Here is a 54304-nt window from a genome sequence, read left to right on the forward strand (position 1 = left end):
GGAGCGGGGGTACCGGCTGTCCGGCGGGGAGCGCCAGCGGATGACGATCGCGCGGGTGCTGCTGGCCCGGCCGCGGATCGTGGTCCTGGACGAGGCCACGGCCAGCCTGGACACCACCTCGGAGGCCGCGGTGCAGGCGGCGCTGGCCGAGGCGCTGGACGGGCGGACCGCACTCGTCATCGCACACCGGCTGTCCACCGTCCGCCACGCCGACGAGATCCTCGTGCTCGAACAGGGCCGGATCGTCGAGCGCGGGGACCACGCCGGGCTGCTGGCCCGGGGCGGGCGCTACGCCGAGCTGTGGGCCGGGGCGCCGGCCGCGGCCTAGCGGAAGTCCTCCGGCGACACCTCGTCGATGAACTCGCGGAACTCCTGCATCTGCTGCTCCGGCGGGACGTCCGCCGGGCCGGCGGTGGCCGCGCGGGCCTGCGCGGCGGCGCCGGTGGTGTCGTCGCCGTCGGGGGGGCAGGACGTCGTCGACGGCCTGGCCGACCTCGTCGAGCACGTGCTCGGCCATCCCGATCGGCAACCCCTCCCGGACGGCCAGCGACAACGCGTCCGACGGGCGCACGGCCAGCCGGGTGCCGCCGTCGAAGACCAGCTCGGCGGTGTAGACACCGTCGACGAGGTCGGAGATCTCGACCTGCTCCAGGGTGCGGCCCAGCGCCTCCACGACCGGGAGCAGCACGTCCTGGGTGAGCGGGGTGCCCTCGTCGTCGCGCGGGCCCACGGCGATGACCTCGGCCTGCGGCGGCCGTAGGAACACCGGTACGCAGCGGTCGCCGTCGGCCTCGCCGAGCAGCAGCACCGGCTGGCGTGACCGGGCATGCACGATCAGGCGAAGGACGTGCATCCTCCGAGTCATTCGCACAGTGTCCCCCGCGACGGCAGGTGACGGAAGTCTCAGAAAGAGACGCCCCTCAGCCCCGGGCGAGCCAGGGCATCGTCGTCGCCGCGACGGTCAGGAACTGCACGTTCGCCTCCGGCGGCAGCCCGGCCATGTAGACGACGGCGTCGGCGACGTGCCGGACGTCGAAGGTGGCCTCCGGGCGCACCGACCCGTCGGCCTGCCTCGCGCCGGTCGCGATGCCCGCGGTCATCTCGGTGGCGGCGTTGCCGATGTCGATCTGACCGCAGGCGATGCCGAACCCGCGGCCGTCGAGCGAGAGCGACTTGGTCAGACCGGTGATCGCGTGCTTGGTGGCGGTGTAGGGCGCGCTGCCCGGCCGCGGGACGTGCGCGGAGATCGAGCCGTTGTTGATGATCCGCCCACCCTGCGGGTCCTGGTGGCGCATCGTCGCGAACGCGGCGCGGGCGCAGAGGAACGAGCCGGTGAGGTTGACCGCGACGGCCGCGTCCCAGTCCTCGACGGAGATCTCGTCGACGGTGCCGCCCGCGCCGAACGTGCCGGCGTTGTTGACCAGCAGGTCGACCCGGCCCCAGCGCTCGTGCACCGCGGCGAACAGGGCGTCGACCGACCTGGGATCGGTGACGTCGGTGGGGACGGTGAGCGTCCCGTCGCGTCCCGCCGCGGCCCTGGTCAGGGGCTCGCGCCGGCGCCCGGCCAGTGCGACCCGCCAGCCGGCGTCGAGCAGGCCGCGGGTCACCGCCTCGCCGATGCCCGACCCGGCCCCGGTCACCACCGCCACACCGCTCATGGGTCCACCCTGCCACGCGCCGTCCGTGACCCCGGACACAGATCGTCACGCGGTGGCCCTCGCGCGGTGTCGGTATCCCGACAGCGCACACACGGGAGGACGGCGACATGGACGCGACGGTGCTGGTGGTCGGAGCGGGATACGCGGGGGTCGCGGCGGCGAACCGGATCGCGGCGGGCGGGGCGGCGGTCACGGTCGTCGACCCGCGGGAGGAGTTCGTCGAGCGGGTGCGGCTGCACCGGCTGGCCGCGGGCACCGGGGCGGCGACGGTGCCGCTGCGCGAGGTCCTGCACCGGCGGGTCCGCACCCGCGCGGCGCGGGTCACCCGGATCGGGGGCGGCACGGCGACCCTCGACGACGGCGACGTGCTGCGGTTCGATCGGCTCGTGTACGCGGTCGGCAGCGGGGCGGGGACGGCCCCGGACGGCGCGCTGCGGGTGGACACCCTGGAGAGCGCCCGCCGGGTGCACGACGCCACCGCGGCCCTGCCCGACGGGGCGGTCGTCGCCGTCGTCGGGGCGGGGCTGACCGGGCTGGAGACGGCCACCGAGCTCGCCGCCGCCCGGCCCGGCCTGCACGTGCGGCTGCTGTCGGCGGGCCCGGTCGCCGCGGAGCTGCCCGCCCGCAGCCGGGACCGGGTCCGTGCCCGGCTGGCGTCGCTGGGGGTGGAGGTCGGCGAGGGCGTCACGGTGACCGACCCGGCCGCGCTCGGCGCCGGCCTGGTCGTGTGGACCACGACGCCCGCGGTCCCGGGACTGGCCCGGGACTCCGGCCTGCCCGTCGACGACGACGGCCGCCTGCGCACCGACGCCACGCTCACCTGCACCGGCGACGCCAGGATCGTCGGCGCGGGCGACGCCGTCGCCGCCCCGCCGGAGGTCGGGCTGGTCCGCGCGAGCTGCCAGGCCGCCCTCCCGCTCGGGGTCGCCGCGGCGCGCACCGTGCTCGCGGGCCTGCGCGGACGCCCCGCACCGGCGGCCTCGGTGTCCTACGCCGCGCAGTGCCTGGCGCTCGGGCCGGACGCCGCGCTGATCCAGCTCGTGGACCGCCACGACGTGCCCCGGCCGGTCGCGGTCGGCGGCGGCGCGGCGGCCGTGGTGAAGGAGCAGGTGTGCCGCTACGCGCTGCGCCGGGCCCGGGGGCGGGTGGCCTGAGGTGGACCCGCTCGCCGAGTTCGACCGCCACCGCGGCCTGCTGTTCGCCGTCGCCTACGAGATCCTCGGCAGCGTCGCCGATGCCGAGGACGTGCTGCAGGACAGCTGGCTGCGCTGGTCGGCCACCGCGCACGACGAGGTGGGGAACCCGCGGGCGTACCTGGCGCGGGTGGTGTCGCGGCAGGCGCTGAACCGGCTGCGCACCGTCGCCCGGGCCCGGGAGACCTACCCCGGACCGTGGCTGCCCGACCCGCTGCCGACCGGCGACGACGGCGCCGCCGACCGCGCCCTGCGCACCGACGACGTCACCGTCGCGATGCTGCTCGTACTGGAGACCCTCGCCCCGGAGGAGCGTGCGGTGTTCGTGCTGCGGGAGGCCTTCGGCACCGGCTACGACGAGATCGCCGCCGCGACCGGGCGCCCGGTCGCCACGGTCCGGCAGATCGCGCACCGGGCGCGCGAGCACGTGCGGGCCCGCCGGCCGCGCTTCACCGTGCCCCCGGACCGGGCCCGGCGGGTGGCGGAGGCGTTCGTCGGGGCGGCGCTGGGCGGCGACGTCGCGGCGCTGACCGCGCTGCTGGCCCCCGAGGTCGTCTCGCTCGCCGACGGCGGCGGCGCGGTGTCGGCGGCCCGGCGCCCGATCCGCGGGGCGGGGAAGGTCGCCCGGTTCCTCGTCGGGCTGGCGGCTCGGCCGCTGCCGGGCGCGCTGACCGGCGCCGCGGAGTTCAACGGGCTCCCCGCGGTGGTGGTGCGCGGGCCGGACGGCGTCGACAGCGTCGTGCTCATCGAGGTGTCCGAGGTGGACGGGGCCGACCTGGTCACCGCGGTCTACGCGGTGCGCAACCCGGAGAAGCTCGCCCACCTGTGAACACCCGGGCCCGGGGCGCCGGCCGGCGGCGCCTCGGGCTCTCTCCGGCCGTCTCGCGCGCACGCTAGAGAAGCGCAGACCACCCGAGCGAGCAGGCGCGCGTAGCACCCTCTAGCCCTGTCTCGGATCGTCCCGAGAGAAGCGCAGACGAGTACATCGATCGTCGATCCGATTCTGTAACGCTTTCTCGCACGAGCACTAGACACCGTCATACGACGGCATCGACACACGAGCATGCCGCCGCATACCGCCGTCTAGAACGGTCGCGAGAGATCCGGATACGGGACGATCGACCTGATGCGCTACTCCTCTCCCGGTGGCGTCGTCGCAGCGTAGCAGCCCTGTGTCGAACGTGTGTGCGAGGGCCCGGATCAGCTCCGGAAGGCGGCGAGGGCATCGGCCGTGCCCGCGAGCCCGTGCCGGCGCACCCGCCCGGCGGGCTCCCCGACGACCCGCGAGAAGGCCCGTGCGAACGCCGCCTCGGACCGGTAACCGAACCGGTGGGCCGCCTGCGCCACCGTCCCACTCCCCCCTGACAGGAACTCGGCGGCGGCGTGCATCCGCCACCGGGTCACGTAGCCCATCGCGGACTCGCCGACGAGCTCGGTGAACCGGGCGGAGAACGCCGACCGCGACATGGCCGCCGTCGCGGCGAGCGCGGCGACGGTCCAGTCCCGCTCCGGCTCGCGGTGCACCGCGGCGAGCGCGCGGCCGATCCGGTCGTCGGCGAGCGCCCCGAGCCAGCCGGTACGGGTGGCCGCGTCGGCCTGCAGCCGGCCGCGCACCGCCTGCAGGACCAGCACGTCGGCCAGCCGGGTGATCACCGCGTCGCTGCCGGGGCCGCCGTGCTCGACCTCCGCGGCCAGCAGCCGCAGCGTGTCCTGCACCCGGTCCCCGATCGGTGACGGCTCGACCCGGACGAGGTCGGGCAGGCTCGCGACGAGGTCGCCCGCGGCGGGGTGGGAGAACCGGACCGCGCCGCACACCATCCGGGTCACCGGACCGTCGCCGCCGTGCCGGAGCAGGGCGTAGCGCCCGTCGAGCATCGGGTGCGGGATCGACCGGATGTCCGGGGCGGACACACCGGGCGCACTCCGCAGCACGTGCCCGGTCCCCCGCGGCACGACGACGAGCTCGCCGGGGCGCAGTTCGCGGTCGGCCCCGTCCCGGCCGCCGGCGCCGTCGACGGTGAGCCGGCACCCGCCGGAGGTGACGACGTGGAACCAGAGGCAGCCCGGCGTCGGCGGCAACGTCATCCCCCACGGCCCGCCGAGCTCAGAGCGGCAGTAGAAGAGGCCGTCCATCCGCAGCACGTGCAGCGCCTCCCCGAGCGGGTCGGCGGCCGGGAACGGCGGCGCGGTGGACACGGTGCACAGCATGACAGTCCGTCCACAGCTCATCCTCACCTGTGGACGGATGAGCATCAGTTATGGATGCACAGCCATTCTGCGTCCGGCCGATGGCGGTGATCGTGGACGGACACCGACGAGAGGGGTTCGACATGATCACCGTGCTGGGTGCGACCGGGAACGTGGGATCGCAGGTCGTCCGGGAGCTGACCGCGGCCGGGGTGGACGTCCGCGCCGTCGCGCGCCGCCCGGCCGTCGCCGCGCCGGGGGTGCGGCCGTGGCCCGGCGACCTGGGCGACCGGGCGTTCCTGCGCCGGGCGTTCGACGGCGCGGCCGCCGCGTTCGTCCTGCTGCCGTTCGACGTCACCGCACCCGACCACGCCGCCCACCAGGCCCGGCTCGGAGAGTCGGTCGTCGCCGCGCTGCGGGACGCGGCCGTGACCCGGATCGTCGCGCTGAGCTCGCTCGGGGCGGAGGTCCCGGGCGGCCCCGGCCTTGCCGCGACCGGGTACCTGGGCAGCCTGCACGACCAGGAGGCCCGGCTGGCGACGCTCGACGCGTACGTCACCCGGGTCCGGCCGGGCCTGTTCCTGGAATCGTTCCTGTGGTCGGCCGACGCCATGCGGGCGCACGGGGTGCACGCCGACTCGGTCGACCCGGACGTCGCGCTGCCGATGGTCGCCACCCGCGACGTCGGCCGGGCCGCCGCCGCGGCCCTGCTCGACCCGGACGCACCGGACGTCGTGGAGGTGCAGGGTGCGGCGGACCGGACGGTGCCCGACGTCGTCGCCGCGCTCGGGCCCGCGTTGGGCCTGCCGGACCTGGCCTACGTGCGCGTCCCCGACGGGGAGATGGAGCGGCTGCTGCGCGGGGCCGGACTGTCCGCCGACGGGGCGCGGCTGCACGTCGCGATGAACCGGGCGTTCAACGAGGGCCGGGCCCGGGCGCACGGCCCGCGGGGCGCCGCCGACGGCGTGCTGACCGTCGAGGAGTGGGCGGCGGGGGTGGCGGGATGACCGGCGTCCTCGACGGAGCCGCTCTCACCGGGGCGGGCCTGCTCGGCGGGGTCTACCTGGCGTTCTCGGTCGCAGTGCTCCCCGCCCTGCGTCGTCGCCCCGCCGCGGAGGCGGTCACGGTGATGCGCGGGGTGAACCGGGTGATCGTGAACCCGGTGTTCGGGACACTGTTCGCCGGCACCGCACTGCTCGCCGGCGCGGTGACGGTGGCCGGGGCGCTCGGCGGGCAGCCCCTGCGGATCGCGGGCGGGGTCGCGGTGCTGGCCGGCTTCGCCGTGACCGCCGCGGTGAACATCCCGCTCAACAACGCCCTGGAACGCGACGGCGACTGGGCCGCGTTCGCCCCGCGGTGGAGCGTCGCGAACCACCTCCGGGGGGCGTTCTCGGCACTCGGTGTGGTCCTGCTGCTGCTCTGAGTCGAACGTGTGTGCGACATCTCGGGGACCCGCCTGGCGCCTGCCGGGGCGGGCGGGGCACGCTGGTCGCCGCGCCCGCTCCCCCGGGTGCGGACCGGCCGTCGCCCGCGACGGCTCCGCAGCGACGACCGGGGGAGCATGAACACCCACGAACGACGGCGGCTGGCCGCCCTGCGCACCGACCGCGAGACGGTGCTCGCCGCCGCGGCCGCGCTGCGGCACGAGGCCGTGCAGGCGCGCTACGCCGGGCTCAGCCGCCCCGAGATCGCGTTCGGGCTGGCCTCGGTACTGGAGATGCTGGCGATGCGGATCGCCGACCAGCCCCCGGACGTCCGCGCGCACGTGGTGCGGATCGCCCGAGAGATGGCCGGCGACACGATGGACTCACCGACGATCCGGCGCACCCGTCGTCGGTGATCCACCGGAGTTGTCCACAGGTGTGTGCACAGCTGGGGACGGATCGAACTTCCGTTCGGTCGTCATGCCGAGCACTCCTCAGCCGGCGCACGCCCTGCTCGACGATTGGCAGATCAGCACGCCCTGACGGTCGCTCAAACTTGCCACCGAGCGGCGCCCAGGAGCGAGCCGATCACCGAATGTCGGTATCAAAAAGAAGAAACGCAAACCCGACAGGGCACATCGCCGTTGACGTCCCCCCGGAAGTAGGAGCCCACTCTCCTAGACCGTAGATTTTGGATTTCTTCTCCGAATTGCATGTCACGGTAGCCCTGAACTCCTTCTGCGGAATCGCCAAGTTCGAGCAGGTGATCCTGGAACCCGAGCTGAGTCCCGCAACCGCCTCGACCGTACAGTTACTCCTCAGTTTGTCACTGGGGATAGGAAGGTACGGGTCCGGGCCCGTTGAGGCCGCTCCCGTGATGGCCATCGATCCGCATAAGGCAGCTACCGCGATCATTGTCTTCACGGCGGTTGATCTACCAGCGAGCAAGACTCAGCCCCCCACTCTACGTCGCCAATTCGAACTCGATGCGCGCCTGAAATACGAAGCGTCCTCCGCAGTTGTCAAGAACCACCGAGCGAAGTAACTCGACCGCGTGAATTTTACGTGAGGTCAGTGCAGCCCCTCCATAAGCACCTTGATCTTCGGCACAAACGCAAGAACGACCACGCCCACGATGACCGCTACGACGCCCGTGAGCCCGAAGTAGGCCACCTCGTGCTGCGGACTGTAGTAACCCGCAAGCACACCGGAAAGCACAGTTCCCATGGAGACCGACAGAAAGAAAAGCGCTACCATCTGGGTCTGGAACGCTCGCGGAGCGAGCTTTGTCGACAGCGACTGCCCCACTGGCGAGATGAACAGCTCTGCCAGGCAGAACACCAGCAAGATGCCGACCAGAGCAAGCAGCGGCGTGCCGTTTGGGCCGGTACCGGCAAGCGGCACGAACAGCATGAACGCCAGACCGACGACCACGGTGCCGATCGCCATTTTCGTCGGGGACGACGGCTGACGCGGTCCGAGCTTCGTCCAAATCGCCGCGAAGACGCCCGCCAGCAGGATCACGAACACTGGCTCGATTGACTGGGTCCAGGCAGGTGGAATCTCGAAGCCGAGCACCGTCCGATCCAGCCGCTGGTCCGAGTAGATCGCCACCACAGTGAAGATCTGCTGAAAGATCGCCCAAAACATGACACTGGCCACCCACATCGGCGCAAATGCCAGGACCCTACGACGCTCCACTCGCTCCACACGCGAGCTAGTCAACAACAACCCGAAGTAGCCAACCGTCGCAACGAGGACGATGCCGAACACGATCCACTTCAACCGGTCGACTGCGAACACGTCGTTTGCAACCAGAACCGCAACGACGGCCACCGCCAGAACAGCTCCGAGCAGTACCCGGTTTCGCGCAGCTGCGGGCAGCGGGTTCGGCACGACCGAACCGGTCGCCGGGAGCGCGCGGCGGTAGAACATGTACTGGATCAATCCGAGCGCCATGCCAAAGGCGGCCACCCCGAACCCGACATGAAATCCCCACTCCAGCCGTAACCAGTCGGTCAGCAACGGACCAGTGAACGCACCGAGATTCACGCCGAGGTAGAAGATCGAGAACCCGGCGTCCCGACGGTCGTCGCCGACACCGTAGAGCGACGCGACGATCGTCGAAGCGTTTGCCTTCACTCCCCCACTGCCGAACGCGACCAGGACCAGGCCGATCACCAGCCCGGCTGCGCCTGGCACGGCGGCCAGGGCGATGTGCCCGAGCATCACCGAGATGGCGCTGCCGAACAGGACGCGCTCGGGCCCGAGCAGCCGGTCGGCGCCCCAGGCCGCAACGACTGTGGAGAGGTAGACAGTCCCGCCGTAGGCGCCGACGATTCCCGCCGCCGTGCCCTTGTCGATCCCAAGTCCGCCGTCGGTTACGGCGAAGTACATGTAGTACAGCAGGATCCCCTGCATCCCGTAGAAGGAGAACCGCTCGAACATCTCGACGCCGAAGAGCGTCGCGAGCTGGACGGGGTGGCCGAGAAAGGTCCTCTCCCGGCGCTGGGATGTGGTCGTGGTGTCGGACACGCCGTTCGGTCTACTCCGCGACGCAACGGTCGTAAAGCGCTTGACGAGTGACCGTCACCGCATCGCGACCCGTCAGAGGGACGCCGGTCCCTCCTCCGGGACCATCCCGACCCGGTCGGCGACCGCGGCCATGACGTCCTGGACGGCGACGGTGTCCGCGAGCGGCATGACCGGGCTCTCGGTCTCCCCGGCCGCGACCCGGCGGGTCACCTCCTCGATCTCGTGCGCGTAGCCGCGCCCGGTGGCCGGCAGCACGATCTCCTCGGGGTCGGCGCCGTGCCGGTGCACCACGATCCGGTCCGGGTGGTGGAAGCGCGGCGGCACCTCGATCCAGCCCTCGGTGCCGATCACCCGGGCCGAGCCGGGCATCGCGCACTGCAGGCTGACCTGCAGTGCGGCGCTGCGGCCGTCGGGCCAGCCGAGCAGGATCGACTCCTCCAGGTCCACACCGGACGGCGTCAGCGCACCGCTCGCCGCGACCGTGCCCGGACTGCCGAGCAGCATCTGGGCGAAGGAGACCACGTAGACGCCGAGGTCGAACAGGGCGCCGCCGCCGAGCTCCGGGGAGAAGAACCGGTCGTCGGCCCCGGAGCGGTTGCGCACGCCGAGATCGGCCTGCACGGAGCGGACCTCCCCGATCGCGCCCTCGGCGACGAGCTCGCGCAGCCGGACGACGGCCGGGAAGAACCGCGTCCACATCGCCTCCATCACGAACACGCCGCGGTTGCGGGCGGCCGCGGCGATCTCGCGGGTCGCGACGGAGCTGACCGTGAACGCCTTCTCGATCATCAGGGCCTTGCCCGCCTCGATCGCGGCCAGCGCGATCGCGCGGTGCTGCGGGTGCGGGGTGGCGACGTAGAGGACGTCGACGTCCGGGTCGTCGAGGATCGCGCGGTAGCCGGTGTGCACCCGGTCGACGCCGTGCCGGCGGGCGAAGTCGGCACCGCGTTCCGCGGAACGCGACGCGACGGCGACGAGCTCGGCGCCGGGCACGTGCGCGAAGTCCGGTGCGACGGCGTCGGCGATGCGGCCGGGCCCGATGATTCCCCACTTCACGGTCATGCCCCGATCCTGCCCGGAGCCCGGCCGAAGTTCCCGGCGCACGACCGATGAGTCCGGTCACCGGCCACGGTCCACCCCTCCGAACGGCACCGGGACCCCGGCGCCACCGTCCACAGGAGCCCCCGATGCCGAACATGATCTTCGTGAACCTGCCGGTCAGCGACCTGGACGCCGCGAAGGCGTTCTACTCCGCGCTCGGCTTCACCCTGAACGAGCAGTTCTCCGACGAGCGCACCGCCTCGTTCGTCGTCAGCGACGCCATCGTGGTCATGGTGATGGCGCAGGACCGGTTCCGGGAGTTCACCGAGCAGCCCGGTGTCGCCGACCCGCGGACCGCCCGCGAGGTCATCAACGCCTTCGGCGTCGAGAGCCGCGACGACGTCGACCGGCTGATCGACGCCGGTCTGGCCGCGGGCGGGGCGCTGTCCGGCAAGACCGAGGACCACGGCTTCATGTACGGCCGCGGCATCGACGACCCGGACGGCCACCACCTCGAGTTCGTGTGGATGGACCCGTCGGCCGTCGCCGGGGAGTGATCCCCGCCCGGTCCGTCACCGCCGTCCGAGGGGTACGGCGACGGACCGGGCCGACCGGCGCCGGCCCGGTCGGACGGCGCACGATCCGGCGGCGCACCGGCCGGGCAGCGCAGCGGCGGCGGGCGGCGCGGGTTCAGACGGCGCGCAGCGGGCGCACCTTGCGGACCAGCCCGTCGATGGCGAGCGCGTAGCCGTCGACGCCGAACCCGACGACGATCCCGGCCGCCACCGGCGAGACGAACGAGTGGTGCCGGAAGGTCTCGCGGCCGTGCACGTTGGAGATGTGCACCTCGACCGTGGGGAGCTCGGCGCCCTCGATCGCGTCGTGCAGCGCGACCGAGGTGTGGGTGTAGGCGGCGGCGTTGAGGACCAGGCCGACCGCGTCGCCGCGCTTCACCGCGGTGCCGGCCTCGTGGATCCAGTCGACGAGGACGCCCTCGTGGTTGGTCTGGCGGAAGTCCAGCTCGAGGTGGTGCGCGGCGGCCGACTCCCGGCACAGCGCCTCGACGTCGGTGAGCACGGTGGTCCCGTACACCTCCGGCTTGCGGGTCCCGAGCAGGTTGAGGTTCGGGCCGTTGAACACGAAGACGGTGGTCACGCCCGCGATCCTCTCAGCCGCTCCAGCCGGGGCGGACCAGGCCCGACTCGTAGGCCAGCACGACCAGCTGCGCGCGGTCCCGGGCGCCGAGCTTGGTCATCGTGCGGCTGACGTGGGTCTTCGCCGTCGTCGGGCTCATGTGCAGGCGGGCGGCGATCTCGTCGTTGGACAGCCCGGCCGCGACCTCCGCGAGGACCTCCCGCTCGCGGTCGGTGAGCTCGCCGAGCCGGACCGCGCCGTCGGGGCCGCCCCGGGAGCGCGCCGCGAACTCGGCGATCAGGGTGCGGGTGACCGCCGGGGCGAGCAGGGCCTCCCCGCCGTGGACGACCCGGATGGCGTGGATGAGGTCGGCCGGTTCGGAGTCCTTGACCAGGAATCCGCTGGCGCCGCCACGGATCGCGTCGAAGACGTAGGAGTCGTCGGTGAAGGTGGTCAGGACGACCACCCGGGTGCCGGCGAGCTCCGGGTCGTCGGTGATCTCCCGGGTCGCGGTGATGCCGTCGGTGCCGGGCATGCGGATGTCCATGAGGACGACGTCCGGGTGGTGCTCGCGGGCCGCGGTGACGGCCTGTGCGCCGTCGGCGGCCTCGGCGACCACGTCCAGGTCGGGCTGGGAGCCGAGCAGGGCGCGGAACCCGGAGCGGACGAGCGCCTGGTCGTCGGCGAGCAGGACGCGGATCACCTGTCGGCTCCCGGGGTCGCGGGGCGGTCGGGGACGTGGGCCCGCCCGGGGCGGTCGGTCGCCCCGGCGGCCCCGGCCCGTCCGGTCGGGTCGGCCGGAGCGGGTTCCGCGGGGGAACGCCCGGCCGGGGCGGAGCCCGGGGCGGCGGAGCCCTGGGCAGCGGGGTCCGGGGCAGCGGGGTCCGCGGCGGCGGGGTCGGCCGGCGGCGCGGGCAGGTGGGCGCGCACCCGGAAGCCCCGCTCCGGGCCCGGCCCCGCCTCCAGGGTCCCGCCGACCGAGCGCGCACGCTCGCGCATGCCGGTCAGCCCCGTGCCGTCCACCGCGCCGGGCGCCGGGCCGGCACCGTCGTCGTCGACGGTCAGGTCCAGCGCGTCGTCGCCGAACCGCAGGGTGACCATCGCGCCACCGGCCCCGGCGTGCCGACGCGTGTTGGTCAGCGACTCCTGCACGATCCGATACGCCGCCAGGTCGACCCCGGTCGGCAGCGGTCGCGGGGTCCCCTCGGCGCCGCGGCGCACCGGCAGCCCCGCGGCGCGCACCTCGTCGAGCAGCGCGTCGAGCCGGTCCAGGCCGGGGGTGGGCGCACGCGGGGCCTGCTCGTCGACCCCACGCAGCACGCCGAGGGTGGAGCGCATCTCGCGCAGCAGGTCGCGGCTGGCCCGCTTGATCTCGGTGAGCGCGGTGCGGGCCTGCTCCGGGTCGTCGTCCATCAGGTAGAGCGCGACCCCGGCCTGCACGTTGATCAGGGAGACGTGGTGGCCCAGCACGTCGTGCAGCTCCTGGGCGATGCGCAGCCGCTCGGCGTCGGCGCTGCGCCGACGCTCGGCCTCGGCGGCCCGCCGGGCCTGCGCCGTGCGCTCGCGCCGGACCCGCCAGAGGGCGCCGCCCGCGACGAGCGCCGCCAGCCAGGCCAGGACCGGCGCGGTCGCCGGCCACGGGATCGGCCGCCCGGTCACGAGCAGCCACCCGGTCAGCACGGCCGGCGCGACGGCCACCACCGCGAGCGCGCGGTGGTGGCGCCCGGCGGCGACCGCCGACACCAGCGCCACGGCGAACGCGAACCCGAGCGGCCCGATCGGCGGGTACCCCAGGCCCAGGTAGACGACGACCGCGGCTGCGCACACCGCGAGCGCCACGACCCGGTTCAGGTGCCGGAACAGCAGCGCGACCGGCCCCACCGCGAGCAGTGCGACGGCGAGCCCGTCGAGCGGGAGTGCCGTCGCGTCCGGGTCCGGGTACTGCGCGCTGCGGACGGCGTAGAACGCCGTCCCGCCCATGGTGAACAGGCCGACGACCAGCGCAGGGACGAGGATCCGCGCGATCCCGCCCCACCTCGGACGTCGGTCGGCGGGCACGCGGGACACCGTAGACCGGGGCACCGACAGCGGTCGTCGTCCGGACGGTGACCGGTGCCGTACACCCGCGGGAGTACACGGGCGGCCGCTCCTTCCCCGGGGGCGGCAGCGGGATCGGCGACCGCGGACGGACGCGCGCGACCCCCCGGCACCGCGACGCTGGCCGTCATGACAGCGACTCCGGACACCCGTCCCGCACCCGGACCGGCCACCGCCCCGGCACCGGCCGCACCGTCCCCCGTCACCCCGCCCCCGGCCGACGCGGTACCGGCCGCGACCGCGCCCACGGCGACGACCGCGGGCGGTCTCCCGCCCCGGTCCGACGCCGTGCTCGCCTCGGACGCCGAGCGCGAGCACGTCACCGCCCGGCTGCGGACGGCCGCCGCCGAGGGGCGCCTGACCCTCGCCGAGTCCGACGAGCGGCAGGCCGCCGCCTACGCCGCCCGCACCCGCGACGAGCTCGTCCCGCTGCTCGCCGGGCTGCCCCGCCCGCCGCAGCCGCGTCGCCCCCGGCGCGGTCCGCTCACCCCCCGCGCCCAGCGCAACCTGAGGATCCACGCCGGGGCGACCGTCGCCGTGCTGCTCCTGCTGGTCCTGGGCGCGGTGCTCGGCCCGGCGCCGCTGTTCGTCCCGATCGGGCCGGCGTTCTGGCTGGGCCTGATCCTGTTCGTGCACTCCCGGCGGGCCGAGCGCGAGGCGTCGCCGGACGAGGAGCTGCCCGAGGAGCTGCGGTGACCGCCGTGGCCGAGCGGGCCGGACGGACCGCACCGCGGCGGCTCGCCCGGCGACCGCGGGCCGCGCTGCGGACGGTGCACGTGCTGCTCGCGGTGGCCTGGACCGGCGCGTCGCTGGTGCTGCTGGTGCTGCCCGTGGCGGTGCTGCTGCAGGGCACCGACGCCGGGTTCGCCGTCGCGGTGATGGGCACCGTGGGGAACGGGACGATCCCGTTCCTCGCCGTCGGCACCGTCCTCAGCGGGGCGGCCCTCGGCCTCGGAACGGCGTGGGGGCTGTTCCGGTACCGCTGGGTCGTCGCGAAGACCGTACTGGCGCTGGTGGTGATCGTCTCGTCGGTCGCGCTCACCACCGGGTGGGTCGACGCCGCCGCGGCCGGGGACCGGTCGGTCCTGCCGCTGCTGGTCGCGGCGTCGGTGCTGCACCAGGTGATGCTGCTGGGCGCGACGGTGCTGTCGGTGGAGAAGCCCGGCGGACGGCTGTCCCGGCGGTTGACAGGCAACCGAATGGTTGCATAATTGGCGGCGTGACCGACCTGGACGCCGTCTTCCGCGCACTCGCGGACCCGACGCGGCGGCGCATCCTCGACCGGTTGCACGAGCAGGGCGAGTCGACGCTCGGCGCGCTGTGCGAGGGGCTGGACATGAGCCGGCAGGCCGTCTCCAAGCACCTCGCTCAGCTGGAGTCCGCCGGGCTGGTGACCACGCTGCGTCGCGGCCGGGAGAAGCTCCACCACCTCGACCCGGTCCCCATCCAGGAGATCCACGACCGGTGGATCGGGAAGTTCGAGCGCAGCCGGGTGCAGGCGGTCACCGCCCTGCGCGCGGCACTGGAGGAGCACGATGAGCAGTGAGCGCAGGTTCGTCTACACGACCTACATCCGCAGCACCGCCGAGCAGGTGTTCCGGGCGCTGATCACGCCGGAGTTCACCATGCAGTACTGGGGCGGCGCGGAGCTGACCTCGGACTGGCGGGTGGGCAGCCCGCTGGAGGCGGTCCACCCCGACCGCGACGACTTCATCGGCGAGATCCTCGCCGTCGAGCCGCCGCACCGGTTGTCCTACACCTTCACCGGCCACGCCGAACGGGCCGCGGGACGGCCGCCGACCGTCGTCGAGTTCACGCTCTCCCCGTTCGGCGAGGAGGCGGTGAAGCTGCAGGTCGTCCACACCGGTTTCACCGACGACGAGCAGGGCGCGCAGGACGCCCGCGACGTGGGCGAGGGCTGGCCCGCGATCCTGTCCGCGCTCAAGACACTGCTGGAGACCGACCGGCCGCTGGCCTCCCCCGGTCACTTCGCGCCACGGACACCGGCGACGCCCGCCCGGTGAGTCCGCGCGCGGACCTGTCGCGCCGTGATCTCCGGGGCGAGGGGCCCGACGGCTCTCAGCGGCCGAACAGGCGTGCCCACCAGCCACGGCGGGACCCCGGCGCGGTCTCCGCGCCGGCGGGCGGCGGCGCGGCGGGCCGGGCGGCGGCCCGCCGCCGCTCCCGGGCCGTGTGCCAGCGCGCGACGACCTCGTCGGCGTCGAGCCTGCGGATCGGCACGCGCGGGCCCATCGGGTGGCGCATGTGGTCGACGACCCGGGAGTTGACCTCCTCGACGTGCTCACGCACGCGGCGCTCGTCGACGAAGCGGGTGACGGTCTCGTCGATCCGGTCCAGCTCCTTGCGCAGCTGGATCGACGGCGGCAGCATCGCGTCGCCCGGGACGCCCTCCCGCTCCAGGTAGCCGCGGATCCACCAGTTCTCGTCGACCGGGCCGATCCGTCCCGCCCCGGGCAACGGCTTGCCCTTGCCGGGCAGGTCGTCGAAGTCGCCCCGCTCGACGGCCTCCCGGATCGTCCGGTCGACCGGTGACTCGAACCGCGGGTCCACACCGTTCATGGCTGCACCACCCCGTCGCGAGGTTACCGGCGAGCGCCGTTTCCTGTCGGTGGTCGGGTGCACACTCCGCGCCATGACGACGACACCCGCGACCCCCACCACCGACCGTTCCCGGGCACTGGACCTGGCGCGCCACTACCCCGGCCGGCGGGTGGGGCACGTCGCCGCGCAGCAGCGGAGGGCGGGGTTCCCCGACCGCAACTGGCGCCTCGGCGCCGACGGCGAGCAGCGCACCGCGCACCTGCTGACCGCGCTCACCGGGCGGACCCGCCGGGACCGGCTGCTCGGCAGGCCCCCGGCATGGCAGGTCCTGCACTCGGTCCCGCTCGACGGCGGCGCCGCCGACCTCGACCACGTCCTGATCGGGCCGCCCGGCATCTGCGTCGTCGACACCCGCCACCACCGCGGCCGCTCCCTGCTCCTCGACGGCGATCGGCTGGTCGTCGCGGGGACGGCCACGGACGCGGTGCCGCGGGCCCGGGCCGAGGCGCAGCGGGTCCGCGAGCTGCTGCTCCCCCGGCTCGGGGCCGCCGCGTCGACGCCGGTCCGCCCGGTGATCGCGCTGGTCGGGGCCCCGCTCCGGGTGCGCCGCTGGCCCGACGACGTCGTGGTCGCCACCGAGGGCGCGCTGGTGTACGCCCTGCGCGGGCTGACCCCGGTGCTCGGCCCTCGGGAGGTGGAGCGGATCCACGCCGTCGCCCGGCGCCCGGAGAGCTGGGGGTGAGGCGTGCGCCGGGTCACGGTGCCTTCCCCGCGCAGGGCCGGATCAGCATGCTCTCCCGGTGACCTCGACCGCCCCGGCCCGGACCGGGCTGCACCGTGTCCCGGTCCCGGACGGTGTCGCACCGTCCGGGGTGGCGGCGGCGGTGCGCCGGCTCGCCCACCGGCCGTGGCTGGTCGCCTTCGGCGGGAGCTGGTCGTGGGGGGCACTGGTCGCCACCGAGCCGGTGCTCACCGCACCGGACGGGGCCGACCCGTTCGCCGTGCTGGACGCGCCGCCACGGTCCGCGGGCCCGGCGGCGAGCCCGGGCGCCGGGACCGCCGGGGCCGTCGGAGGCGGCTGGTTCGGGCTCCTGGACCATGCCCCGCCCGGTGTGCGGCCGACGGCGGTGCTGTCCTGGTACCGCGACGTGCTGCGGCACGACGGCGAGCGCTGGTGGTTCGAGGCGCTGGTCGCCGGCGGAGCCCCGCTGCCGGGCCTGCCGGACCACCCCGGTGCGGTGCACCCCGACACCGGCTCGGCCGAGCGCCGGTACACGCAGCTGTGCGCCGACCTCGCCCGCCCGGCGCCGGACCGGACGGCCCGGATCGCGGTCACCCGGTGGCCCGACCGCGACGCGCACCTGGCCGCGGTCGAGCGGTGCGTCACCGAGATCCGCCGCGGCGAGATCTTCCAGGCCAACATCGCGACCCGGCTGGAGGTGCGGCTCGACGGCGACCCGCACGAGGCGTGGGCCCGGCTGGTCGAGCCGGTCGCACCGGCCCGCGCCGCGCTCGTCGTGACGCCGGAGCGGGCCGCGGTGGGCGCGAGCCCGGAGCTGTTCCTGCACCGTGCCGGGGACCGGGTCACCACCGCGCCGATCAAGGGCACCCGGCCGCGCACCGGTGGCGACGCCGACGACGCCGAACGCGCGCGGCTCGGCGCCTCGGTGAAGGACGCGGCCGAGAACGTGATGATCGTCGACCTGATGCGCAACGACCTGGCCCGGGTGGCACGGCCCGGCGGGGTGCGGCCGGGGCGGCTGCTCGCCGTCGAACCGCATCCGGGGGTGTGGCACCTGGTGTCGCGGGTGCACGCGACGCTGCGCGACGACGTCACCGACGCCGACCTGCTCATCGCCACGTTCCCGCCGGGCTCGGTCACCGGCGCGCCGAAGATCCGGGCCTGCGAGGTGATCGCCGACTGCGAGGACGGCGACCGCGGGCTGTTCACCGGCGCCGTCGGCGGGGTGAGCCCGCTGGCCGGACTGGAGCTGAACGTCGCGATCCGCACCCTCGACCTCGGCCCCGCCGGGCCCGACGGCAGCCGCAGCGGCCGGCTCGGCGTCGGCGGGGGCATCACCGTCGACTCCGACCCGGCGGAGGAGTTCGGCGAGGTCCTGACCAAGGCCGCCCCGGTCCTGGCCGCGCTGGACGGCCCGCCCCGGCCGGTCCGGCCGCCCGTCGCCCGGCCCGCCGACCGGGCCGCGGGCCTGTTCGAGACGCTGGCCTGCGTCGACGGCCGGGCCCGCCGGGTCGGCGAGCACGCCGCCCGGCTGCGCCGCTCCTACCTCGCGGTCACCGGCCGCCCCCTCGACGCGCGGGTCGAGGCCGAGGTCGCCACGGCCGTCGCGGGGGCGGCCGGGCACCACCGGGTCCGGGTCGAGGCGACACCGGACGACCCGTCGCGGGTCACCGTGCGCGCGGTCCTCTGGCCCGGACCGGTCCCGCTCGACGCACAGGGCGGGGTGGTCGCCGTCGTCCGCCGCGGCACCGACGGCGAGTCCCACAAGTTCGTCGACCGCCGCTGGCTCGACGCCCACGAGGCCGGGGTCGGGGACGGTTCGCCGCTGCTGTGCGACCCGGCGGGCCTGGTGCTGGAGACGACGCGTTCCGCCGTCGCCGCCGTGCACCGGGGGCGGCTGTGGGTCCCCCCGCTCGACGGCCGCATCCTGCCCGGCACCGGCCGCCGCGCGCTGCTCGACCTGCTGGGCCCCGGCGCCGTGCGGATCGCCCCGCTGCCCCTGGCCGCGCTCACCGGGGCCGACGGGTTCCTGCTGGTCAACGCGCTGCGCGGGGTGCAGTGGGTGCACCGGGTCGAGGACGACGACCAGACCGTCGCCACGTGGGCCGCCCCGGACCCGCTGACCCGACGCCTCGCCGCGGCGCTGTCGCGCTGACCGGGCGTCGCGCCACCACACCGCCCCTGACGACCGCCGGTGCCGCCCCGCGGTCCCCACCCGGCACCGGGCCAGCGGCACCGCGACCGGCGGCGCGACCGGCACCGCCCCGTCCGGTACGGACCGCACGGACCTCGCACCTCGCAGCCCCTGCAGACGGTGCGAGGTCCTCGAGGTGTGCGAGGCCGGCCCGCACCGGCAGGATCGGGTCGTGAGCACCGACCGGATCGCCGCCGAGCTGCGTCGCCCCCTGCGGTGGGTCCCACCGATCCCGCTGCACCGCCCCCGGCTGCTGCGCCTGCTGCAGCGGCTGTCCCGGCGCGGCAGGCCCGCCACCGTCGACGGGGTCCGGTCCACCACCCACCCGGGCCCGCCGCTGCTGCGCGTGCACGTCCCCGACCACCGCACGACCCCCGCGGCGCTGCTGTGGTTCCACGGCGGCGGCCTCGTCCTGGGCTCCCCCATGATCGACGACGTGCGGTGCGGCGAGCTCGCCGCGGACCTGGGGATCGTCGTCGTCTCGGTGGACTACCGGCTCGCGCCCGGTGACCCGTTCCCCGCCGCGCTCGACGACTGCCACGCCGGCTGGACCTGGCTGCGGGACGCCGCCGGCCGGCTGGAGGTCGACCCGGCGCGGATCGCCGTCGGCGGGGCGAGCGCCGGGGGCTGCCTGGCCGCCGCGCTGGTCCAGCGCCTGCACGACGAGGGCGGACCGCAGCCGGTCGCGCAGTGGCTGGTCTACCCGATGCTCGACGACCGCACCGCCGCCCGTCGCGAGCTCGACCGGCCCCCGCACCGGGTGTGGAACAACCGCAACAACGAGGTCGGCTGGCGCGCCTACCTGGGGCGCCCGCCCGGGACCGGCGAGCCCGCCCCGTACGCGGTGCCCGCCCGTCGCGCCGACCTGTCCGGGCTGCCGCCCGCGTGGATCGGCGTCGGCGACGTCGACCTGTTCCACGACGAGGACATCACCTACGCGCAGCGGCTGCGCGAGGCCGGGGTGCCCGTCGAGCTCGACGTCGTCCCCGGCGCCCCGCACGGCTTCGACGGCTGGGGCAAGGGCGTCGCGATCGCCGACGACTTCACCGGGCGCTCGGTCGCCTGGCTGCGCGGCGCGCTCGGCAGCTGATCACCCGGCCAGGTCCAGCAGCAGCGCGGCCAGCTCGCGGGGCCGGTTCTGCGGCACCAGGTGGTGGGTGTCGATCTCGGCGTAGCGCCAGGCGTCGGAGGTCCGGGCGCGGTCGGCGGCCGCGGTGAACGCCCCGCCCGCGACGTCCTCCCGGGTGGCCCGCACGAACGTCCGGCCGCACGGCCACTGCTCCAGCGGCCGGGACAGCCGCACCGGCTCGGTGAGCGTGCGGACCGGCTGCGGGGAGCGCCGCGGCGCCGACCACGCGGCCTCGGCCGGGTCGTCGTAGTGCCGCTCCGGGCCCGGGACCAGCCACGACGACCCCAGCCCCGCCGAGCCCGGCGCGGGCACCGCACCGGCGAGGGCGGGTGCCAGGTCGAGGGCGGACTCGCCGTCGTCGGGGACGAACGCGTCGAGGTAGACCAGCTCACGGACCCGGTCGCCGATCTCGTCGAGCGCCCCGGTGACGACCATGCCGCCGTAGGAGAACCCGAGCAGCACGATGTCGCGCAGGTCCTCGTAGAGCACGGCGGCGACCACGTCGCGCACGTGGACGGACAGGTCGATCCACGGCCCGGCCAGGTGCGAGCGCTCCCCGATGCCGGTGAGCGCGGGCGTCACCACGTCGTGGCCGGCCGCGCGCAGCAGCGGGCGCACCAGGTGGAAGGAGTGGGCGCCGCCCCAGGCGCCGTGGACCAGCACGAACGTCGTCATGACGGCAGACTCCCACGACGATGAACGATTTCCCCGACGGCTTCTTCGACCGCGCCGACCCGGCCGACGACCGCGAGTTCTACCTGCCCCCGCGCTTCGTCCAGCACATCGACGAGGGCGCCATCGCCGCCGCGTCGGCGTTCTACGACGAGATCGGCACCACCGGCCGGGTGCTGGACCTGATGTCGTCGTGGGTGTCGCACCTGCCGCACCGCCCGGAGCACCTGACCGTGCTGGGCATGAACCGGGCCGAGCTCGCCGCCAACGAGATGGCCCACGAGGCCGTCCGCCACGACCTCAACGCCGACCCGGTGCTCCCCTTCGCCGACGCCGCGTTCGACGCCTGCGTCTGCACCGTCTCGGTCGACTACCTGACCGACCCGGTCGCGGTGTTCGCCGAGGTGGGACGGGTGCTGGTGCCGGGCGGGGTGTTCGCCACCACGTTCTCGAACCGCTGCTTCCCGACCAAGGCGGTCCGCGGGTGGCTCGCCTCCGACGACAGGACGCGGGTCGCGATCGTCGGGGAGTACTTCCGGCGCAGCGGCGCGTTCGACACCCCGGTGGCCCGTGACTGCGGCGGACCCGGGGATCCGCTGTACGCGGTGTGGGCCCGCACCCCTACCGGCTGACGAAGTCCAGCACCGCCCGCTCGAACTCCCGCGGACGCTCCATGTTCGGGTAGTGCGCGGTCCCACCGATCTCGCCGGAGCGGCCGTCCGGGACGGCGGCGACCGCGTCGGCGACGATCCGCCGGTGGTCGTCGGAATCGAGGGCGCCGACGAGACCGAGCAGCGGCACCGGGAACGCGCCGGCGCGCTCGACGGCGTCGTCGAGGAAGCCGATCGGGCCCGGGGGCGCGGCCGGGTCCGCGGGCAGGTGGTGGGACAGCAGGTCGACCGCCATCAGCCGGATCTCGGCGAGGACGGCCGGGTCCACGTCGGCCTCCGTGCGGAACGGGCCGGGCACGAACTCCAGGAACACCCGGACCCAGCGCTCGGCGTCGAGGTCCAGGCGCGCCTGCTCCCAGCGCGCCATGGTGTCGACCGTCCACGGGTCGGTCCACACCGGCTCGCCCGCGCCGGCGCCGCACAGCACGACCCGGTCGACGAGGTCCGGGCGTTCCAGCGCGGTGTCGAACGCGACCCGCGCCCCCATCGACAGCCCGACGAGCGCGACCGGCCCGGCGTCGAGGTGCTCCAGCAGCGCGGCGAGGTCGGCGTGCGGCCGGTAGCCCTGCGGGCCGGGCGTCGACGACGCGCCGTGCCCGCGGGCGTCCGGCACCACGACCCGGTGCCGGGCGGACAGCGGCCCGATCTGACGCGACCACATCCGTCCGTCGACGGCGCCCCCGTGCAGCAACACCAGCGGCGGGCGCCCGTCCGGGTGCGGGCCGGTGTCGCGGTAGGCGATCCGGCCGTCCTCCACGGGCAGGAACGTCGGGACGGTGACCTGGGCGAGGGCAAGCGTCATGACAACCAAGGTGTCATTATTTGGGCATCGTGACAACCCAGGTGTCATACTCGGAGGGTGCCCGGCATCGACGACACCGCCGAGAAGCTGGCCGAGGTCTACGTACTCGTGGGCCCCCTCTACCGGCGGGTGCTGCGCGAGGTCGAGGAGTCCGCGCCGGACAACCGGGTCTCGGCGGGCGTGCGCGCGGTGCTCGACCAGCTCCGGCGGCACGGCCCGATGACCGTGCCCGGGATCGGGCGGTCGCAGTCGCTCAGCCGGCAGTTCGTGCAGCGGATGGTCGACGACGCGCTGGCCGCCGGGCTCGTCGAGCGGGCGGACAACCCGCGGCACCGGCGGTCCCCCCTGATCGTGCCGACGCCGGCCGGGCGCGCGGTGATCGACGAGGTCGTCGGACGGGAGCACGCGCGGCTGCGCGCGGTCGCCGGACACCTCGACCCCGCCGACGTCGACGCGACGCTGCGGGTACTCGCCGCGATGGTCGCCGACCTGACCGAGATCGAACCGGAGATCGAACCCGGGCATTGACCCCCTCGGCCCGGTGGCGCACGATCCGACCGAGATCGACCCCCCACCACTGGCGGTGCCCACGCATGTCCGACACGTTCACCTTCTCCGGCCGCGACGGCGCCGCCGTCACCGCCTACCGCTGGCTCCCCGCCGCCGCGGGCGACCCGGTGCGCGGGATCGTCCAGATCACCCACGGCATGGGCGAGCACGCCCTGCGCTACGTCGCCCTCGCCGACGCGCTGACCGCCCGCGGCTTCGCCGTCTACGCCCAGGACCACCGCGGTCACGGCGCCACCGCGGGCGGGCCCGAGAAGTTCGGCGTCCTCGGCGACGACGGCTGGGAGCAGCTGGTCGGCGACATCGGGCTGCTGTCCGCGCACGCCCGCGCCGAGCATCCGGGCGCCCCGCTGGTGCTGCTCGGTCACAGCATGGGCTCGTTCGCCGTGCAGCAGTTCCTCGTCGCCGACGCGCCGCCGCCGGACGCGGTCGTGCTGTCCGGCACCGCGTTGCTCGACCTGATGGAGCAGGGCCTGGACCTGTCCGCGCCGCTGGACCTGTCGTCGTTCAATGCGCCGTTCGAGCAGCGCACCGGTTTCGAGTGGCTCAGCCGCGACCCCGCTCAGGTCGACGCCTACGTCGCCGACGCCCGCTGCGGCTTCGGCCTCGACCTGCCCGGCACGCAGGCGATGTTCGCCGCCGCCCGGCCGCTCGGCGAGGCCGCCACGCTGAAGCGGATCGCGGGCGGACTGCCGGTGTACGTCGTCGTCGGGGACGAGGACCCGGTCAACGCCGGGCTGGCCCTGGTGCGGCCGCTGACCGAGCGCTACGCCGAGGCCGGGCTGCACGACGTCACGCTGAAGATCTGGCCGGGTGCCCGGCACGAGGTGTTCAACGAGACCAACCGCGAGGAGATCGTCGCGGACCTGCTGTCCTGGCTCGACCGTGTCGTCCCCGAGCAGCGGGGGGCCTGAGGTGCGCGTCGACACCACCGGCGGCTTCTCCGCCTCCCCGCTCGAGACCGAGGCGGCGGCCGTCGCCGCGGAGGCCGAGGGCTACGACGCCCTGTCGGTCCCCGAGACCTCGCACGACGCGTTCGTGTCGCTGGCGCTGGCCGCCCGGGCGACCAGCCGGATCCGGCTGCAGTCGGCGATCGCGGTCGCCTTCGCCCGCAACCCGATGACGCTGGCCTACCAGGCCAACGACGTGCAGCTGCTCTCCGGCGGCCGCTTCGACCTGGGGCTCGGCTCGCAGGTCCGCCCGCACATCGAGCGCCGGTTCGGGATGCCGTGGAGCCGCCCCGCGGCCCGGATGGAGGACTTCGTCTCCGCCCTGCGGGCGATCTTCGACGCCTGGGCCACCGGGGACCGGCTGCATCACCGCGGCGAGTTCTACTCCCACACCCTGATGACCGAGTTCTTCTCACCGGGGCCGAACCCGCACGGGATCCCGCCGGTGATGCTGGCCGCGGTCGGCGAGCGGATGACCGAGGTCGCGGGCCGGGTCACCGACGGCCTGCTGGCGCACTCGCTGACCTCACCGTCGTACCTGGCGGAGGTGACGCTGCCCGCGCTGCGCCGCGGACGCGGCCGCGACGACCTCGCCGGCTTCGACGTGTGCCTGCCGGTCTTCGCGGTCCTGGGCGCCGACGCCGAGGCCCGGGCCGTCGCCGAGGCCGGGGTGCGACGCCAGATCGCCTTCTACGCCTCCACCCCGCCGTACCGGCCGGTGCTGGAGCACCACGGCCGCGGCGCGCTCGCCGACGAGCTCAACGGACTGTCGCGCCGGCAGGCCTGGGACGAGATGACCGGCCTGGTCGACGACGACCTGCTGGCGCTGTTCGCCGTCGCGGGCGACCCGGCCGAGGTGGCGTCCGGGATCGCGGACCGCTACCGCGGCCTCGTCGACCGGGTCTCGCTCAACACCCCCTACGACCCCGACCCCACCCTGGTGCTCGACGTCGTCACCCGGCTGCGCGCGGCGTGAGCACGCATCCGGAGATCCGGGAGGGGGTCCGCGCGGTCTGCTCCCGCTTCGGGTCGGAGTACTGGCGCACCTGCGACCGCGAGCACCGGTTCCCGCAGGAGTTCCACGACGCGATGGCCGCCGGCGGCTGGATCGGCGTAGCCATCCCCGAGGCCTACGGCGGCGGGGGTGCCGGGATCTCCGAGGCCGCCGCGGTGATGGAGGAGGTCGCCGCGTCCGGGGCGGCGATGAACGGGGCGTCGGCGATCCACCTGTCGGTCTTCGGGATGAACCCGGTCGTCCGGCACGGCTCGGAGGAGATGCGGCGGCGCTACCTGCCCCGGGTCGCCGACGGGTCGCTGCAGGTCGCGTTCGGTGTCACCGAGCCCGACGCGGGACTCGACACCACCGCGATCACCACGACCGCCCGCCGCGACGGCGACCGGTACCTGGTCCGCGGGCGCAAGGTGTGGACGTCGAAAGCGCCGTTCTGCGACAAGGTCCTGCTGCTGGTGCGCACCACCCCGCGCGCGGAGGTGGCGACGCGGACCGGCGGGCTGTCGCTGCTGCTCGCCGACCTGCAGCGCCCCGAGGTCACGATCACCCCGATCGACAAGCTGGGCCGCAACGCGGTGGTGTCCTGCGAGGTCGTCTACGACGACCTGCCCGTCGACGCCGCCGACCTGGTCGGCGAGGAGGGCCGCGGCTTCCGGCTGATCCTCGACGGGCTCAACCCGGAACGGATCCTGATCGCCGCCGAGGCGCTGGGCACCGGGCGGGCCGCGCTGGCCGCCGCCGTCGCCTACGCGAAGGAGCGCACCGTGTTCGGGCGGCCGATCGGGCAGAACCAGGGCATCGCGTTCCCGCTGGCCGAGGCGCACATGCGGCTCCGGGCGGCGTCGCTGGTGATCGCCGATGCCGCGGCCCGCTACGATGCGGGCGAACCGTGCGGCGAGCAGGCCAACACCGCGAAGTTCCTGGCCGCCGAGGCCGCGTTCTTCGCCGCGGACCGGGCGGTGCAGACCCTCGGCGGATTCGGCTACGCCACCGAGTACGACGTGAGCCGCTACTTCACCGAGGCCCGCCTGATGCGCCTGACACCGCTGCCGCAGGAGATGGTGCTCAACCACGTCGCCGAGCACGTGCTCGGGCTGCCCCGCAGCTACTGACACACGACGGCGGCCGGTGACCCGCCCGGGTCACCGGCCGCCGTACGTGCCGCGTACTACCGCAGGCCCAGCTTCTTGGAGCAGGCCGGCCACGCCTTCCAGCCCTGGGCGTCCAGGACGTTCTCGGCGACGCGGATCTGCTCGGACTTGCTGGCGTTGTGCGCCTTGCCCGACCCGCCGAAGGCCTTCCAGGTGGACGGCGTGAACTGCAGGCCGCCGGAGAAGCCGTTACCGGTGTTGGTGTTCCAGTTCCCGCTGGACTCGCACTGGGCGAGCTTGTCCCACGTCGAGGTCGCGACGGACTGCGTGGGGACCGCGACGGCGGCGGGGGCGACCGCGGCGGAGGTCTCGGGGGCGGCCGTCGCGGGCCCGGCGAGGGCGAGCGGAGCGCCGAACGCCAGGACACCGGCGACGAGAGTTCCGACGAAACGCCCACGGATGGACATACGCGTGCTGCTCATTGTGTGATCACCTGAGGTCCGGACCCACGGCTTTCCGGGCGGGCCGGTCGCGCGGGGAGCGCTGTGCCGGTGTCGTCGCGAGGGGACTCGCGGCCCGCGGCCCCGTCTCGGTCCGTGCAGGTCGACTGGCCGGGGACCGCGGGACGGGGCCGTGGTGGCGTGGCGGTTCCGGCGCTTCGGTGCGTGCCCCGGCCGTGTGGACCGGAGCGACCACGAAGGTCGCCGACCGGCCGAGATCAGGTCAAGCGGGCGACCGGTGACGTATCACACGGAGATAACGGTCGGGTACGTCGTCCCAGCTCAGGAGCGCATTTTCACGATCACGGAACAGACAGGAATCAGGCCGATGCTTTCGATCCGGAGATGTTCCACCGGCATCAGCGGCGCGGCGCGCCCTCGGCCCGGCGCAGGGTGAACACCGCGATCCGCACGACCATCGCGTCGAGCAGCAGAGCGCCGAACGCCCACGCGTCGAGCCAGGCGGTCCAGTTCACCCCCTGCGCGACGGCGAGGAGCCCGGGCACGAGGAACAGCGCGACACCGAGCCCGCCGGCGACGGCACAGGCGAGCAGCGCCGGGCCGTCGGCCCGGCGCAGCAGCAGGAGCAGCGACACGACGGCGGCCGCGGCGACGAGCCCGTCCAGCCCGGCCAGGACCGGTCCCACGGCGCCGAACGCGAGCCGGACGTGCACCGCGGCGGCGAGCACCAGCAGCACGGTCAGGATCCGGCGCCCGGTCACCGGGCCGCGGTCGTCGCTCATGGGCCCATCCTCACCTACCGCACCCGCAGCACCAGGAGGCGGCAGTCGACCTGCTGCCCGGACCGGTAGGGCGCGACCTCGATCGAGACGGCCTCGAACACGTCGGCGGCGGCGAGCCGGTCGACCTCGGCACGGTAGCCCCCGGACTCCCAGACGTCGTCGAGGACGGTCGCGACCAGGTAGCCGCCCGGCCGCACGACCCGCGTGAACTCCGCCAGCGCCGAGGGCCCGACATGGGCGTGGGTGAGCGTCCCGACGCAGACGACGACGTCGTAGGAGTCGTCGGGCAGCTCCAGCGCGGCGGTGAGGTCGGCCTCGCGCAGGTCCCGGTAGGCGCCGGTGGCGCCGGCCCGCTCCAGCATCCCGGCCGACAGGTCGATCCCGTCGACGGTGGTCGCGCCGCGCTCGCGGAGCGCGACGCCGACCAGCCCCGTGCCGCAACCGGCGTCGAGGATCTCCCCGCCGGGGCCCGCGGCCGCGACGACGGCGTCTGCGGTGACCGCGGGCGCGACGTAGCCCTGGGCCTCGCCGGTGAGGTCGGCGTCGTAGGTGGGGGCCCACTCGTCGTAGAGGGCCCGGGCGTCGGCCGGGCCGCTCAGCGAGTAGGCGCGTTCCAGGTGGGGGTCGCCCCCGGTGCTCGTGGCCATCGCCCGATCATGGTGGACGGCCCGCGGGCTGTCATGCGCGCCCGAGCAACCCCCGGCGCGGCGGGTCGGCGGCGAGCAGCGAGAGCGCGCACAGCGCGCCCCAGCCGGCGGCGACCATGGTCGCCTTCTCCCGGGCGTCGCGGTCGGGGAGCTGCGAGCCCAGCACCACGAGGTCGACGATGTCGGCGCCGACCCGCACCGCGACGGCGGCCTTGAGCGGGGTGCCGGCCGGAGCCAGCGCCATGGCCAGGCCGGACGCGAGGTCCCGCCCGCCGACCGCCCGCGCGAGCAGCGTGGTCCCCGCGGACGGGGTCCGGCCGCCGCCGGACAGCTTCGTCGGCGACAGCAGCACGTCCGGCTTCGCGGCGACGGCCGCACCGTAGGCGGCGGTGGCGGCGCCCAGCAGGCGGGGGATCCAGGTCAGGTCACGACGGGGCATGTACCCGGTGTACCCGTTCCGCGCCGGTTCTCGCCCGCCCGCACGGACCGGCGACCGAGCGACCGGTGAGCGTGCCGAGCGCGAGCACCGCACCCCACGGCCCGATGACCCAGATCGGCCAGAAGTAGCCCCCGCCCCCGCCGAGCGCGACGGCGGCCCAGACCGTCAGGACGACCACCGCAGTCAGCGCCCACGGCCCCCAGGTCGCAGCCAGGACGGTCCGGCGGACCCGACGCTCACGCTCCGGGTCGGCGGGTCGCGGCAGCCGGGGCAGGTCCGCCTCGACCGCGGCGAGCTCCGACGCCGTGCGCGCCGCGGTCACCTGCTCGCTGCGGGTCGAGAACTCGGCGAGGTCGAGCCGCCCGTCCCCCACGTGCCTGCCGAGCCGCTCCAGTGCGCGCTCCCGCTCGGCGTCACCGATGCGTACGTCCAACATGACCACCCTCCTGATCGGATACCGATACTATCCGCTATCCGTGCCGGGGGCACAAGTCAGAGCTCGTCGAGGAAGGCCAGCGCCGCCTCCGCCGAGGTGCGCCGCCAGGCGGCCAGCATCCGGTCGAACTCGTCGGCGCCGTCCCCCGCCCGTCCGGCCCGGTCCTGCTCGGCCCGCAGCGCCGCGACGATCGGGGCCAGCTCGCGACGCTGGGCGTCGACCAGCGCGGTCGCATCCCGGCCGTGCCGGTGCAGCACCGCCAGCTTCAGCAGGAACTCCGAGCGCAGGTCCCGCACGTGCGGGACGGGGGTGTTCAGCCAGGCGTCGACGTGGCCGCGGCCGGTGGTGGTCGCGGCGTAGAGGGTGCGGGGCGGGCCGCCCTTCGTCTCGACGGCCTCGGCGGTGATCAGGCCGGCGTCGACCAGCCTGCCGATGGCCCGGTAGACGACCGGGCGCGGGATCTGCCACACCCGGCCCAGCTCGCCGTCGGCGGCGGTGAGCGCGGCGACGGCGAAGCCGTGCACCGGGCGCTCACCGGCCACGGCCAGGACGACCCACTCGGCGAGCCCGAGCCGTGGAAGCATCGGGCCAGCGTAGGGCCTCACCGGTTGACGGCCGCCCCGTTGCCCTCCGCCCAGGAGAAGCCGCGGTCGTAGAGGAAGCGCCGCTCCGGATCGCTCTCCAGCACGAGCCGCTGCCCGTCCCCGGCCAGTTCCACCCGGCCGTCGGGCCGGACCACCCAGGTGAGTTCGACCGTCCGGACGGCGGGCTCGAACATCGGGGCGGCCCCGGACTGCGGCGGGTTCCACTCGACCCGGATCGTCCGGTCCCCCACGGGCCGCCACGTCCCGCGGACGAACGTGCTGTCGGCGAGCCGGATCGCGATCCCGGCGGACCCGGACTGCGGGTAGCCGGGGAGCGGGATCGACGGCCCGACGTAGGTCCACTGCCCGACGGCCACGTGCTGCCAGCGCCGGTCGTCGGCGAGCCGCGCGGCCGGGGCCGTCGGGTCCTCCACCACCCGGTACACCCCGGCGAGCGCGAGGTCACCCCGCTGGAGGGCGGGCTGGAACTGCTGGAACAGCACACCCTGCGCGGCGACCAGGGCCAGCCCGAGCACCGGGACGAGCCACCGGGTGACCCGGCGGACCCTCGGCCACGGCAGCAGCCGCGGGGACCCCTCGGTCGCCGCCGTCGGACGCCCGGCCAGGAACCGGACCACCCGCGGCAGCTCCGGGGCCGCGACGAGCGCGAACCCGACCGTCAGGGCGAGGGCGATCTGCTTGACCGGCACGTCGTAGGTCATGTTCAGCAGGAAGACGGTGCCGAGCGCGACGGTGCCGAGCAGGCCGCCGATCCACGCCGTGCGCCGGAACACCAGCAGCAGCACGACGACGAGCTCGGCGAACCCGGCGAGGAACTGGATCACCGGGGAGTAGGCCATGAGCCCCCACAGCAGGCCCATCGGGCTCTTCTCGCCGGTCATGGCCAGCGCGTCGGAGTAGTCGGCCCGGCCCATCTGGGTCAGGTTGAGCTTCGACCACACGTAGGCCTGCATGACCATGATCAGGACGAACCGCAGCAGCGCGTGCAGCACCCAGCCCACCCGGTTCCACCACGGCCGCACGGCCGTCGTGACCACGGCCCCGTCCTCCCGCCGCACCGCGGCGGCCCCCCTCGTCCCGGTCATGACACGACGGTAGGGACGGTGGCGCGGTCGCGGATCCCTCCTCCGACGGATCCTGCGCTCCTCCGCGGGTGGGAGACGTGAACCACAGCCCGCCGATGCATTGTGCACAACCATCAACGGGTAGCCACATGGCGATGCGGCTGCACGACGGCCGCCCGTCCCCGCCGCGGCGCCGGAGCCCGGCCACCCCAGACGCGACGTCCACACGCGACGCCGACCAGGAGGAAACGTGCCCACGACCGTGCCCGCCATGACCACCGCCGGCCCGAACAAGCCGTTCGAGCGCGGGACCGTGACCCGTCGCGACCCGAAGCCGCACGACGTCGTCATCGACATCCGGTACGCCGGGATCTGCCACTCCGACATCCACCAGGCCCGCGACGAGTGGGGCGAGGGCATCTACCCGATGGTCCCCGGCCACGAGATCGCCGGCGTCGTCTCCGCGGTCGGCGACGACGTGACCCGCTACGCCGTGGGCGACACCGTCGGCGTCGGCTGCTTCGTCGACTCCTGCCGCGAGTGCGAGAACTGCAGGGCCGGCGAGGAGCAGTACTGCCTCGAGGGCGAGGTGCAGACCTACAACGCGAAGGAGTACGACGGCGAGCCCACCTACGGCGGCTACTCCACGCAGATCGTCGTCGACGAGAACTACGTGCTGCGCATCCCGGACGGCGTCGAGCTCGACGTCGCCGCGCCGCTGCTCTGTGCCGGCATCACGCTCTACTCCCCGCTCCACCACTGGGGCGCGGGCCCCGGGAAGAAGGTGGCGATCGTCGGCATGGGCGGTCTCGGCCACATGGGCGTGAAGATCGCCGCGGCGATGGGCGCCGAGGTCACGGTGCTCTCCCGCACGCTGTCCAAGGAGCAGGACGGCAAGCGACTCGGAGCAGCGCACTACTACGCGACCGAGGACGAGTCCACCTTCACCGAGCTGGCCGGATCCTTCGACCTGATCGTCAACACCGTGGCCGCGGTGATCCCGGTCGACGACTACCTCGGGCTGCTGAAGCTCGACGGCTCGATGGTCAACGTCGGCGTGCCCGAGGAGAAGCTGTCCTACCACGGGTTCTCACTGGTCGCAGGCCGCAAGAGCCTGTCCGGCTCGAAGATCGGTGGCATCCGCGAGACCCAGGAGATGCTGGACTTCTGCGCCGAGCACGGCCTCGGCGCCGACATCGAGACGATCTCCTGCGACCAGGTCGACGAGGCCTGGGAGCGGGTCGTGCGGGGCGACGTGCGCTACCGCTTCGTGATCGACACCGCGACCTTCGGCTGAGGGGGTCGTCAAGCCCGCGGCGTCGCACTTCGAGACGCCCGCGATGCGGCGATCCGTGGAAAGATCCCGGCGACGTTGCCGACCAGAAGTGAACCGGAGGCTCACGTGATCCTCATCGTGCTCAAGGCCCAGATCCGCCCGGACAAGCGCGAGGAGTGGCTGTCCGGCATCTCGCAGTACAAGAAGGACGTGAACTCCGAGCCGGGCAACATCTCCTTCGACTACCACGAGAACTACGAGAAGCAGAACGAGTTCGTGATCGTGGAGGTCTTCAAGGACAGCGCGGCCGGCGACGCGCACGTCAAGACCGACCACGCGCAGAAGTTCTTCGACTTCATGGGCTCGGTCGTGCCGGAGAAGCCGCTCGTCAACTTCCAGAGCGAGGACGGCAAGGACGCCTGGGTCGAGATGGGCGAGGTCACCCCGCACTGACCCCCTCCCTCCCGACGATGCCGGCGACCCCACGGGGCGCCGGCATCGTCGCGTCCACCGGTGCCGCGAGCAGGTGCCCCGGCTGCGCCGGACCGACGGAGTCGGGCGGACCGGACATCGGAACCGAGACGGTCCTTCCGGGTGATCGGGACGGGAGCGCACCGCGTCCCGGCCGGTCGACGCCGGGGTGCAGACTGGCCGCGCACGGCAGAGCTTTTCGTCACGCAACCCCGGGCGCTCCCCGCGCGTCTCCCACGGTGACGGAACGATCACGTGGCGTCGCCTCCCCGAGCGACGCGGACGAACAGGAGCACCCCATGGACACCGTCCGGCAGCGGCCCCGCCGCCTCGTCGCACTGGGCCTCGGACTGGCCACCATCGCGGGTGTCGCCGTCGCCGGGACGGCACTGGCCGGATCCCCCGCCGCCGAGCAGGCCCGCGCACAGCCGCTCGTCCCGGGCACCCCGTGCTCGATCACCGCCAAGGCCTGCGTCGACCTGGACTCGCAGAAGTCCTGGCTCATCCAGGACGGCAAGGTCATCCGTGGCCCGATCGGCATCTCCTCCGGCGGCAACGGCCAGGAGACCCCGGTCGGCCACTCCCTGCGCGTCTACCGCAAGGACGCGACCCACAAGAGCGAGGAGTCGCGGCTGCCGAACGGCGACCCGGCCCCGATGCCCTGGTCGGTGTTCTTCAACGACGGCGGCATCGCCTTCCACAGCGGCGACCCGAACCGCTCCTCGGCCGGCTGCATCCACGTCCCGCCGGACGAGGCCAAGGCGTACTTCGACTACCTGCAGATCGGCGACCAGGTGCAGGTCGTGAAGGCCTCCGAGGAGACCGCGGCCCGTCAGGGGCAGTGAGCGCGGAGTCACCGCATCGGGGAGTGCTCGGGCATCCGGCGTAACGCGGAGATGGTCGTCCGGCGACACACCGGACGTATCACCCGTCCGTCCCCGGGAGCGCCCGATGGCCGCGAGCCGACCCGCCCGTCGCACGCCGATCGACCACGCCCGGCGGATCGCGCGGCTCTCCCTGAGCGGCGGCGCGCGTGCCGCCGCGGTCCCGGTGCGTGGCCTGGCCCGGCTCGGCCGCGACGAGCGCGACCCGCGCTGGACCGGCCAGACCTGGCTGTGGCAGCCGGGCTGGGGCCGGCGCACGCACGACCGGCTCTACCGCAGCCCGGACCCGTACTCGATCGGGCTGTCGGCCTACGAGCAGCAGAAGTACGGCACCGTCATGGATGCGCTCGCCGGCCGCCGCTTCGACCGGGTGCTGGAGGTCGGCTGCGGCGAGGGTGACCTGTCGGTCCGCCTCGCCGGGCACACCGCGGCGCTGCTCGGGGTCGACATCTGCTCCGCCGCGGTCCAGCGGGCCGCCGCCCGGGTGCCGTCGGGGACCTTCGTCCGCCGCACGCTCCCGCACGAGATGCCCGAGGGCGCCTTCGACCTGATCGTCTGCTCCGACGTCCTCTACTACTGGGAGACGGTCACGCTGCAGGTCGGCCTGGCCGCCCTGCTGGACCGCCTCCGGCCGGGCGGGATGCTGCTCGCCTACCACTACCGCGGAGCGTTCGGACAGGCCGGGACGGCCGACCGGGTGCACGAGGCGCTCGCCGCCGCGGCGGCCGCCCGCGGGCTGACGGTCCGGGCGCACGAGACCGTCGACGGCGTCGGTCCCGACGGCGCCGGGGCCCGGTTCGACGTCGTGGTCCGGCCCCGACGTCGCGGTGCCGTCCCCGCGCCGACCGGAGCCGGGCGTCGCAGCGCGCGCACGCCGTTCCTGAGGGGTCGGCTGGGCCGGGTGGCGGTGCGCCCGCTGGGCCGTCCGGTCGTTCTCGTCAGGTCGACGTGGACCTGTCGTGACCGGGCGGTTCCTGGTTACCGTCCGGAGCCATGACGGTCGACGCCGACGGACCCGCCGGGATGGCCGACGCTCAGCGCGTGGTCACGATCCCCGAGCTGAGCGCACCGAGCTACCTGCAGGCGGTGCTGTCGATCGCCTACCGCGACGAGCGCAACAGCGTCCCGCTCACCGTCGCCACACCGGCCGGGCTCGTGTTCGGCAACGCCGTGCACCCCTCGGCCTGGCTGCGCGGACTCGGGGACCAGCTGCGCCGGCTCACCGCGGGCGACCCGGGCAACGAGTCCGCGGCGTCGATGGCCGACATGTTCGACGACATGGCCGACGGCCGCGGCGACGAGCACCCCGGCCGGGACATCCCGGTGAAGGACATCCACTGGATCTACTTCACCGACGCGCTCGTGGTCCCGACCGCCGCCGGCGGGCCGAACTACGTCGAGCCGGCCTGCTGGCAGGTGGCACTGCGCGATGTCACCGGCTGGACGATCGGCCTCCCGCCCGGCTGAGTGCCACGTCCGATGATCATCTGATCGGGTGATCGCAAACCAGCGGGCCGGGACCCCCTGCGCGGACCTCCCGTCGCAGGTCACAGGGTTCCCGCCCAGATCAGCGACCCCTAGCTCCGACCGCAGTGTGACGACGACCACGCGAAGTCGTGCGTGAGGATGCGCCACCCCCGGACCTCCTATGTGTGTCGAGCGGATCGACGGGGCACAACCGGAACGAACCGGCCCCCCGATCCGGACCACTGTGAGGCCCGATACCGGGCCACGACCTGGAGGCGCACATGAGCACCACCGAGACCAAGGCCCCCGCCGTCACCGGCACCCCGTCCGCCCTGCAGTCCGAGCACGGCAGCACCCGCATCGCCGAGACGGTCGTCTCGAAGATCGCCGGTCTGGCGGCCCGCGAGGTCAGCGGCATCTACGCCCTCGGCGGCGGCGCGGCCCGCGCGTTCGGCGCGCTGCGCGAGCGCATCCCGGGTGGCACCACCAACGCCTCGCAGGGTGTGTCGGTCGAGGTCGGCGAGAAGCAGGCCGCCGTCGACATCAACGTCGTCGTCGAGTACGGCGTCTCCATCGCCGACCTGGCGAAGGCCGTCCGCCGCAACGTCATCTCCGCCCTGGAGCGGATGACCGGACTCGAGGTCGTCGAGGTCAACATCTCGGTCGACGACGTCCACCTGCCGTCCGAGGACGACGGCAAGGACGAGGAGCCGAAGAAGATCGAGTCCACCTCGCGGGTGGCGTGAGCGCCCGCGTCGCCGCGGACGGCGACGGGATCGTCGCCGCGGGTGCGGTCGACACCGACCGGATCGCCGACGCGGTGCTGGGTTGCCCCGGCGTCGCACAGCTGCACGGCGGCCGGTTCGGTGAGATCGCCACCTACCTGCCCGGACGCCGGGTGAGCGGCATCCGCGTGGACCCCACGGCCCCGGCCGTCGAGGTACACGTGGTCGGCCGCTACCCGGCCTCCGTGGCCGAGATCGACCGCCAGGTCCGCACCGCGCTGCTCCCGGTCGTCGGGGGCGCGCGGGTGGACGTGGTGGTCGGCGACTACGCCGGCCCCACCGAGTCGACGCCGATCCGGCCGTCGGACTCGGCACCCGCCACCGGCGAGCTCCCGGTCCCTCCCGCGGCCACCCCCTGACCCGCCCGGACGCCCGCCCACATCCCCGGACGTCCGGTACCTCCTCGTCTCGAAGGACGTGACTGTGATGTCCCTGTCCACCAACACCCAGATCGGCCTGATCGCCGGTCTCCTCCTGGCCATCGCCGGCATCGTCGGCGGCTTCGGCGGGTTCGTCCTCGCCCTGATCCTCGGCGCGATCGGCCTCGCCGTCGGCCGCTGGCTCGACGGCGACCTCGACCTGTCCGAGCTCTCCGAGCGGTCGGGGCTGTCCGGGCGCGGCCGCGACAAGGTCCGGTGAACCCGGTGAGCACCGTCGAGCCGGCGGGGACGGCGACCGGCGACCCGGACACGATCCGGGCCACCCGCCTCGCCCCTCCCCCGCCGGACGACACCCCGACCCGCACGATCGACACCGGTACCGGCTCCGCGGGTGCCGACGGCTCCGGCGGCACGGCCCCGGAGGACCGCGGCCGGATCGACGTCGCCGACCAGGTCGTGCAGAAGATCGCGCTCGGGGCCCTGGAGGAGACCGAGGGTGTCGGTGGCACCACCGGCACGGTCGGGCGGATGCTCGGCCGCGACGACTCCGGCGGCCACCCCCGCGTCGAGGCGACCGTCTCCGGGCAGTCGACCCGGATCGACGCGCGGATCTCGGTCGCCTACCCGTCCCCGGTGGCCGCGGTCTGCGACCGCGCCCGCGCGCACGTCGTGCGGCAGGTCGAGGCGCTGACCGGGTTGTCCGTCGCGCGGGTCGACGTCGTCGTCACCGCACTCACCGTCCCGGGCGCCGCCCGGCCGGCCGCGAGGGAGCTCGAATGATCCGCCGCCCCCGCAAGTCCCTCGCCGCGGGCATCGTGGCGCTGGTCCTGCTCGCGCTCTGCGTCGTCGTCGCCGTCGCGGTCGTACAGCTGCTCCTCGGACAGCAGCCGATCGTCGACTTCGGCGTGCTGGGGTCCACCGTCGCCGGGTTCACCGGAGCCGACGTGCCCGTACTCGTCGTGTCCGGTCTGGTGGCGCTGGTCGGGCTGGTGCTCGTCGTGGTCGCACTGCGGCCGGGCACCCCGACCGTGTTCCCGCTGACCCCGGCGGGCGGAGCCGAGCACCTCGACTCCGGGATCACCCGGCGCAGCCTCAACCGGGCGCTGGCCGACGCCGCCACCGGCGTCGACGGCGTCACCAAGGCGTCGGTGAAGAGCACCGGGCGCCGCGCCGCCGTCACCGCGCACGCCGCGTTCGGCGAGCGTGCGGACCTGCGTGACCGGGTCCGCAGTGCGGTCGCGCAGCGGCTCGACGCCGTCGGACCGGCACGCAGCCCCAGGGTCACGGTGTCCGTGACCGGCACGAAGCAGCAGGAGGCGTGATGGCCAGCGCGACCCCACCGGCCCGGCTCAACCGGACCCTGCTGTTCCTGATCGGCCTCGTCCTGCTCGCCGCGGGCGTGTTCGGGCTGCTGTTCGGCACCGGCGTCCTGCGCCAGGTGCTCCCCGGGATCGACCCGTCGGTCCCGCTGCTGCCCGCCGGTCTCACGCTGCCCGAGTGGGCGCCGTGGGTGACGCTCGCCGTCGCCGTCGTGGTCGGGCTGCTGGCGCTGCGCTGGCTGCTCGCCCAGGCCCGGCGCAGGCCGCGCACCTCGGCGTGGACACTGCCGTCCGCACAGGTGGCGGGCCGGGACGCCGGGACGACCCGGATCCACTCCGACCACGCCGCGGACGCACTGGCCGCCGACATCGAGAGCTACGACGGCGTCCAGCGGGCCGCCGCCGCGCTCGTCGGCGACCGCCGCCGTCCGGAGATCCACCTGGACGTGACCGCGGACGACGGTGCCGACCTCGCCGCGCTGCGCACCCGGATCACCGACCACGCGCTGCCGCGGTTGCGGTCCGCACTGGACATCGAGTCCGGACGCGCCGACCTGGTGCTGCGCCTGGCCGAGGCGAAGGAGCACTCGCGGGTGGGCTGAGCACCGCACGCACACACGACGACGGGGCCCCGGATCACCGGGGCCCCGTCGTCGTGTGCGGGTGGGTCAGCGGGACCGGTCGACGAACCCGGCGCCGGCGATCCGCAGGCCGCTGCCGCCCGCCATGCGGAGCAGCCCCGCCATCGCGATGACCAGACCGGCCATCTCGAAGGTCTCCTCGGTGCCGGCCAGGACGTTGTAGGTGAAGGACTGCACGTCACCGGTCTGCTCGAACAGGGCCCCACCGGCCGACTCCAGCCCGACCGCGCCGAGCAGGAACACCGCCGCCCCGGCGACGACCAGCCAGGCCCCCGGCCGGCGCAGCACCATCGGCAGGCACAGCGCCGCGACGACGACGACGAGCACCGCGGCCGGGATGATCCAGGCGTAGGTCAGGAAGCCGCTCGTGCCGAACGTGGTGTGGATGATCCAGCCGACCTGTTCGTGGTTGGCCGCGGTCTCGTCCATCGCGACGACCGCGCAGGACAGGCTCAGCAGGATCCAGCGCCACCGCTCGCGGCGCACCGAGTTCGCCGCGATCAGCGCGAGCAGCGCCGCGTTGGTCAGGTGCATCGCCGAGCTGAACCAGGTCGAGATGTTCAGCTCGGTGCCCAGCCGGATCGGGGCGGGGATCTCGAAGCCGGGCCGCCCGATGCCGTAGACGGCGGCGCCGTAGTGGGCCAGCGCCAGCACGGCGACGATCGCGGCGGCGGTGCCGACGACCGGCCCGCGACGCAGCAGCGCCAGGTGCGGTGCGCCCGGCGCGGCGGACTGGGCATCGGGCGACGGCTCCGCGCGGGCCGGGCTCGCGGCCCCGGGCGCCGCCGCGGGCCGCGGACCGGCCCCGGCGTCCTCGGCGTAGCGCGGGATGACGACCGTGGCCGGGTCGTCGTCGGCGCTGTGCGCGCCGCGGCCCTGGGCGCCGTGGCCCTGGGCGAGATGGTCCTGGGCGGTCATGTCCCCTCCTCCTCACCACGCGGCCGGGCGGCATCGGCGGACGACGCCGACTCCGACCGCAAGGTGGCTGGAAGGTAAACGAGCGTATGTCCGCCGGGAAACGCGGGGTCAGCTCCAGGGGCGCGCGGAGCGGGTGGCCCAGTAGTGCTCGGCCGGTTCGGCCAGCGCGGCGAGCTCCTCGGCCGCGTCCGCGGGCAGCGTGAGCTCCGCGCCCGCGAGGTTCGAGGCGAGCTGGTCGGTCCCGACCGGGCCGAGCAGCACCCGCCACGCCCACGGGTTCGCCAGCGCCGCGGCGACGGCGATCCGGTCCAGCCCGATCCCGGTCCGCGCGGCGAGCGCCGCGGCCGCGCGGGCGCCCTCGGTGCCGTCCTCACCGCCCGGGGCGAGCCTGCCGTTCGCGAAGACCTCCTTCACGATCACCCGAGCCCCGGCGTCGGCGGCCTCGGCCAGCGCCGGGCCCACCGAGGGTTCGAGCGGGTTCCAGGTGCTCTGGAACGAGGTGAACAGCGGCTCGCCGTCCACCCGGACGTCCAGCGCCCGGCGCACCGCGTCGCCCTGGGCGGGGCCGGAGGTGGAGATGCCGACCCGGATCCCCCGGTCGCGCAGGTGAGCCATCGCGCGGTGGACGCGCCCGTCGTCGAGGACGCCGGTGTCGAGCGTCGCGGAGTGCACGTGGTAGGTCCCGAGGTGGTCGCCGAGCAGCTCGCGGCTCAGCGCGTACTGCTCGGTGAAGGCGTCGAGCGAGTGGTCCTTGACCTCGTGGGTGTCGGCGTCGGTCCGCCACCCGCCCACGTAGCGGTAGCCCCACTTCGAGCCGATCTCGACGGGGTCCCCACCGCCGGTGACCCCGGGCCGGTCGGCGAGCCAGCCGGCGAGGAACTCCTCGGCGCGGCCGTAGGAGCGGGCGACGTCGAGGTAGCGGACGCCCGCGGCGTACGCGGCGTCGAGCAGGGCGCGGGAGCGGTCGCGCAGGGTGGTGACGTCGCGGTCGTCGCCGAGCTCGTCGGCGCGGCCGGAGGTGATGTAGGCGGGGCGGGCGATCGCGGCCAGGCCGAGGCCGAGACGGTGGGCGGGGGCGGGCATGGCCCCAGCCTGCCGCACCCAACGGCGGCGCCGCACCCGACGAAACACCTGTTGCACGCCGGTGCCGGCCGGTACCGTCCCCGGGCATGACCGATGCGCCGCCCGGTGGCTGGGTCCTGCTGCTCGCGCAACTGCCCGCCTCCCCCTCGAGCCCCCGGGTCACACTGTGGCGCCGGGCCCGCGCCGCGGGCGCGGTCGGCCTGCAGAACGGCGCCTGGGTGCTGCCGGCGACCGGCGAGCACCGCACGTTCCTGGAGGGGCTCGCGGCCTACGTCCGCGAGTCCGGCGGGACCGCATACGCGCTCGACGTCGCCGCCGGAAGCAGCGACGACGGCATCGTCGCCCGGATCCGCGCCGAGCGCGGCAAGGAGTTCGCCGAGTTCACCGAGCGCGGCGACGCACTGCTGGCGGAGCTGGAGAAGGAGTCCTCGCGGGACAACTACTCCTTCGCCGAGCTGGAGGAGAACGAGCAGGACCTGGAGAGGCTCACCCGCTGGCTGGCCACGATCTCGTCCCGGGACTTCTTCCCCGACGAGCGCGGCAAGGACGCCGAGGCCCTCCTGGACCGCTGCCGGCACGCGCTCGACGCGTTCACCGCCGCCGTCTACCGCGCCGAGGGCGTGGCCCCCGACCTGCCACCGCGTACGGACTGACCCGGTGGGCAGCCCGTGAGCGGCGGGGCGCACGCCGCGACCGGTGCGGCCGTGGTCGACGGCCTCGGTACGGACGCGCTGCGGGGCCTCACCGGCGCCGAGGCCGCGGCGCGGCGGGGGCGGCACGGCCCCAACCGGTGGGTCGTCCCGCGTCGGGTCACCTTCCTGCGGGTGCTCGCCGACGAGGTCACCGAGCCGATGATGCTGCTGCTCGCGGCGATCGCAGTGCTCTACGGCGTCTGGGGGCGGCTCGACGACACCGTCGCCGTCGTCGTGATCATCGCGGCGGTCGTCGGGGTCGAGGTGTTCGCCGAGTTCCGCGCGAAGTCGGTCATCGCCTCGCTCGGCGAGCTCACCGCCCCGACGACGCCGGTGGTGCGTGACGGCAGCACCCTCTCGGTCGGGGTCGACGACATCGTCCCCGGCGACCTCGTGCCGCTGGCCGCGGGCTCGCGGGTGCCCGCCGACCTGCGTCTGGTCGAGACCTGGGGGCTGCGCGTCGACGAGTCGACCCTCACCGGGGAACCCGTCGCCGCCCCCAAGGACGCCGCCCGGGTGCTCTCCGGCGACACCGCGCTGGCCGAGCGGGCGAACCTGGTGTTCGCCGGGACGACGGTCGTCGCCGGGTGGGCCCGCGGCGTCGTCGTCGCGACGGGGACGGCCACCGAGCTGGGCACACTCACCGGGCTCGTCGCCGCCGCGCGGCCGCCCCGTACGGCACTCCAGCAGGCCATGCGCGAGCTCGCCGGCAGCCTCGCGACACTGGCGATCGCGTTCAGCGTGCTCGTCCCGCTGGTCGGCGTGCTGACCGGGCGGCCGTGGCGGGAGATGGTGCTGACCGGGCTCACCCTGGCCTTCGCGACGGTCCCGGAGGAGCTGCCGATCATCGTCAGCCTGGTGCTCGGGCTCGGCGCGTACCGGCTGTCGCGGCGGCGCGGGCTGGTCCGGCGGCTGCGCGCGGCGGAGGCCCTCGGGCTGGTGACGGTGCTCGCCACCGACAAGACCGGCACGCTCACCCGCAACCGGATGACCGTCGCGCAGGTCGAACCGGCCCCGGGCGTCGACGACGACACCCTGCTCGGCCTCGGCGCGGCCTGCACCGAGACCGCCCCCGAGCCCGACGGCGGCTGGTCCGGTGACCCGACCGACGTCGCGTTCCTCGTCGCGGCCCGCGACCGGGGCCTGCCGACGCCCGCCGAACCGGTCGCCCGGTTCCCGTTCGACCCCGGCCGGGAGACGATGACGGTCGTCCTGCCCGCCGGCGCGTCCGGCACCGCCACGGTGGTGACCACCGGCTCGCCGGAGTCGGTGCTGGCCCGCTGCGCGGCGCCGTCGCCGGAGACCGCGGGCCGGGTCGCCGCGCTCGCCGCCCGCGGCCTGCGGGTGATCGCGGTGGCGAGCAGGCCGGCGTCGCAGGTCCCGGCGACCGTCGGCGACGCCGAGCGCGACCTCGTCCTCGCGGGGGTCGTGGCGCTGTCCGACCCGCCGCGCCCGGGCGCCGCCGAGGCCGTCGCCGCCGCGCGGCGGGCCGGGGTGCGGGTGGTGATGGTGACCGGCGACCACCCCGCCTGCGCCCGGGCCGTCGCCGCGGAGGTCGGGATCGACCCGGACCCGGTGCTGACCGGCCGCGACCTCGACGGTCTCGACGACGCGACGCTGGCCGCCGCCGTCGCGTCGACGCCGGTGTTCGCCCGGGTCTCGCCCGCGCACAAGCTGCGCCTGGTCACGGCGCTGCAGGCCGGCGGGGAGGTGGTGGCGGTGACCGGGGACGGCGTGAACGACGCCCCCGCGCTCGCCCGGGCCGACGTCGGCGTGGCCATGGGCTCGTCGGGTACTGACGTGGCGCGCGAGGCGGCCGGGCTGGTCCTGGCCGACGACGACGTCTCCACCCTCACCCGGGCCCTGAACGAGGGCCGCACGCTGCACGGGAACCTGCGCAAGGGCGTCGCCTACTACCTGGCCTGCAAGGCCGGGCTGGTCGCGACCGTCGCCGCCGGGGTGCTCACCGGGATGGCCGTACCGTTCACCCCGATCCAGATCGTGGTGCTGGAGATGTTCATGGACATCGCGGGGAGCGCGACCTTCGCCGCGGAACCCGCCGAGCGCGACGCCATGACCCGCCCACCGCGCGACCCGGGTGCACGCTTCCTGGACCGGGCCCTGCTCGGCGACCTCGCCGCGGGGGCGGCGGCGCTGTTCGTCGCCGTCGGCGGGCTGTACCTGGTGACCGCCTCGCAGACGGTCGCGTTCGTGGGCTGGCTGTCCGGGCACCTGGCGCTGGCCTGGGTGATGCGCACCGAGCGGACGCCGGTGCTGCGGGCGGGGCTGTTCGCGAACCGGTTCCTGCCGTGGTGGACGGTGGTGACCGCCGTGGCGGTGTGGGTGGTCACGACCGTGCCGGTGCTGCGGGAGACGCTGCGGCTCACCCCGCTGACCGGTCCGCAGTGGACGGCGGCGGTGCTGGTGCCGGTGGCCGCGGTCGCGGTGCTGGAGCTGCGCAAGGCCGGGCGGCGGGCCGCCACGGGGCGCCCGTCGGGGTGATCCGTGCTAGACCACCGGTCGTGAACGGATCGGTCCTGTCCCGCCCGGCCCCCGAGCCGCCCCGCTCCGTCGCCATCGACGACGACCCCGACCAGGTCATGGACCTGTGGCCGGACGGCGGGCCCGGCCGCCCGCTGGTCGTGCTGGTGCACGGCGGGTTCTGGCGGCCTCCGATCGACCGGACGCACCTGCGGTCGACGGCGGCCGCGCTGAACGCACTGGGGCTGCCGGTGGCCTCGCTGGAGTACCGCCGGGTGCCCGGTGACCCGGACGCGACGGTCGCCGACGTGCTCGCCGGTCTGCGGGCCGCCCGCGCCGTCGCCGGGCCGGTCGTCGCGGTGGGGCACTCCGCGGGTGGGCACCTGGTGCTGCACGCCGCGGCCGTCGAGCCGTCGCTGGTGCGGGCGACGGTGCCGCTCGCCCCGGTCGCGGACCTGGCGCTGGCCGACGCGGAGGACCTCGGCGACGGCGCGGTCCGCGCCTACCTCGGTGGCCCGGCGGCCGGGCGCACCGACCTGGACCCGGCGGCGGGCCCGCCCCCGCCGGGGCCGGTGACGATCGTGCACGGCGACGCCGACGACCGCGTCCCGCTGGGCGTCTCCCGCTCCTACGCCGGCCGGCACCCGTCGGTGCGGCTGGTCGAGCTGCCCGGCTGCGACCACTTCGCGGTGGTGGACCCGCTGTCGGCGGCCTGGGAGACGGTGACCCGGGAGATCCTGGCGGCGGCGACGTGACCGCGCCCGGCGGCCTGCCCCGCCATCAGCTCACGATGACCGTGCTGATGACGCCGGACATGGCGAACTTCTCCGGCAACGTCCACGGCGGTGCGATCCTGAAGCTGCTCGACCAGGTCGCGTTCTCCTGCGCGAGCCGCTGGGCCGGGACCTACGTCGTGACGCTCTCGGTGGACCGGGTCCGCTTCCGCGAAGCGATCTACATCGGCGAGCTCGTGACCTTCCTGGCGTCGGTGAACGACACCGGGCGCAGCTCGATGGAGATCGGCATCCGGGTCACCACGGAGAACATCACCGAGCGGACCCAGCGGCACGCCAACAGCTGCTACTTCACGATGGTCGCGATGGACGAGCACCGGCGTCCGGTGCCGGTCCCGGAGCTGGTCCCGTCGACCGACACCGAGCGCCGTCGCCGGGACGAGGCGCGCCGGCGTCGCGAGGCACGCCGGGCCGGCGGCTGACCCCGGACACGACGGTGCCCCGGGACCACACGGTCCCGGGGCACGTCGCGGTACGGGAAGGTCAGTTGACCGAGTCGCCCGCGCCGGAGGTCTGGCCGCAGTTGTCGGACTGGTCGGTGGTCGAGTCGCCGGAGACCGCCTTGGCCTTGCCACCCAGGCCGAGGGCGCCGGTGATGCCGCTCAGCAGGTTCGCGTCCTCGATCGGGGCCTGCACGCCCAGCACGTTGACCGGGACGTTGTTGTTGCAGACCTGGATCGGCACGTTGACGTTGTTGCCGTTCAGGCCACCCGCGAGCAGGCCCTTGGCGTCCTTGTCGATGTGGCCCGACTCGTGCTTGCCGTGGTGCTTGCCGTCCTTGGCGGAGTCGCCCGCGTAGTCGCCGGCGAAGGCCAGCGGGGAGACGGCGAGCAGGGACGCGGCGGACGCCGCGACGATGATTCCGGCCTTCTTCAGCACAGTTCTTCTCCTGATGAGGTCTCAGGGCCGTGGTGAAGGCCCCGTTCCATGACGGCACGCTGACAAAAGGGGGAGCCCGTGCCGACTGGCTGCGAATCTAGCTGCGCGGGAGAGCCCGAACAATTCTTCTACCACCATCGGGTGGCCGAATTACTTTCCGTTCGGATACTCCCACGATCGGGTCGAATGCGATCGGGGCGAACCGCCCGGAGCGGCGCCGGGACCGGCGACGACGACCACGGCGGGTGGTCACGCGACCCTGCCCCGGACACGGACGTGCCCCGGGACCGCGAGGGTCCCGGGGCACGTCAGCGACGAGGAGTCGGTCAGTTGACCGAGTCGCCCGCGCCGGCCTCCTGGCCGCAGGTGTCGGACTGGTCGGTGGTGGAGTCGCCCGACACGGCCTTGCCCTTGCCCGCGATGCCGGCGGCACCGGTCAGGCCGTTGCCCGCAGCGGCGTCCTCGACCGGAACCTGGACACCCAGGACGTTGACCGGCACGTTGTTGTTGCACGCCTGGACCGGGACCTGGGCGTTGTTGCCGTTGGCACCCGCGACGAGGCCCTTGGCGTCCTTGTCGATGACGCTGTCCGAGCCGGCGAACGCCAGCGGCGACAGGCCGATCAGGGCGACGGCGGACACGGCGGCGACGAAACCGGCCTTCTTCTTCTGCACAGTCTTCTCCTGGTGAGTCACGGATCCATTCGGATCCGGGCACGTGCCGGCCCGACGACAAAGGGGGGAGCCCGAACCGGCTGAGAAGAACCGTAATGGCGGGAAAGGTGCCCATCAAGCTCAGAACACCATCGTGGGGAACAATCACCGAGCGTCAGATATTCACACGATATGGTGTCGTCGCCGAGTCGGCTGTTCTGCACGACGACGGGGCGGAACCGCGCCCGGCCCCGCCCCGTCCGCCCGGACGTGCGTCAGCCGACGCGACCCCACTGACCTGCGGGCTCGTCGGCCTCCATCTCGGCGACGGCCTGGACCATCGCCAGCAGCTCCGGGTCGAGTCCCGGTCCGAACTCCTCGGGCCGCTCGACGGCGATGTCCATCGGGACGCCGTCGGGCGCCTGCGCGGTCGACAGCGTCGTCCCGTCGTTCGACGGCGACGGACCGCGGTAGAGCTTCCCGGCCTCGGAGAGCTGGTCGAGGCTGAACGTGTACTGCTTGCTCTGCAGACCCTGCTCCAGCAGCGTCGCCACCTCGGGGAACTTCTCGGCGTTCGTCTTCGGGATCGGCAGCAGCGTGTTCCAGTTGACCCCGAGCGCCTCGAGCGCCTTGGCGTAGGCGTTCTCGTGGGCCTGGTCGCGCACGATCAGGTACGCGATCGTCGAGCGCGCCGTCCTGTTCGCCGTCATCTCGTAGAGCCGGCACTTCTGCAGCCGGCCGGTCGACTCGAGCATGAGGTTGTAGAGCAGGTTGAGCGGCAGGTTGCCGCTGTCGTAGACGTACTTGCCCGTCCACGGGTCACCCTGCGCGTCGACCGGCAGCGCCCCCTGGGCCCCCACCAGGTAGTGGTGGATGTTGCCCTCGGTCAGGGCCGCGCTCAGCGGGGTCGCCCCGCCTGCGCCGGGCGTGTCCATGTCGTCGGTCGCGCTGCCCTGGTAGCGGGGCGAGCCGTCGGTGAGCCGGGCGATCGTGGTGGCGATCAGCTCGACGTGCCCGATCTCCTCGGTCCCGACGCCGTAGAGCAGGTCACGGAAGGGCTTCCCGTCCGGACCGCGGAAATTGAAGCTCTGGAACAGGTACTGCATCATCGTGCGCATCTCGCCGAACTGGCCACCCAGCCCCTCCTGCAGCGCATTCGCCGCGGCGGGGTCGGGCTCGTCGGGGACGATCTCGTTCAACAGTCGCTGGACGTGCAGGAACACGGGTGACACCTCGTGGGCTGTGGGGCGCGACCCCTTCCGGGGTCGTGGACACGGCCTGCGGGGTTGAAGCCGTCGGACCCCGGCTACCCGGACCCCGTGGGTCCACACCCACGCGCTGTCCGCACGGCCGCGGCCGCCGCGGCGGGCCAGGCGGCGTAGACCTCGGCCGACGGCGCGGCGGCGACCGCGGCGGCGAGCAGCGGGCGCAGGTCCGGGCGGTCGGTCCCGACGGCGAGGACGAGTGCGACCGCGCGGAGCTGCCACGGCCGGTCGAGCAGCCGCTCGTCGAGGTCGTACCCGGGCAGGCCGCGGGCCCACCGGGCGTCCGGCGGCGCCGGGGACGGGGCGGGGTCGAGACCCCGCAGCGCCGCCCGGCTGACACGTCCCTCCAGGTCGGCCGGGCCGTCGGTGCACCGCGCCGGCGCCCCCGGGACGACCAGGTGGTGGACGCGGGCCGAGTCCGACCAGATCGCGGTGCGGACCCCGGGGCCGGTGTCCCCCGCGACGTCGAGCAGGTACTCCGAGCGCGGCCGGTACCAGCTCGGGGGCACCCCGAGCACCGGCCAGCCGCTGCACCCGGTCGCGGCGGGGAGCACCACGTTGCGGACACCGGGGGTGTCGCGGTGGGTGCGCCAGACCCGGCCGCACCCACAGCGGCCGAGCCGGGCACCGGCCGCGTCCGCGGTGTCCGGCCGCCCCGTGCCGGTCCAGATCCGGGCGACCGCACGGGCACCGGCGCGGGGGCCGACCTCGTCGGCGTGGTGGTCGTACCAGCGGTCGATCGTGGCGGCGGTGGTGAGGCCGTGCCGGAGCACCGCGCGTTCGGCCAGGTTGACCAGCAGGTCCACGGTGCCGCCTCCGATCGGGGTGTCGGGAACGACGTGCGGGACCGGCCCGCGGGGAGCGCGGACCGGTCCCGCACGCGTCGTTCAGCGGGCCGGGTCGATCGCGACCGGCTCGCGTCGTGCCTCGTGGTGGTTCGCGTTGCGCGGCGTGGCCAGGACCTGGCGGGTGCGGTCGTCGAGCGCGACCGAGTCCGACAGGGCCCCGCTCGCGGCGAGCGTGTGCTCGAGCGCGTCCAGCCAGTGCTGGTAGTAGCTCCAGGGCTCGCCGCCGTCGCCGTTCTCCCAGGCCTTGATCGCCTCGACCAGGGAGAGCTGGAACTCGCTCCACTCGTAGTGGCCCTCGTGGTACGCGGCGACCGCCATGGCGAAGGCCCGCAGCTCCCACGGCTCGGTGAACGGCTTGTCCGCCCCGGGCATGTCGCAGACGAGCTTCTCGATCCGGCGGCGGGCGTCGCCCAGCTCGGTGGCGCCCGTCCGGACCCCGGCGCTCATCCGCGGGCCGCCTCGGTGACGACCGGCTTCGCCGTGCCGACGCCGATCATCGAGTCCCGGGTGACCAGCGCGGCCAGCTCGTCCTCGGAGAGGTGCTCGCTGCCGGCCGGGCGCTGCGGCAGCACCCAGTAGCGCAGCTCGGAGCTGGAGTCCCACACCCGGATCTCGACGCTGTCCGGCAGCGGCAGGTCGAAGTCCTCGGCCAGCACCTTGCGGGGCTCACGCACGATGCGGGCACGGAACGGAGGCGCCTTGTACCAGTTCGGGGGCAGCCCGAGCACCGGCCACGGGTAGCACGAGCACAGCGTGCAGACGATGACGTGGTGGACGTCGTCGGTGTTCTCGACGGCGACCATCTCCTCACCCTGCAGGCCGCCGACACCGAGTTCGCGGCAGGCGGCGGAGGCGTCCTCCAGCAGGCGCGCCTTGAACTCCGGGTCGGTCCACGCCTTGGCGACGACCTTCGCCCCCAGCTGCGGACCGACCTCGTTCTCGTAGACCTCGGCGAGACGGTCGACCGCCGCGGTGGTCATCACGCCCTTCTCGATCAGCAGCGACTCCAGGGCCTTGACCCGGGCGGTGATCTCCTCCTGCGTGCGGAGCGGGGTGTCGGTGGGCTTCGCGGTCATGGGTCAGGCTCCCTGGGTGGCGGGGACGGGCGAGAGGTACGGCTCCCACACGTCGAAGTAGTTGACGCCGTTCGGGTCCGCGTACTCGGCGCCCCACAGCTCGGCGGCGTCGAAACGGACGGTGTAGAGGTGCTCGGGGCAGTCGCCGAGCCCGTTGCCGGCGGTGTCGGGGTAGAGGTAGGTGCCGTGGGCCGCGCTGATCACGCCGCGGCGGCCGCGGATGTAGCGGGCCCGGCGGGTGTGGCCGTAGGGGCTCTCGGAGGAGATGACGACCTCGTCGCCGACGGAGAACTGCGCGACCTTGTCCGACTCGCGGTGGGCCGGGAACCCGTTGGTGACCGCCCAGTCGACGAACTCGACGATCTCGGTGTCGGTCTCCCGCTCGGGGAGCGGCGCGTCGGGGTTCTCGAGGTAGTGCCGGGTCCGCGCCTCCAGCTCGGCCGGGTCCAGCACGCCCGCGGCCTCGGCGTAGTGCTCGACCGTGTGCATCCAGTGCTCGTAGTAGTTCGAGATCAGGTACTCGGCAGGGTCCATCTTCTCGATGCCGTGCCGGAACTGGTCCACGTTGAACAGCCCGGCGCGGGCGCTCTGCGCGAACATGGAGAAGGCACGCTTCTCCCAGTCGGCACGGAACACGGGCTCGGACATGTGGTCGTTCTCGACCTTGCCCAGCCCGTCGGTGCCGCCGAGATCGAAGACTCCGTTCACTGCCGTCCTCCCACGGTGGTGAGGGCAGGCGGAGCGGGGAAGCCGCCGACGGCCTGCTCGAAGGTGTGCGCGACCCGCAACACGGTCGCGTCGTCGAATCGCCGGCCCACGATCATCAGACCGGTCGGGAGCCCGTTCACGAGCCCGGCCGGGACCGACGCGGCCGGGTGCCCGGACACGTCGAACGGGGCACAGTTGCCGATCATCCCCAGCGCGGCCGGCAGGTAGCTGTCCAGATCGGCGTCGAGCCCGAGCAGCTCGGTCGCGGTGTAGGGCACGGTCGGCATGACCAGCACGTCATAGCCGGTCAGGGCCGCGTCGTAGGCCGCCCGCACCTCCAACGCCAGGTTGCGGGCCATCCCGTAGTAGGCACCTCCCGCGTGGGCGAAGGTGTAACCACCCGAGAGGCCGACGAGCTTGACGGTCTTGGACAGCTCCGACCCGCGGGCGTGACGCCCGCGGTGGTAGTGCGCGATCAGCTCCGGGTCGTAGAGACCCGGGTAGTTCATGCCGTAGGCGTTGCCGTCGATCATCTGGTGCGCGGCTCCCTCGGTCCCGATGACGTTCCAGACCGCCATCGCGTCCAGGTGCCAGGGGATCGAGACCTCCTCGGCGACCAGACCCGCATCGGTCAGCGTCCCGATCGCCGCACGCACGGCCTCGTCCACGGCCGGGTCGCTCTCCGGGCGGGCGAAGCCCTCGGTCACGATCCCGACCCGCAACCCGCCTGCCGACCGCTCCAAGGCAGCCAGGTAGTCGACCGGCTCGAGCTCGGTGGGCTGACGCACATCGAGCCCGTCCACCCCGGCGATCACACCCAGCATCAGTGCGGCGTCGGACACCGTGCGGGTGATCGGGCCCAGATGGTCGATCGTGGCCTCGATGGGGAACGCACCGGTGTAGGGCACCAGGCCGTGGGTGGGCTTGTGCCCGACCGTGCCCGAGAACGCCGACGGCATACGGATCGAGCCGCCCTGGTCACCACCCACGGCCATGTCGACCGCGCCGGACCCGACCAACGCCGCGCTGCCCGAGGAGGACCCACCCGAGATACGGGTCGGGTCCCAGGGGTTGCCCACCGGCCACGGCCGGGAGGTGAAACTGCCCCCGGAGAAGCACAGGTCCTCGCACATCGCCTTACCGGTGATCGTCGCCCCGGCGGCCAGCAGGCGGGTCGCGACCGTCGCGTCACGGGAGGGCACGAACCCCTCCACCGTGGCCGACCCGTTGGTCATCGGGACCCCGGCCAACGCGATGTTGTCCTTGAGCGCCACGGTCCGCCCGGCCAACGGGCCCTCCGCCGCACCGGTCACCGACGTGGTCACGTACCAGCCACCCAGCGGGTTGTCCGCCGGCTCGGACCACTCCCGCTGCGGGGCCTGCGGCGCCGACGCCCGATAGAGCTCCTCGACCCGCTCCGAGGACGCCAGCGTCGCAGCCACCGCCGGACCGAACTCGGCCAACTCCGCCTCGGACAGACCGAACGCATAGTGCTTGTTCAACGCCGCCAGACGGGCGGCATCAGGGGGTGGAATCGCCATCAGGTGGTGCTCCTCACATCGGGGGATGCGAGAAAGCTAGGGTTCATGCCTGCACATGTCAATCAATACAGACGCATTGACACGAGGTCTGACACACCCGTCCCACCTCTGTTACATGCGCGTATTCAAGACCGTCCCTCGCTGTCGTTCATCGAGCCGAAGGTCGCGCCGCGGGCGGCCGCGAGGTGCAGCGGCTGCTCGACGTGGTGGTGGCCGTCGAGCGCCAGGGTGCCCCGCGGGAGGTCGTAGCGGCCGGACCGGATCTCGTCGGCGACGGGCACCGGCTCGGTCGAGCGGACGGCGCGGGCCGCGGCGGCCCACACGTGGATCGCCTCGAACATCGACTCCGACAACGACGACAGCGGCGCCGACCACTGGCCGAAGCGGGCCCGGTAGCGCTTCAGGAGCGACCCGTTGCGCTCGGTCTGCAGGTGCTGGAAGTAGCCGGAGACACCGTGGATCCCCTGGGAAGCGTGCAGTCCGATCCGCTCAAGGGTGGCCTCGTCCATCGCGGGGCCGAGGCTGACGGTCCGGTCGCGCAGACCCATTGCGTGGCACTGACGCTCGAACGCGGCGGCGTCGGCGCCCACGAACGTGTTGAGCACGATGTCGGCGCCCGAGGCGGCGATCCGCTCGACCAGCGGGGCGAAGTCCCGGGCCCCGAGCGTGGCGTAGCCCTCGCCGACCAGCACCGCGCCGTGCGCCGGGAGCACCTCCCGCGCGGCGGCGTTGACCGCACGGGGCCACACGTAGTCGTTGCCCGCCAGGAACCAGCGACGTCCACCGGCTGCCCGCATGACCGGTCCCGCCGCCGTCACGATCTGGGTCGCGGGCCGCTCGCCCAGCCGGATCCGCAGCCGGGACTCGCCGCCGCCCTCGTTCATGTTGGTGTGCACGACGAGCACGTCGCGGCCGGTCAGGGCGGTCGACACGGCGTGGTAGGTGGCCGACGTCGTCGTCAGGAAGATCGTCCGGCAGCCGGCCCGGGCCAGCCGCAGCGCCTCCAGCGCCCCGGTGCCGGGATCGGTGGCGTCGTCGGCCTCCAGCAGGTCCACCGGTCTGCCGCCGACCCCGCCCGCCGCGTTGATCTCCTCGACGGCGAGCGTGGCCACGTTCGCCACCGCCGAGGCGAACAGCCCGCCGGAGCCGGACCGGCTGGTGAGGACCCCGATGCGCGGCCCCGTGACGGCGTGGTCGGGGACCGGGTGACCGCGCCGGCGCATCAGCCACTCCAGACCGCGCTCGTCGATCCCGGCGTCGAGCCGGATCCGGGTGCCGCCGGGTGCGGGGGTGAACCGCAGCCGGATGCGGCCCCGCCAGGGCTGGTCGTGGGTGATCGTGATGGTGCGCGGTCCGCGGAGCTCGCTGATCCGGCCGAGCACGTCGACCGGCGGCCCGCCGGCGATGGGCGCCCGCAGGGTGACCGGCTCGCCCACCGCGACCCGGTCGCACGCCGCACCGAACAGCCAGCCTGCGCCGGAGTCGCGCCCGAAACGTCCGAAGACGACCGCCGGGTCGGCGGCGACGAACTCCTCCACCGCGAGCGCGATCGTCCCCATGGGGGTCAGTCTCCCGGCACGGAGGGTCCGGTCATCCGGTCGCGCCCTCCCGGTCCGTCGCGGGACGGCTCTCCACGGCGGAGCCCACCTCGCCGAGCGAGGACTGGAACAGGGTGCGCAGCAGCGCGATGACGTCGGCGGCCGCACCACCGGGCTCGATGGAGTAGTAGCGGTACCGGCCGGAACGTCGCTCGGTGATGAGCCCCGCGACGCGGAGCACCCGCAGATGGGTGGAGACGGCCGTGCGGCCGACCGAGGTGATGTGGTCGGCCAGGTCGCCCGCGCTGACCTCGTCGTGCTCGGAGAGCACGGCCAGGATGCGGCGGCGGACGGGATCGGCGAGCGCGTCGAAGGCGGGGCCGGCGTCCCGGCCGGCCCCGGCCGACGCGTCAGGATCCGATGACATGATGCCGAGTCTAACGCGGACGGACCCGCACGGTGGCCCGGCCGGGCCGAAGCGCCGACACGACGGGGAGGCCCGCCGTGCAGGGCGTGGCCGGCGACACCCCGGTCCGTGCACGCTGGTGCACGCAGGCGTGCAGTCGTGTCCAAGGCCGCCCGTGGAGTCCGCTCCTAGCGTCGGGATCCAGGACCCCGTCACGGGACCGGACCGGAGGATTCATCATGATCAGCACGGACACGCTCGCCGATCTCGAGGAGATCCGGGCGCTCAACGCCCGGTACAACTTCGCGGTCGACCAGGGGACCCCCGAGGAGTGGGCCGCCACCTTCTCGACGGACGGCGTGTTCCACGCCCTCATCGAGGGCCAGACCCCGAAGGGCCACGCCGAGCTCGCGGCCTTCGTCCCGCTGTGCCGGGACACCTTCGGCCCGATGCGGCACCTGACCATGAACGAGGTGGTCTCGGTGTCCGGTGACACCGCCACCCAGACCTGCTATCTGCTGTTCTTCGCGAACACGGCGGGGACGGTGAGCGGCACCGTCTGCGTGTACACCGACGAGCTGGTCCGCGAGGACGGCGCCTGGCGCTACCGCGACCGCAAGGTCGCGCCGGTCATGCCGTTCACCAGCTTCGCCCCGCCCGCCTGAGCGCGGCGGGCCGGTCGGCCCGGGTCCGGCGAGCCCACCGCTCGCCGGGTCCGGGCCGTCGCCGTCTCAGACCGGGCGCAGGTCGGCGGGCCGGTGGCCGCGGTGGGTGCGGAAGGCCCGGTTGAGGTGGGAGAGGTCGAAGAAGCCCCACCGGGCGGCGAGGGCGGTCAGCGACTCCCGGCACGCCGGGTCGGCGAGGTCACGGGCGCAGGCGTCCACCCGTAGCCTCGTGACCGTCTGGGCGTAGGTGTGCTCGGAGTCCCGGAAGACGTTGTGCAGTGTCCGCACCGACACGCCGAAGTGCGCCGCCACCCGGGCGGCCGCGAGGTCGCCGTTCCGCAGGTTGTCCTGCAGGTGGGTGCACACCGACGTGTAGAGCGACGCGGCCAGCGTGCGGCGGCCGGCGCCGCGGGCCTCGTCGGTCGCCCCGCAGGCCGTGGCCAGCAGGGTCGTGAAGCCGGAGCTGACCGCGCGGGCCTCGGCGTCGCCCAGGTCCTCGACGGCGTCCCACACCGACCGCATGGTGCCCGCGACCACGGCGCCGAGTGCGCGGGAGCCGTCGACGGTGGTCGCCGTGACGTCGTCGGGCCGCGCCACCAGCGACATCAGCCGGTCGCGGGGCACCCGGAACGACAGCGACCGCCAGTCCCCGGCGTAGTCCAGCCGGAACGGCCGTGTCGCGTCGAACAGGGCGAACGAGCCCGCCGGGACGTGGCAGGTGCGCCCGCCCTGGGACCCGACGCACGATCCGGCGAGCTGCAGGTTGACGAAGACCGTGGCCTCCGCGGTCCGGGCGACCTCCCGCGTGCCGTGCAGGTTCACCTGCCCGACCGGCCAACAGAGCAGCGAGAATGTGATCCCAGGTGCCGTCACCGCTGTAGCGGCGGTGACGCTTCCACAGGGTCTGCCACGGACCGAACTCGACCGGGACATCACGCCAGGCCAGCCCGCACCGGAACCGGTAGATGATCCCCTCCACCACTCTGCGGTGATCAGCGAACGGGCGTCCTGGCATCCCGTCCGACGAGGGCAACAACGGCTCAAGTCGGGCCCATTGGAGATCGGTCAGGACCGCACGACGCGACACCTGCTGATCATCGCGCAGACCCGAACGGCCGAGTTAGGAGACACGCCCTACGCCGAGTTGGCCTGCGGGTTCGGGGTCGGCACCTCCACGGTCTACCGCTACATCCAGGAGGGGATCGAGCTGCTCGCCGCGAAGGCCCCCACCCTGGAACAAGCCATCGAGGTCGCGAAACGGAAGGCGTTCGTGATCCTCGACGGCACCCTGTTGCGCATCGACCGGGTCGGGATGGCATCGGGCTACGACCGGGCGTTCTACTCTGGAAAGCACAAAGCCCACGGACTGAACGTGCAGGTCATCGCGGACCCGGTCGGCCGCCTGGTGTGGATCTCCCCGCCGATGCCGGGCGCGCGGC

At 74.2% G+C, this 54304-nt stretch carries 66 protein-coding genes and 2 pseudogenes (2 of these 68 cut by a window edge); 36 read left to right on the plus strand and 32 right to left on the minus strand.

Going from position 1 to position 54304, the window contains the following annotated elements; translation table 11 throughout:
- Positions 1–328: the 3' portion of an ABC transporter ATP-binding protein gene (locus ZF1_RS25910; RefSeq protein ID WP_350589426.1), read on the plus strand. 1529 nt of this gene lie to the left of the window's left edge; only the last 328 of its 1857 coding nucleotides appear in the window; its start codon lies beyond the left edge, outside the window; it ends in the stop codon at positions 326–328.
- A 213-nt stretch (positions 329–541) separates the two neighbouring features.
- On the opposite strand, the pseudogene ZF1_RS25915 reads toward ZF1_RS25910, so the two are convergent.
- Positions 542–865, minus strand: a pseudogene (locus tag ZF1_RS25915) (bifunctional nuclease family protein); the annotation flags it as partial.
- 55 nt (positions 866–920) lie between these two features.
- Positions 921–1658 carry an SDR family oxidoreductase gene (locus ZF1_RS25920; protein WP_350589428.1) on the minus strand — a complete coding sequence of 246 codons (738 nt, stop codon included), beginning with the start codon at positions 1656–1658 and terminating at the stop codon, positions 921–923.
- 107 nt (positions 1659–1765) lie between these two features.
- Between ZF1_RS25920 and ZF1_RS25925 the strand changes: the two genes are divergently transcribed.
- Positions 1766–2812 carry an FAD-dependent oxidoreductase gene (locus ZF1_RS25925; protein WP_357437115.1) on the plus strand — a complete coding sequence of 349 codons (1047 nt, stop codon included), beginning with the start codon at positions 1766–1768 and terminating at the stop codon, positions 2810–2812.
- A gap of 1 nt (position 2813) precedes the next feature.
- Positions 2814–3680 (plus strand): RNA polymerase sigma factor SigJ, encoded by an 867-nt coding sequence (gene sigJ, locus ZF1_RS25930; RefSeq protein WP_350590698.1) that lies wholly within the window; start codon positions 2814–2816, stop codon positions 3678–3680.
- A 371-nt stretch (positions 3681–4051) separates the two neighbouring features.
- Here sigJ and ZF1_RS25935 read toward each other — a convergent pair whose 3' ends face one another.
- Complete coding sequence (locus ZF1_RS25935) at positions 4052–5047, minus strand: AraC family transcriptional regulator (RefSeq protein ID WP_482638541.1); 996 nt, start codon at positions 5045–5047, stop codon at positions 4052–4054.
- Positions 5048–5181: 134 nt separating this feature from the next.
- On the opposite strand from ZF1_RS25935, the gene ZF1_RS25940 reads away from it, so the two are divergent.
- From ZF1_RS25940 to ZF1_RS25950, 3 genes are all read left to right on the plus strand, one after another.
- The gene (locus ZF1_RS25940) at positions 5182–6045 is read left to right on the plus strand and encodes an NmrA family NAD(P)-binding protein (RefSeq protein ID WP_482638542.1); all 864 of its coding nucleotides are present in this window, start codon (positions 5182–5184) and stop codon (positions 6043–6045) included.
- A complete protein-coding gene (locus ZF1_RS25945; protein WP_073576125.1) occupies positions 6042–6461 on the plus strand; it encodes an anthrone oxygenase family protein in 420 nt (139 codons plus the stop codon). Before ZF1_RS25940 ends, ZF1_RS25945 begins: the two co-directional genes overlap by 4 nt.
- Before the next feature lie 138 nt (positions 6462–6599).
- A complete protein-coding gene (locus ZF1_RS25950) occupies positions 6600–6878 on the plus strand; it encodes a hypothetical protein (RefSeq protein ID WP_062398562.1) in 279 nt (92 codons plus the stop codon).
- A gap of 655 nt (positions 6879–7533) precedes the next feature.
- On the opposite strand, the gene ZF1_RS25955 is transcribed toward ZF1_RS25950, so the two are convergent.
- A complete protein-coding gene (locus ZF1_RS25955; RefSeq protein ID WP_482638543.1) occupies positions 7534–8997 on the minus strand; it encodes a peptide MFS transporter in 1464 nt (487 codons plus the stop codon).
- A 72-nt stretch (positions 8998–9069) separates the two neighbouring features.
- A complete protein-coding gene (locus ZF1_RS25960) occupies positions 9070–10059 on the minus strand; it encodes a Gfo/Idh/MocA family protein (protein WP_482638544.1) in 990 nt (329 codons plus the stop codon).
- A 125-nt stretch (positions 10060–10184) separates the two neighbouring features.
- Here ZF1_RS25960 and ZF1_RS25965 point away from each other — a divergent pair, with 125 nt between their 5' ends.
- Positions 10185–10595: a VOC family protein gene (locus ZF1_RS25965; protein ID WP_350590704.1), complete on the plus strand. Its 411-nt coding sequence runs from the start codon at positions 10185–10187 to the stop codon at positions 10593–10595.
- Positions 10596–10728: 133 nt separating this feature from the next.
- Here ZF1_RS25965 and aroQ read toward each other — a convergent pair whose 3' ends face one another.
- Genes aroQ through ZF1_RS25980 form a run of 3 tightly spaced genes read right to left on the minus strand, consistent with a single transcriptional unit; the run spans position 10729 to position 13230 of the window.
- Positions 10729–11202 (minus strand): type II 3-dehydroquinate dehydratase, encoded by a 474-nt coding sequence (aroQ, locus tag ZF1_RS25970; protein ID WP_405421652.1) that lies wholly within the window; start codon positions 11200–11202, stop codon positions 10729–10731.
- 4 nt (positions 11203–11206) lie between these two features.
- Entirely contained in the window at positions 11207–11875 is a 669-nt protein-coding gene (locus ZF1_RS25975; RefSeq protein WP_482638545.1) for a response regulator transcription factor, read from the minus strand.
- Positions 11872–13230, minus strand: a complete 1359-nt coding sequence (locus ZF1_RS25980) for a sensor histidine kinase (protein ID WP_482638546.1) — start codon at positions 13228–13230, stop codon at positions 11872–11874. The genes ZF1_RS25975 and ZF1_RS25980 overlap by 4 nt, the downstream gene beginning before the upstream one ends.
- 168 nt (positions 13231–13398) lie before the next feature.
- Here ZF1_RS25980 and ZF1_RS25985 point away from each other — a divergent pair, with 168 nt between their 5' ends.
- Genes ZF1_RS25985 through ZF1_RS26000 form a run of 4 tightly spaced genes read left to right on the plus strand, consistent with a single transcriptional unit; the run spans position 13399 to position 15293 of the window.
- Positions 13399–13965 carry a DUF1707 SHOCT-like domain-containing protein gene (locus ZF1_RS25985; protein ID WP_482638547.1) on the plus strand — a complete coding sequence of 189 codons (567 nt, stop codon included), beginning with the start codon at positions 13399–13401 and terminating at the stop codon, positions 13963–13965.
- Complete coding sequence (locus tag ZF1_RS25990) at positions 13962–14480, plus strand: hypothetical protein (RefSeq protein WP_482638548.1); 519 nt, start codon at positions 13962–13964, stop codon at positions 14478–14480. Before ZF1_RS25985 ends, ZF1_RS25990 begins: the two co-directional genes overlap by 4 nt.
- 8 nt (positions 14481–14488) lie before the next feature.
- Positions 14489–14815, plus strand: coding sequence for an ArsR/SmtB family transcription factor (locus tag ZF1_RS25995; RefSeq protein WP_482638549.1), 327 nt, complete (start codon positions 14489–14491; stop codon positions 14813–14815).
- Positions 14805–15293: an SRPBCC family protein gene (locus ZF1_RS26000; protein WP_482638550.1), complete on the plus strand. Its 489-nt coding sequence runs from the start codon at positions 14805–14807 to the stop codon at positions 15291–15293. The genes ZF1_RS25995 and ZF1_RS26000 overlap by 11 nt, the downstream gene beginning before the upstream one ends.
- 55 nt (positions 15294–15348) lie before the next feature.
- On the opposite strand, the gene ZF1_RS26005 is transcribed toward ZF1_RS26000, so the two are convergent.
- Positions 15349–15849, minus strand: a complete 501-nt coding sequence (locus ZF1_RS26005; protein WP_482638551.1) for a DnaJ family domain-containing protein — start codon at positions 15847–15849, stop codon at positions 15349–15351.
- A 73-nt stretch (positions 15850–15922) separates the two neighbouring features.
- On the opposite strand from ZF1_RS26005, the gene ZF1_RS26010 reads away from it, so the two are divergent.
- The 3 genes from ZF1_RS26010 (at position 15923) to ZF1_RS26020 (ending at position 19857) form a co-directional block, all read left to right on the plus strand.
- Positions 15923–16573 (plus strand): nuclease-related domain-containing protein, encoded by a 651-nt coding sequence (locus ZF1_RS26010; protein ID WP_482638552.1) that lies wholly within the window; start codon positions 15923–15925, stop codon positions 16571–16573.
- 58 nt (positions 16574–16631) lie between these two features.
- Positions 16632–18728 (plus strand): chorismate-binding protein, encoded by a 2097-nt coding sequence (locus ZF1_RS26015; protein WP_357437127.1) that lies wholly within the window; start codon positions 16632–16634, stop codon positions 18726–18728.
- Positions 18729–18939: 211 nt separating this feature from the next.
- Positions 18940–19857, plus strand: coding sequence for an alpha/beta hydrolase (locus tag ZF1_RS26020; protein ID WP_405421083.1), 918 nt, complete (start codon positions 18940–18942; stop codon positions 19855–19857).
- On the opposite strand, the gene ZF1_RS26025 is transcribed toward ZF1_RS26020, so the two are convergent.
- On the minus strand, positions 19858–20571 hold the full coding sequence (locus tag ZF1_RS26025) for an alpha/beta fold hydrolase (RefSeq protein WP_357437133.1): 714 nt from the start codon (positions 20569–20571) through the stop codon (positions 19858–19860).
- Between the two features lie 20 nt (positions 20572–20591).
- On the opposite strand from ZF1_RS26025, the gene ZF1_RS26030 reads away from it, so the two are divergent.
- On the plus strand, positions 20592–21200 hold the full coding sequence (locus tag ZF1_RS26030) for a class I SAM-dependent methyltransferase (RefSeq protein WP_482638553.1): 609 nt from the start codon (positions 20592–20594) through the stop codon (positions 21198–21200).
- Here ZF1_RS26030 and ZF1_RS26035 read toward each other — a convergent pair.
- Positions 21190–22041, minus strand: coding sequence for an alpha/beta fold hydrolase (locus ZF1_RS26035; RefSeq protein ID WP_476653052.1), 852 nt, complete (start codon positions 22039–22041; stop codon positions 21190–21192). The two genes, ZF1_RS26030 and ZF1_RS26035, sit on opposite strands and share 11 nt — an antisense overlap.
- Positions 22042–22098: 57 nt before the next feature.
- Here ZF1_RS26035 and ZF1_RS26040 point away from each other — a divergent pair, with 57 nt between their 5' ends.
- From ZF1_RS26040 to ZF1_RS26055, 4 genes are all read left to right on the plus strand, one after another.
- Complete coding sequence (locus ZF1_RS26040; protein ID WP_357437139.1) at positions 22099–22569, plus strand: MarR family winged helix-turn-helix transcriptional regulator; 471 nt, start codon at positions 22099–22101, stop codon at positions 22567–22569.
- 65 nt (positions 22570–22634) lie between these two features.
- Positions 22635–23522, plus strand: a complete 888-nt coding sequence (locus ZF1_RS26045) for an alpha/beta fold hydrolase (protein ID WP_357437141.1) — start codon at positions 22635–22637, stop codon at positions 23520–23522.
- Position 23523: 1 nt separating this feature from the next.
- Positions 23524–24534, plus strand: a complete 1011-nt coding sequence (locus tag ZF1_RS26050; protein ID WP_357437143.1) for a TIGR03617 family F420-dependent LLM class oxidoreductase — start codon at positions 23524–23526, stop codon at positions 24532–24534.
- Positions 24531–25682 (plus strand): acyl-CoA dehydrogenase family protein, encoded by a 1152-nt coding sequence (locus ZF1_RS26055; protein WP_357437146.1) that lies wholly within the window; start codon positions 24531–24533, stop codon positions 25680–25682. The genes ZF1_RS26050 and ZF1_RS26055 overlap by 4 nt, the downstream gene beginning before the upstream one ends.
- A 56-nt stretch (positions 25683–25738) precedes the next feature.
- Here ZF1_RS26055 and ZF1_RS26060 read toward each other — a convergent pair whose 3' ends face one another.
- From ZF1_RS26060 to ZF1_RS26090, 7 genes are all read right to left on the minus strand, one after another.
- The gene (locus ZF1_RS26060; RefSeq protein WP_357437148.1) at positions 25739–26143 is read right to left on the minus strand and encodes a transglycosylase family protein; all 405 of its coding nucleotides are present in this window, start codon (positions 26141–26143) and stop codon (positions 25739–25741) included.
- A 377-nt stretch (positions 26144–26520) separates the two neighbouring features.
- The gene (locus ZF1_RS26065; RefSeq protein ID WP_482638554.1) at positions 26521–26904 is read right to left on the minus strand and encodes a hypothetical protein; all 384 of its coding nucleotides are present in this window, start codon (positions 26902–26904) and stop codon (positions 26521–26523) included.
- 14 nt (positions 26905–26918) lie between these two features.
- Complete coding sequence (locus ZF1_RS26070; RefSeq protein ID WP_357437150.1) at positions 26919–27551, minus strand: class I SAM-dependent DNA methyltransferase; 633 nt, start codon at positions 27549–27551, stop codon at positions 26919–26921.
- Between the two features lie 31 nt (positions 27552–27582).
- Positions 27583–27990, minus strand: a complete 408-nt coding sequence (locus ZF1_RS26075; protein ID WP_253068037.1) for a hypothetical protein — start codon at positions 27988–27990, stop codon at positions 27583–27585.
- Positions 27977–28426: a DUF1707 SHOCT-like domain-containing protein gene (locus ZF1_RS26080; RefSeq protein WP_357437152.1), complete on the minus strand. Its 450-nt coding sequence runs from the start codon at positions 28424–28426 to the stop codon at positions 27977–27979. The genes ZF1_RS26075 and ZF1_RS26080 overlap by 14 nt, the downstream gene beginning before the upstream one ends.
- A gap of 56 nt (positions 28427–28482) precedes the next feature.
- A complete protein-coding gene (locus tag ZF1_RS26085; RefSeq protein WP_482638555.1) occupies positions 28483–29010 on the minus strand; it encodes a PadR family transcriptional regulator in 528 nt (175 codons plus the stop codon).
- A 17-nt stretch (positions 29011–29027) separates the two neighbouring features.
- On the minus strand, positions 29028–30116 hold the full coding sequence (locus ZF1_RS26090; protein ID WP_357437157.1) for a hypothetical protein: 1089 nt from the start codon (positions 30114–30116) through the stop codon (positions 29028–29030).
- Positions 30117–30345: 229 nt separating this feature from the next.
- Here ZF1_RS26090 and ZF1_RS26095 point away from each other — a divergent pair, with 229 nt between their 5' ends.
- The 11 genes from ZF1_RS26095 (at position 30346) to ZF1_RS26145 (ending at position 37279) form a co-directional block, all read left to right on the plus strand.
- Complete coding sequence (locus tag ZF1_RS26095; protein ID WP_392567373.1) at positions 30346–31392, plus strand: NAD(P)-dependent alcohol dehydrogenase; 1047 nt, start codon at positions 30346–30348, stop codon at positions 31390–31392.
- A gap of 105 nt (positions 31393–31497) precedes the next feature.
- A complete protein-coding gene (locus ZF1_RS26100) occupies positions 31498–31824 on the plus strand; it encodes a putative quinol monooxygenase (protein WP_346102120.1) in 327 nt (108 codons plus the stop codon).
- 317 nt (positions 31825–32141) lie between these two features.
- On the plus strand, positions 32142–32687 hold the full coding sequence (locus ZF1_RS26105; RefSeq protein WP_062398619.1) for a L,D-transpeptidase: 546 nt from the start codon (positions 32142–32144) through the stop codon (positions 32685–32687).
- 106 nt (positions 32688–32793) lie between these two features.
- A complete protein-coding gene (locus ZF1_RS26110) occupies positions 32794–33723 on the plus strand; it encodes a class I SAM-dependent methyltransferase (RefSeq protein WP_482638556.1) in 930 nt (309 codons plus the stop codon).
- Complete coding sequence (locus ZF1_RS26115) at positions 33720–34193, plus strand: hypothetical protein (protein ID WP_100878979.1); 474 nt, start codon at positions 33720–33722, stop codon at positions 34191–34193. The genes ZF1_RS26110 and ZF1_RS26115 overlap by 4 nt, the downstream gene beginning before the upstream one ends.
- 281 nt (positions 34194–34474) lie before the next feature.
- Entirely contained in the window at positions 34475–34939 is a 465-nt protein-coding gene (locus ZF1_RS26120; RefSeq protein WP_208822851.1) for an Asp23/Gls24 family envelope stress response protein, read from the plus strand.
- Positions 34936–35337 carry a hypothetical protein gene (locus ZF1_RS26125; protein ID WP_357437161.1) on the plus strand — a complete coding sequence of 134 codons (402 nt, stop codon included), beginning with the start codon at positions 34936–34938 and terminating at the stop codon, positions 35335–35337. The genes ZF1_RS26120 and ZF1_RS26125 overlap by 4 nt, the downstream gene beginning before the upstream one ends.
- Positions 35338–35404: 67 nt before the next feature.
- Positions 35405–35617 (plus strand): hypothetical protein, encoded by a 213-nt coding sequence (locus tag ZF1_RS26130; RefSeq protein WP_062398628.1) that lies wholly within the window; start codon positions 35405–35407, stop codon positions 35615–35617.
- A gap of 5 nt (positions 35618–35622) precedes the next feature.
- The gene (locus ZF1_RS26135; RefSeq protein ID WP_346102114.1) at positions 35623–36138 is read left to right on the plus strand and encodes an Asp23/Gls24 family envelope stress response protein; all 516 of its coding nucleotides are present in this window, start codon (positions 35623–35625) and stop codon (positions 36136–36138) included.
- On the plus strand, positions 36135–36680 hold the full coding sequence (locus tag ZF1_RS26140; protein WP_357437166.1) for a DUF6286 domain-containing protein: 546 nt from the start codon (positions 36135–36137) through the stop codon (positions 36678–36680). The genes ZF1_RS26135 and ZF1_RS26140 overlap by 4 nt, the downstream gene beginning before the upstream one ends.
- Entirely contained in the window at positions 36680–37279 is a 600-nt protein-coding gene (locus ZF1_RS26145; RefSeq protein ID WP_482638557.1) for an Asp23/Gls24 family envelope stress response protein, read from the plus strand. The genes ZF1_RS26140 and ZF1_RS26145 overlap by 1 nt, the downstream gene beginning before the upstream one ends.
- Before the next feature lie 66 nt (positions 37280–37345).
- Here ZF1_RS26145 and ZF1_RS26150 read toward each other — a convergent pair whose 3' ends face one another.
- Positions 37346–38236, minus strand: coding sequence for a hypothetical protein (locus ZF1_RS26150; protein WP_482638558.1), 891 nt, complete (start codon positions 38234–38236; stop codon positions 37346–37348).
- Between the two features lie 108 nt (positions 38237–38344).
- Complete coding sequence (locus ZF1_RS26155; RefSeq protein ID WP_482638559.1) at positions 38345–39319, minus strand: aldo/keto reductase; 975 nt, start codon at positions 39317–39319, stop codon at positions 38345–38347.
- An 86-nt stretch (positions 39320–39405) separates the two neighbouring features.
- Here ZF1_RS26155 and ZF1_RS26160 point away from each other — a divergent pair, with 86 nt between their 5' ends.
- From ZF1_RS26160 to ZF1_RS26175, 4 genes are read left to right on the plus strand one after another with little or no spacing between them, the layout of a single operon-like run.
- The gene (locus ZF1_RS26160) at positions 39406–39972 is read left to right on the plus strand and encodes a Chromate resistance protein ChrB (protein ID WP_357437174.1); all 567 of its coding nucleotides are present in this window, start codon (positions 39406–39408) and stop codon (positions 39970–39972) included.
- Between the two features lie 15 nt (positions 39973–39987).
- Positions 39988–42513, plus strand: a complete 2526-nt coding sequence (locus ZF1_RS26165) for a cation-translocating P-type ATPase (RefSeq protein ID WP_482638560.1) — start codon at positions 39988–39990, stop codon at positions 42511–42513.
- 20 nt (positions 42514–42533) lie between these two features.
- Entirely contained in the window at positions 42534–43247 is a 714-nt protein-coding gene (locus ZF1_RS26170; protein ID WP_482638561.1) for an alpha/beta hydrolase family protein, read from the plus strand.
- The gene (locus ZF1_RS26175; RefSeq protein ID WP_482638562.1) at positions 43244–43708 is read left to right on the plus strand and encodes an acyl-CoA thioesterase; all 465 of its coding nucleotides are present in this window, start codon (positions 43244–43246) and stop codon (positions 43706–43708) included. The genes ZF1_RS26170 and ZF1_RS26175 overlap by 4 nt, the downstream gene beginning before the upstream one ends.
- A gap of 61 nt (positions 43709–43769) precedes the next feature.
- Here the strand turns inward: ZF1_RS26175 and ZF1_RS26180 are convergent, their stop codons facing one another.
- From ZF1_RS26180 to ZF1_RS26225, 10 genes are all read right to left on the minus strand, one after another.
- Positions 43770–44165 (minus strand): hypothetical protein, encoded by a 396-nt coding sequence (locus tag ZF1_RS26180; protein ID WP_476653071.1) that lies wholly within the window; start codon positions 44163–44165, stop codon positions 43770–43772.
- 326 nt (positions 44166–44491) lie between these two features.
- Entirely contained in the window at positions 44492–44839 is a 348-nt protein-coding gene (locus ZF1_RS26185; protein ID WP_208822832.1) for a hypothetical protein, read from the minus strand.
- A 254-nt stretch (positions 44840–45093) separates the two neighbouring features.
- A complete protein-coding gene (locus ZF1_RS26190; RefSeq protein WP_482638563.1) occupies positions 45094–46041 on the minus strand; it encodes a manganese catalase family protein in 948 nt (315 codons plus the stop codon).
- 83 nt (positions 46042–46124) lie between these two features.
- A complete protein-coding gene (locus tag ZF1_RS26195; RefSeq protein WP_251783453.1) occupies positions 46125–46889 on the minus strand; it encodes a nitrile hydratase subunit alpha in 765 nt (254 codons plus the stop codon).
- A gap of 81 nt (positions 46890–46970) precedes the next feature.
- Positions 46971–47378: a nitrile hydratase accessory protein gene (locus ZF1_RS26200; RefSeq protein ID WP_476653074.1), complete on the minus strand. Its 408-nt coding sequence runs from the start codon at positions 47376–47378 to the stop codon at positions 46971–46973.
- Positions 47375–48007, minus strand: coding sequence for a nitrile hydratase subunit alpha (gene nthA / locus ZF1_RS26205; RefSeq protein ID WP_208822819.1), 633 nt, complete (start codon positions 48005–48007; stop codon positions 47375–47377). Before nthA ends, ZF1_RS26200 begins: the two co-directional genes overlap by 4 nt.
- A 3-nt stretch (positions 48008–48010) precedes the next feature.
- Positions 48011–48715 (minus strand): nitrile hydratase subunit beta, encoded by a 705-nt coding sequence (nthB, locus tag ZF1_RS26210; protein WP_482638564.1) that lies wholly within the window; start codon positions 48713–48715, stop codon positions 48011–48013.
- Entirely contained in the window at positions 48712–50256 is a 1545-nt protein-coding gene (locus ZF1_RS26215) for an amidase (protein ID WP_482638565.1), read from the minus strand. The genes nthB and ZF1_RS26215 overlap by 4 nt, the downstream gene beginning before the upstream one ends.
- 125 nt (positions 50257–50381) lie before the next feature.
- Entirely contained in the window at positions 50382–51815 is a 1434-nt protein-coding gene (locus tag ZF1_RS26220) for an ABC transporter substrate-binding protein (protein WP_482638566.1), read from the minus strand.
- Between the two features lie 31 nt (positions 51816–51846).
- Positions 51847–52221 carry an ArsR/SmtB family transcription factor gene (locus ZF1_RS26225; protein ID WP_357437190.1) on the minus strand — a complete coding sequence of 125 codons (375 nt, stop codon included), beginning with the start codon at positions 52219–52221 and terminating at the stop codon, positions 51847–51849.
- 218 nt (positions 52222–52439) lie between these two features.
- Here ZF1_RS26225 and ZF1_RS26230 point away from each other — a divergent pair, with 218 nt between their 5' ends.
- On the plus strand, positions 52440–52865 hold the full coding sequence (locus tag ZF1_RS26230; RefSeq protein WP_357437193.1) for a nuclear transport factor 2 family protein: 426 nt from the start codon (positions 52440–52442) through the stop codon (positions 52863–52865).
- 66 nt (positions 52866–52931) lie between these two features.
- Here ZF1_RS26230 and ZF1_RS26235 read toward each other — a convergent pair whose 3' ends face one another.
- Together ZF1_RS26235 and ZF1_RS26240 are read right to left on the minus strand one after the other, a co-directional pair.
- Complete coding sequence (locus ZF1_RS26235) at positions 52932–53687, minus strand: AraC-like ligand-binding domain-containing protein (protein ID WP_482638567.1); 756 nt, start codon at positions 53685–53687, stop codon at positions 52932–52934.
- A gap of 88 nt (positions 53688–53775) precedes the next feature.
- A pseudogene (locus ZF1_RS26240) lies at positions 53776–53880 on the minus strand (transposase); the annotation flags it as partial.
- A gap of 39 nt (positions 53881–53919) precedes the next feature.
- Here ZF1_RS26240 and ZF1_RS26245 point away from each other — a divergent pair.
- Positions 53920–54304 carry the 5' portion of a transposase family protein gene (locus ZF1_RS26245; RefSeq protein WP_482638568.1) on the plus strand. It continues 332 nt past the right edge of the window, so 385 of the gene's 717 nt are visible here — the first part of the coding sequence; it begins with the start codon at positions 53920–53922; its stop codon lies off the right edge, out of view.

The organism is Pseudonocardia sp. ZF1, assembly GCF_056835605.1.

Excerpts from the sequence above, each read along its gene's own strand:
- ZF1_RS25920 (WP_350589428.1), bottom strand. The coding sequence starts at position 1,658 with ATGAGCGGTGTGGCGGTGGTGACCGGGGCCGGGTCGGGCATCGGCGAG.
- ZF1_RS25925 (WP_357437115.1), top strand. The coding sequence starts at position 1,766 with ATGGACGCGACGGTGCTGGTGGTCGGAGCGGGATACGCGGGGGTCGCG.
- ZF1_RS25940 (WP_482638542.1), top strand. The coding sequence starts at position 5,182 with ATGATCACCGTGCTGGGTGCGACCGGGAACGTGGGATCGCAGGTCGTC.
- ZF1_RS25945 (WP_073576125.1), top strand. The coding sequence starts at position 6,042 with ATGACCGGCGTCCTCGACGGAGCCGCTCTCACCGGGGCGGGCCTGCTC.
- ZF1_RS25950 (WP_062398562.1), top strand. The coding sequence starts at position 6,600 with ATGAACACCCACGAACGACGGCGGCTGGCCGCCCTGCGCACCGACCGC.
- ZF1_RS25960 (WP_482638544.1), bottom strand. The coding sequence starts at position 10,059 with ATGACCGTGAAGTGGGGAATCATCGGGCCCGGCCGCATCGCCGACGCC.
- ZF1_RS25965 (WP_350590704.1), top strand. The coding sequence starts at position 10,185 with ATGCCGAACATGATCTTCGTGAACCTGCCGGTCAGCGACCTGGACGCC.
- ZF1_RS25985 (WP_482638547.1), top strand. The coding sequence starts at position 13,399 with ATGACAGCGACTCCGGACACCCGTCCCGCACCCGGACCGGCCACCGCC.
- ZF1_RS26000 (WP_482638550.1), top strand. The coding sequence starts at position 14,805 with ATGAGCAGTGAGCGCAGGTTCGTCTACACGACCTACATCCGCAGCACC.
- ZF1_RS26005 (WP_482638551.1), bottom strand. The coding sequence starts at position 15,849 with ATGAACGGTGTGGACCCGCGGTTCGAGTCACCGGTCGACCGGACGATC.
- ZF1_RS26010 (WP_482638552.1), top strand. The coding sequence starts at position 15,923 with ATGACGACGACACCCGCGACCCCCACCACCGACCGTTCCCGGGCACTG.
- ZF1_RS26025 (WP_357437133.1), bottom strand. The coding sequence starts at position 20,571 with ATGACGACGTTCGTGCTGGTCCACGGCGCCTGGGGCGGCGCCCACTCC.
- ZF1_RS26030 (WP_482638553.1), top strand. The coding sequence starts at position 20,592 with ATGAACGATTTCCCCGACGGCTTCTTCGACCGCGCCGACCCGGCCGAC.
- ZF1_RS26035 (WP_476653052.1), bottom strand. The coding sequence starts at position 22,041 with ATGACGCTTGCCCTCGCCCAGGTCACCGTCCCGACGTTCCTGCCCGTG.
- ZF1_RS26045 (WP_357437141.1), top strand. The coding sequence starts at position 22,635 with ATGTCCGACACGTTCACCTTCTCCGGCCGCGACGGCGCCGCCGTCACC.
- ZF1_RS26060 (WP_357437148.1), bottom strand. The coding sequence starts at position 26,143 with ATGAGCAGCACGCGTATGTCCATCCGTGGGCGTTTCGTCGGAACTCTC.
- ZF1_RS26065 (WP_482638554.1), bottom strand. The coding sequence starts at position 26,904 with ATGAGCGACGACCGCGGCCCGGTGACCGGGCGCCGGATCCTGACCGTG.
- ZF1_RS26070 (WP_357437150.1), bottom strand. The coding sequence starts at position 27,551 with ATGGCCACGAGCACCGGGGGCGACCCCCACCTGGAACGCGCCTACTCG.
- ZF1_RS26075 (WP_253068037.1), bottom strand. The coding sequence starts at position 27,990 with ATGCCCCGTCGTGACCTGACCTGGATCCCCCGCCTGCTGGGCGCCGCC.
- ZF1_RS26080 (WP_357437152.1), bottom strand. The coding sequence starts at position 28,426 with ATGTTGGACGTACGCATCGGTGACGCCGAGCGGGAGCGCGCACTGGAG.
- ZF1_RS26085 (WP_482638555.1), bottom strand. The coding sequence starts at position 29,010 with ATGCTTCCACGGCTCGGGCTCGCCGAGTGGGTCGTCCTGGCCGTGGCC.
- ZF1_RS26090 (WP_357437157.1), bottom strand. The coding sequence starts at position 30,116 with ATGACCGGGACGAGGGGGGCCGCCGCGGTGCGGCGGGAGGACGGGGCC.
- ZF1_RS26105 (WP_062398619.1), top strand. The coding sequence starts at position 32,142 with ATGGACACCGTCCGGCAGCGGCCCCGCCGCCTCGTCGCACTGGGCCTC.
- ZF1_RS26110 (WP_482638556.1), top strand. The coding sequence starts at position 32,794 with ATGGCCGCGAGCCGACCCGCCCGTCGCACGCCGATCGACCACGCCCGG.
- ZF1_RS26115 (WP_100878979.1), top strand. The coding sequence starts at position 33,720 with ATGACGGTCGACGCCGACGGACCCGCCGGGATGGCCGACGCTCAGCGC.
- ZF1_RS26120 (WP_208822851.1), top strand. The coding sequence starts at position 34,475 with ATGAGCACCACCGAGACCAAGGCCCCCGCCGTCACCGGCACCCCGTCC.
- ZF1_RS26130 (WP_062398628.1), top strand. The coding sequence starts at position 35,405 with ATGTCCCTGTCCACCAACACCCAGATCGGCCTGATCGCCGGTCTCCTC.
- ZF1_RS26140 (WP_357437166.1), top strand. The coding sequence starts at position 36,135 with ATGATCCGCCGCCCCCGCAAGTCCCTCGCCGCGGGCATCGTGGCGCTG.
- ZF1_RS26145 (WP_482638557.1), top strand. The coding sequence starts at position 36,680 with ATGGCCAGCGCGACCCCACCGGCCCGGCTCAACCGGACCCTGCTGTTC.
- ZF1_RS26150 (WP_482638558.1), bottom strand. The coding sequence starts at position 38,236 with ATGACCGCCCAGGACCATCTCGCCCAGGGCCACGGCGCCCAGGGCCGC.
- ZF1_RS26155 (WP_482638559.1), bottom strand. The coding sequence starts at position 39,319 with ATGCCCGCCCCCGCCCACCGTCTCGGCCTCGGCCTGGCCGCGATCGCC.
- ZF1_RS26160 (WP_357437174.1), top strand. The coding sequence starts at position 39,406 with ATGACCGATGCGCCGCCCGGTGGCTGGGTCCTGCTGCTCGCGCAACTG.
- ZF1_RS26200 (WP_476653074.1), bottom strand. The coding sequence starts at position 47,378 with ATGAGCGCCGGGGTCCGGACGGGCGCCACCGAGCTGGGCGACGCCCGC.
- nthA (WP_208822819.1), bottom strand. The coding sequence starts at position 48,007 with ATGACCGCGAAGCCCACCGACACCCCGCTCCGCACGCAGGAGGAGATC.
- ZF1_RS26215 (WP_482638565.1), bottom strand. The coding sequence starts at position 50,256 with ATGGCGATTCCACCCCCTGATGCCGCCCGTCTGGCGGCGTTGAACAAG.
- ZF1_RS26220 (WP_482638566.1), bottom strand. The coding sequence starts at position 51,815 with ATGGGGACGATCGCGCTCGCGGTGGAGGAGTTCGTCGCCGCCGACCCG.
- ZF1_RS26225 (WP_357437190.1), bottom strand. The coding sequence starts at position 52,221 with ATGTCATCGGATCCTGACGCGTCGGCCGGGGCCGGCCGGGACGCCGGC.
- ZF1_RS26230 (WP_357437193.1), top strand. The coding sequence starts at position 52,440 with ATGATCAGCACGGACACGCTCGCCGATCTCGAGGAGATCCGGGCGCTC.